This is a genomic window from Halalkalibacter alkalisediminis (genome assembly GCF_028610705.1).
In the GTDB taxonomy this organism is placed as follows: domain Bacteria; phylum Bacillota; class Bacilli; order Bacillales; family Bacillaceae_D; genus Halalkalibacter; species Halalkalibacter alkalisediminis.
The window spans coordinates 1-57,671 of sequence record NZ_JAQQWT010000014.1 but is presented as its reverse complement, the minus strand read 5'-3'; the positions used below and the strand labels follow the sequence as shown (position 1 = coordinate 57,671).

Below are 57,671 nucleotides of genomic sequence, written 5' to 3'. Positions count from 1 at the left end.
TAGCCTTTTTAGAACCTCAAGTAAACTCTTCTTATCTCTACCAGTCCATTGCATTAACTCTTCAATTGTTGGATTTCTTCCTTTAATTATGTTCGCATTTTGTATAATCTGTTTTATTTTGCGTTCAATATGATCCATATCTTCACCTTTAATTAATGAAGGGGCAGTTTTAATTGGTATTAGGCTGCCTTTATTTATCTTTAAAATGTTCGGCAATGACGCTCAAACTCTCCATTTTTCGTTTAAGGTAATTATATCTTATTGATTGACTGTTCAGTTCACATTCAGCCATTGTAATTTCAGCTAATAATTCTTTTAAGTGAGGAAATTTGAGTGCATCTCGTTCCTCTTGATTCCTGCCTTCAAAGCCCTGTAAATACAGATCACATTTCCTGAAATGTAGCTCTAACTTAAGTTCGTCTAAATAATTCTTTGCGTTATAGTATTTCTCCTCTTCGATTAGAATTAAATCAGGAATGTTATATAACTCTTCAATAACAGTTTCCAGATCCATTTGCCCCCCTCTTTCCCTATTGAGTATGATAACGCGAGTTAGCGTTAACAAATCATATTAAGAAGAGGACTAAAAAATACGTATTTCCTTCTCTATCTTACGTAATATACCGTTCATATCTCTGTATATTCGTCTTCCAGAAAACCTAAGTACTTTCCTTCCAACCATTCTTACGCAAAAAAGCATTCTTCCTTCTGTCGTGAGCTTTTTGTGCTGGTGAGCTATGAGAAGCCTTACCATCACATTCAATTACTAATTTTGCCCCCATCAAAGCTAAATCAATTCTATATTTACCACATGGACTTTCTATTGGAGATTCACATTTGTAATACTCATTATCGATTGTATCAACTGGTTCAAATTGTTTATTTTCCTGAATCCTTTTTAAACCAAGGGCTATAGGGAAGAGAAGTAATAAAACAAGTATCGTTTCAGTCATTATTATCACCGCTAATTATTATCTCCAATAAAAAAGCACAACCATTAATGGCTACGCTCTACAGATCAAAAAAGTCTTCAGTTCTAGCTTCAGGTTGAATTTCTCTTATAGCCTTCATTATTTTTTTAATTGTACTTGTGCTCGGTGTATAATCAGAATCAAGAACAAATACGACTAGCTGTATTCCTCCCAATGTTGGCTGCATTACATACTCTTCCTTAGTATGTGAAGAGATTGATTAAATACGATATGGATCATGACATTTTTAATGAGAAAAAGTGTACGGATAACCGTACAATATTGGAAGTTTATAATGAGTGGATGAGTAAGCATGTATGGAAATAAAAATGAGACCACTGGGCGATTATGCTTAGTGGTCTTTTTTTACATGTTCAAGTTTTAATAAATCCTGAATGCTAATATCTAATGTCTTGCAGATTATACCTATAGTATCTCTTTGATATTGCTTAGCAGTATCATTATAAAGCCTTCTTAATGTTTCGTACTGTAAGCCACTCATTTCAGCAAACTTTCTTATTGAAATTTCACGCTCATCTAGTATGTATTTTAAATTAGATTTAACTCTTTGATTCATAAAACTCACCTCTACCATATTCTATAAAATCATTATAACAAAAATGACTACAAAATGTAGTAAATAACTGTTGACGACAAAATGTAGCCAATGTATACTTAAAACAAGTTAAGGTTATTGGTCAAAATTACCATAACTTTAAATGTAAATTGTGAGAGGATGTTGTAAAATTTTGTAGTAATATGGTAACAGATGATACAGATCTAATCACACTAGAGGAGGCAGTTTATTATTATGGTAGCACTAGTTGAAGCAAAGATGAAGAAGGTAGTTGGTTTTGTAAGTGGTTTTATGGGTTCGCCAATTGAATTTAATTTTACAATTGAAGCTGGCACAGAGGAACAGGAACGTGAGAGAGCCATGAATTACTTATTTGATCTTCAAGAAGAAATGATTACAAGCTATAGAATAATGATGAGTAAATTTACTGATGTGAAATTAATGGATGTTCCTGAGCTTAAAATTGATAGAGTAGACATCTTAGAAATGGATGAGGAACTAGTATTGTAATTCATAAGAAAATTAACCTTACATTTGAATGTATTTACTAGTGGATAGTAATGTTAGTTACTGATAATATAAAACTTAAGCTATTGCTCCTTGAAAAGTAAATATCATACTCTTATCAAATTTAAGTTACATAATCACTTAATTTAAGAGGTGGATTATGAGCTCGATAAAAAAAGAAGAAGATGGAAAATATTCTTTTGTTGTTGATATTGGTAAAAATCCTTTCACTGGCAAGCGCAGACAGATTAGAAGGAAAGGGTTTAATACCATAAAAGAAGCAAAAGAAGCCATGAAAACTATTCTACTAAAAGCTGAAGCAAATCGAGATTTAAACAATGATATTTCAAATGCAAAATTTATGGATTTTTTAGAACAGTGGATTGAGCATAAAAAAATTGCTGTTCAATATTCTACATACAGTAGGTATAAGCAGACAAAGAAATATCTTTTAGAGCCTTATTTCCAAAATATTAAGATATATCAAATAAATGAAAATGTTTTAAATAACTTTATTTTATCATTAGTTAAGCAAGGTAAAGCACCATCTACCATTAGGAGGGCTTGGAGTACAGTTCGCTCAGCATTGAAAAAGGCTGCTAAGAAAAAGGGATTTAATATTGAAATATGTGAAGATATCCTACTTCCGCAAATGACAAATAATTCGAGAGTTTGGACAGAAGAGCAAATAAATAAGTTTTTAAATGCACCAAACTTTTGTAGAAGGCTATCTCGTCATTATAATGCCAGTGCCTTTGCGCTTCTAACAGGAATGAGGAAACAAGAGGTGCTAGGTCTACGTTGGAAAGATATTTATGTTGATGAGAAGGTCTGTCATATTCAGCAAACTGTAACTGAGACTAGTGGTGGGTATAAAGTTTTATTTAGAGGTAAAACAGATACATCTTTAGGGAAAGTTGCTTTACCTGATAAAGCATTTGAATACCTAAGAAGGCAAAAGGTTCAGCAAGAAAACGATAAGAATCTGCTTGGTGATCATTATAATGATCAAGATCTTGTTTTCTGTAGAAAAGATGGGGGAGTATTAAAACCTAGTTTGTTAAACAATGGCTTTAAGCTCTGCATTAACCATATTGGCTTGCCTTATATTAGGTTTCACGACCTGCGCCACACTCACGCAACGTATCTACTTAGCAAGGGTATTAACCCAAAAGTTGTTCAGGAGAGACTTAGACATAAAGACATCCGAACAACTCTTGGTATTTACGGACATGTTACTTTAACTATGCAAAAAGAAGCTGCAGATTTACTAGATAAGAGCTTTAATTAATTTTTTTAATCTAGTGTGTGATTTTTTTGTGATTTGTATTTATCACATGTATGATCCAAGAGGAGATTATGACCTTTTGAATCAAGCGTTAGTAATCAGAATTCCACACAATTTCTCCGTATTTTTGATCATAATCAACCTCAACATCAAAATCATGCTTCTCATAAAAATGGATGAGTCTGTCAAGATGGTCAAAGTCACGTTTGGCGAGGTCGCCTTTAATGTATTGGACGTTTTGTTCTTTGGCATGTTCTTTTAAGTAATCCATGCAGATCGATCCGTAGCCTCTGTTTTCTTCGCCTTTGATGTCACCTATGAAAATCGTTGATTGATTTTCATATTTGGCTTGAATGGAGAAGTCCCAGTTTCCTCGGTAGGCGGAATCGCAATCGTTTAGCATGACTTTACAAGCATGCCCATCATCTACTATAGACACAATCACCCATTTTTCCTCTTTCGTTTGTTCGATTCCAATAATTTGCCATTTTTTTGAGATTTCTTTTACGTTTTCTTGCATGCGAAACACTTGGAATTCAAGATCTACTAAGTTCTGCTCTAGCTCTTCGGGGTCTTTTTTTTCCTCCTGAGCGCCAAGCTTAGTTAAAAGCACCGAATCACTCCTTTCATTATCTACTATTTTACAAGTTATATATTATAAAGGGACAATAGAAAACGTGCAAGTCCTAAACCTAAAAAAGCTATCTCAGCAGGAGACAGCTTAAAGTTATTTAAAAAGATAAGTCCAAAAACGTTCAGTATTCAACCATTCAAGAGCTACTTTATCACCTGTATTCCATTTTGGTTCCATTTCTTGAAGCATCCATGCTGTTTGTGAGAGGTGAGCTCGAATGGCAGCTTTTTTCTGTTCCGCAAAAGCCTCCACATTGATCACAATATTAGCAGCACCGATTTCTTGCTCATGGTTATTGGAAAAAGCGACGCAGTGAAGGGTCGGTCGAGCTTCTTCGTCCATACGCGCAATGGCACGAACGACGGCACGGGCTGTTGCCTCATGATCGGGATGGACAGAGTAGCCTGGATAAAAGCTTATAACTAGTGAAGGATTCAATTCTGCTATTAACGCTTCAATCACGTTCGTCATTTTTTCGTCATCTTCAAATTCAATCGTTTTATCACGGAAGCCAAGCATTCTTAGGTCTTGGATTCCCATTGCTTCTACCGCTTTTAATAATTCTTTTTTACGGATTTGGGGTAAGGATTCCCTTGTTGCAAACGGTGGATTTCCTAAGTTTCTACCCATTTCTCCAAGTGTTAAACAAGCATATGTAATAGGTGTACCATTTGCTACGTGCATGGAGATCGTTCCAGAGACTCCAAAGGCTTCATCATCAGGATGGGGAAATACAACGAGTATGTGACGTTCTTTCTTCATTGGGACTCTCCTTTCTATTCAAAAGGGATTTTACTGATTTCCAGTGCAACACCTAATTTTCCATCGTTTCCGTGCCCTGCAAGTAGCAGACGACCTGCTTCATCCAATTCAAAGTGAGTCAAACCTTCTGCATAAACCCAACCGATTTCTAATTTAAGGCCAACGCGATAGGGGCCGTTTCCAGTGATTTTTCCATGCTCATACGTTAGTTTTGCATTGCGAATATACGCAGATGCTGAATAAAAAGTTTCATCCACATGTGACGCATAAGCTCCATTCGTTGTTTCTAAATGGAGATAGATTTCTTGATTTGCGAATGAGTTAATTAATATTTGTACATCCTTGGTCTTTATTGGATCCATTATAAGCTTCTCCTCCCTTTTTGTAGTTGAATGTAAGATCTAGTATAAAACAAAAAGTACTCAACAACCAATTATTTAATATCATTTCTCCTAAACAATATCCCCTCTGTGTTCATATGTTTCCTTTTTTGTTAAACTAAGTGAAGTGAATGTTTCAAATGAATCTCTGTAAGAGGGGGATTGGATGAAAGATAAAGATCAGTTTGAAGATATGGAAGAACAAGAGGAATATATACCAAAACCAGAAGATTTCCTTTTTGATGAAGAGGAAACAGAGGAAGAGGTACAAAAGAAGAAAAATAAAAAAACGTTGTTCCGCTTTATAGGGGCAGCAATAGCCATCATTCTTATCTTACAAGGAGCCAACATTTGGTTTAATCTTTTTTCCTTGGAGCAAAGGGAGCTTGCGCGAACGTCGGATGAATTAAGTCAGCAAGATCATATAATGGAGTACAAGGAAGCTGTTGTAACCATTCAAGGAAATGGTGGTAAAGGAACTGGATTTGCCGTGCATCCGGAAGGGTATATTTTAACCAACCATCATGTCATTCATAATCGTCAGCCACTAGCAGTCATCTTTCCGAGTGGAGACATGTTTCATGCTGAGGTGCTGGAGTCCAATGAGAATCTCGATGTCGCTTTACTAAAAGTTGAAGGTAGTGAGGTACCCTTTTTACCGTTGCGTATAGAGGATGCTGCAGAGCATGAGAAAATATATGTAATCGGAAATCCATTATCCCAAACACAAATTGTTAATGAAGGAGAAATCCTTAATGAGGAAGCTCCGTATCAAGTTTTAAAAATATCCAATGCTATTTTCCCTGGACATAGTGGCAGTCCGGTTTTATCAGAGGGGGGAGAAGTAGTGGGAGTTGTTTATGCGCGAACCATTCCATCGATCGGAAGCCAAGAGGAAGGTCATGGTTTAGCGATACCGATTGAACGTGTGTTTGAACTGATACCTGATTTATATGATTTGACTAGACAATAAATATGGTTAAAGCCTACTTTGAATTTCAGAGTAGGCTTTACCTTATTGCAATCCTTTTTACCGTTTCATTAACACCGCACGAACAAGACACCATCGGCTCCTTCTATTTTTAATGGAAGAGCAATGAGAACCAGCTCGACGGTAGTAAGGTCGATTCCTGCTAAAGCTTGACTAGAAATCGCTTCGTAATTAGAGACATCGATAACCAATGCATTTCCGATATAGGAGTGAAGTGGTAGTTTAGATACACGTGAACCGTCATCGGTAAAATGATAGGGAGCATCAATGTGAGTTCCGGTATGGGCGCTCATTGTAATTGTACCGACATTGACTGAACCCGTTTCTTCTTTTGTCCAAATTAAACGAAAAGAAAATGGAGTACTGCCTGGCCATACTGGAGTTAAAGAGTTTAATACTTGCGAGATGTCTAATATTTTCATGGTCATGCCCTTTTCGTATTTCCTCAACTTGTACTATTCCGTTTCTTCATGAAATAAGAATAGATTAAAGAGGTTAATGGGAGGGTGTATATGTCAACAGGACTACTTCTTTTTTTCATTTTATCAACCTTTTTATTTGTTTGCTATTATGTGGTGATCGCACATTACCGTCAAGAAGAGAAAATGAGCTTAATGATGACAGCAATGGCTGGTGGAATGACGGCAGGACTTTTATTTGGTGCGCTTATGGGTATTTTGCTTAGAGGGGATTTTGTTCAATCAACGATACTAGGAATCGTAATAGGTATGACGATTGGAGCGTTTCTTGGTTTGCCTGCTCAGCTTCTTGCTACATTAGAAGGCATGTTAGCAGGGTTAATGGGTGGCATGATGGGAGCGATGGTGGGTGAAATGTCCCCTATTGGTCAAGAAGATACTTTGTTGAAATTTATGTTCATGATTAGTTTAATCGTTTTCTTATTTACGGTTCGACTATTCTATTCAGAAACAACCTCTAACATGTTACAATTTTTAAGAAACCCACTTCTTGCACTTATGCTTGTATTAATCGTCTTTTTGGCACTGGAAAATGTAGGTCCTTTTTTTCCAGAGCATGAAACGGACCCTAAGTCTCACATGCATTCGGTGTTCCCTGATGATGGATATTGACAACGGTGATCTTTTATATGATAGTAGAAACATATAGGTGATTAGAGAGGAGACTTGCCGATGTCAAAGGAAATTGAATTGAAACAGGTTGATCATCGACATTCTCGTGAAAAAGAACAGTTGGTGAATCGCTTGAAACGCATTGAAGGCCAAGTACGTGGCATTCAAAACATGATTGAAACAGATCGATATTGTGTCGATATTTTAATTCAAGTTGCTGCCATTAATGCTGCGATGAAAAAAGTTAGTTTGCAACTAATGGAAAATCATACGAAACATTGTGTAGCCGATGCGATTAAAAGAGGTGATGGAGAGGAAGCGATCTCTGAACTAATGGATGTCGTAGAAAGATTAACAAAAACATAAAGGGAGCTTCTTTTACCTCTCTTGATTACCCTAGGGGAGTATGGTAGAATACAACTAGATTAAGTGAAAAGGTGATGACAATATGGAAGCAACTGGATTTGAAACTGCAACGATGCAAGTAAAAGGAATGTCATGTAACCATTGCGTATCTTCTGTTGAAGGAAGTGTAGGGAAGTTGAATGGCGTTCAGTCTGTTGAGGTCGACCTTTCAAAAGGAACGGTTGTCGTTTCTTTTGAAAAAAACAGCATTTCTTTAGATGCCATCAAAGAAGAAATTGAAGAACAGGGATATGATGTAGTTTAATTCATTCTGAACGTGCCTTTGTGGCACGTTTTTCTTACACAATTTCATACCCTGTAGGGGTAATGGGTAGCTGGAGAGTAAAGGGGAGAAGTTAGATGTCAAAAGAAAAAGATATGACCTTTTCCATATCAGGAATGACCTGTGCTGCATGTTCAGCGAGAGTCGAAAAAGGGCTAAATCGAATGAACGGTGTGGCAGAAGCCAATGTGAATCTAGCAACGGAACAAGCTAGTGTTCGATATGATCCAGAGCAAATCGGTATAGAACAAATAACGGACAAGGTTGTGAAGTTGGGTTATCAGGTACGAGTATTGCACGCTGACTTTCATGTGACGGGAATGACCTGTGCAGCTTGTTCCAATCGAATTGAAAAGAAATTAAATCGGTTACCTGGTGTCAAACAAGCAACAGTTAACTTGGCACTAGAAACAGCAACGGTTGATTACTTTGAAGGGGCAACAGATATTCCTGATGTAAAAAGGGCGGTTGAAAAACTAGGATTCGGTTTTAAAGAAAAAGAGAATACAGCCGATCACACGACCTCTAAAGAGCAAGAAATGGAAAAACAACTAGGGAAGTTTTTATTTGCACTCATTTTAACACTCCCATTGGTTTGGGCCATGGTAACGCACTTTGAATTTACAGCTTTTATTTGGATGCCAGACATGTTTATGAACCCATGGGTGCAATTAGCTTTAGCAACACCTGTTCAGTTCATTGTTGGTGCACAATTTTACGTGGGCGCTTATAAAGCTTTACGAAACAAAAGTGCGAATATGGATGTACTTGTTGCCTTGGGTACGTCAGCGGCTTATTTTTATAGTATTTATTTAGGAATCGAAGCTATGCAACTCGGTATTGTGATGCCAGATTTATATTTTGAAACATCAGCTGTGATTATTACGTTAATTGTGTTAGGGAAATTATTTGAGGCGCGGGCGAAAGGGAAAACGAGCCAGGCGATTCAAAAACTACTCGGGTTACAAGTGAAAACAGCTACAGTGCTCAGAGACGGTGAAACCTTCGAAATCCCACTTGAGGATGTTCGTGTTGGCGATCATCTTATCGTAAAGCCAGGTGAAAAAATCCCTGTTGATGGGTTGATTGTTGAAGGACACTCCGCTGTCGATGAATCGATGATTACAGGTGAAAGTATTCCAGTTGATAAAGGATTAAATGATAGTGTCATTGGGGCGACGATTAACAAAAATGGGTCATTAACGATGGTTGCGACAAAGGTAGGGAAGGACACCGCTTTATCTCAAATCATAAAAATCGTTGAGAATGCGCAGGGCTCTAAAGCGAATATTCAAAGAATGACAGATAAAGTATCAGGTATTTTTGTGCCAGTTGTAGTAGTCATTGCGTTTATTTCATTTTTGATCTGGTATTTTTTCATAACGCCAGGAAATGTTGGAGCGGCCCTTATCCCAACGATTTCAATTCTTGTCATCGCTTGTCCTTGTGCTCTTGGTTTAGCGACACCTACTTCGATTATGGCAGGATCTGGTCGTGCGGCTGAACTCGGCTTGCTGTTTAAAGGGGGAGAGCATTTAGAAAACACTCAATTGATACAAACGGTTGTGCTTGATAAGACAGGGACGGTAACAAAGGGAGAACCTACTTTAACCGACTTATTTACTGAAGGAAACGTGGAAAAAAATACGTTACTACAGCTAGTAGCATCAGCGGAGAAAAAATCAGAACATCCATTGGCTCAAGCGATTGTGACTTATGCTGGAGAAAATAAGCTATCATTACTCGGTGTAGAGCAATTTGAAGCGATTCCAGGGCATGGCGTCAAAGCTATTGTACAAGGAAAGAGTCTTTTAATTGGGACAAGAAAATTACTAGATGACGCGTCTGTATCATTTAAACGTTCAAAAGAGCAAATGACAAAATTAGAACTAGAAGGAAAGACAGCCATGCTTATATCGGTTGATGGGCAGTATGAAGGCATTGTAGCGGTTGCTGATACGGTGAAAGAAACATCTAAGCAGGCTGTTGCGAGAATGCGAAAGCTTGGCCTAGAAGTGATCATGCTTACAGGTGATAACAAACGAACGGCTGAAGCTATTGCGAAGCAAGTAGGAATTGATCAAGTTGTAGCTGAGGTACTTCCTGAAGAAAAAAGTGCAGTCATTGAAAAGCTTCAACGTGACGGGAAAAAGGTGGCAATGGTTGGCGATGGATTAAATGATGCACCGGCTCTAGCTGTTGCAGATATAGGAATGGCGATTGGTACAGGGACTGACGTGGCGATTGAAGCGGCAGATATTACCTTGATGCGTGGTGATTTAAACAGTGTAGCAGACGCCATAATAATGAGCCGTAAGACGATGGTTAATATTAAGCAAAATTTATTCTTTGCCTTTGTTTACAATTCAATTGGAATTCCAATCGCTGCGGTTGGATTGCTTGCTCCATGGGTGGCAGGTGCTGCAATGGCCTTCAGTTCTGTGTCCGTCGTGTTAAACGCGCTAAGACTTCAAAAAACAAAGCTAGAGAAGGAAATGGAGAGTTAGAAAATGACAAAGACCGTTCGAAATTGGGTTGTTTCAGCGATGGTCATTTTATTGGCAGTCATTGGTGGTTATTATAGCTTATCCGATGCCAATAATATCGCAGATCATGAACATTCAAGTAGTCCGGAGCATTCAGAAGAAGAGCATCAACATCAATATACTGATTCTGAATCGACACTAGAGGTGGAGCTAACGTACACGGATGATACGATTACGATATCAATGCTAAATCAAGATGGAAACATCCCGGAATTAGCTGTTACTCATGAGAAATTAATGCATCTAATTATAATAAGTAATGATTTAGAGACGTTCATTCATTTGCATCCAGAACAAACAGAAGAAGGTACGTTTGTGATTGAACCTTCTCTAGAACATACAGATTATCAAGCATTTATTGATATAAAACCAGTAAATGACGTCTATGTGACAGAGCCGATTACTCTGAATCAAGATCACCATTCACATCAGCATAGAAGCCTTCACCCCACATCAAATAAAGTGAGTGAAGTTGACGGAATGACCGTCGAGCTTACACATGAAAAGGTTGAAGCAGGACAATCTGTTTCCTTATCGTTTGATTTGAAAAATGCTTCACCAGAACCTTATTTAGGCGCATTAGGTCATGTAGTGATTGTCGATGAGCATTTAGCTACCTTTATCCATGTTCATCCAGAATCAGAGGACGATACGATATTTGAAGCTCATTTTGATGAAGCTGGGATGTATAAACTTTGGGCTGAATTTAAAGTAGATGGAGAAGTTCGTATTTTTCCATTCGTACTTGAGGTAGAATAGGGAAGAAGAGGTGCAAGGTCAACGGTCTCTTAAACGAAATGAGGGAACAAAAATGAGTAAATCAGGACAAGAACGCAAAAATATTCAAGCGGGTATTGAAGTGGACATTGTACTTAAGCAAGATCAACGTTCAGGAAAAACAACTAGAGGGGTAGTTAAAGACATTTTAACGAATTCTTCTAATCATCCTCATGGGATAAAAGTTCGCTTGCAAGACGGCCAGGTGGGAAGAGTAAAGGCGATTATTGAAGGTTAAGCTAGTTTGAGCTTCATTTAGTGAGAATTTCCTAATTCTACCCAAAAGAGACGTAAATCTGATAAGATTTACGTCTTTAGCTATTTCTTGAAAAAAGACTATATACCATTTTTAGTTTCTTCATAAAAAATACATACATTTATGACATACTATCTTTGAGGTGAGATTAAATGAAAAGATTATTTATTGGGCTTGTTTTTCTATTAGCTGTCCTTGCACTTGGAGCATGTGCAAGTGGTAATGATAATGTGTCACATGGAGACCATGGAAGCACAGAGGAAACTCCTGAAGACATTCATACTGAAACGGAGCATGATGATGATCACTCTCATATGGACCATTCAAGTTCAGGGAAAGTCCCAGAAGATTTAAAGGTGGAAGAAAATGCCACTTACTCAGTTGGCAGTAAAGCCATTATCAAGCATGGACATATGAGTGGAATGGAAGGGGCTAAGGCAACGATTGTTGGTGCTTATCAAACGAGAGTTTATGCTGTTTCCTATGATCCTACAACAGGAGGAGAAAGAGAAATCAATCATAAATGGGTGATTCATGAAGAACTAGCTGATGTTGGAGAAGGAACATTAGAGGTTGGTTCAGAGGTTGTCCTTGCTGCAGACCATATGGCTGGAATGGAAGGTGCTCTAGCTATAGTAGATTCAGTCGAAGAAACAACTGTCTATATGGTTGATTTTACTCTAACGACTGGCGGAGAAGAAATTAAAAATCATAAATGGGTCACAGAGGATGAACTTGGACCTCTAGAACACCGCTAAAACTAGTGAGTCGTTTTACCTGTTAAAATTAAGAATAGTTTAAGTGCATTGGGTATGGTACCAATGCACTTTTTGCTGTTCATTTGAGGAAATTAACATTTAAATTTGTAAATTATTTTTTATATGACCTGTCAAGTTAACAAAAAAATAAAAATATTCAGATAACAATTGACATCACTCAAATCGTTCAATACTATAAACTTGATAGATGGTAAATAAATGAAATATTTTTATTGAAATGGAATATCAATCTAAAGTCGAATGGAGTAGATAAGGTATGACAGAGAATGATGCATTTAAACTAGAAACATTGGCTATACATGCTGGACAAGAAATTGACCCTACTACCATGTCAAGAGCAGTACCACTTTACCAAACAACTTCTTATGGATTTAAAGACACGGAGCACGCAGCTAATTTATTTTCCCTTAAAGAATTTGGAAACATTTATACGAGACTAATGAATCCAACGACAGATGTATTTGAAAAGAGAGTTGCAGCTTTAGAAGGAGGAGCTGCTGCTTTAGCGACAGCTTCAGGTCAAGCGGCCATTACGTATTCCATTTTAAATATTGCCGAAGCAGGCGATGAGATTATTGCTGCTTCTAGTTTATATGGTGGTACCTACAATCTTTTTGCAACGACATTACCTAAACTTGGAATCAAGGTGAGCTTTGTTGATGCTGAGAATCCAGAGAACTTCAAAACGGCGATTACTGATAAAACAAAAGCAATTTATGGAGAGACAATTGGGAATCCCAAAGGAGATCTTCTTGATATTGAAGCTGTAGCGCAAATCGCTCATGACCATTCTATTCCGTTAATTGTTGATAATACGTTTCCGAGTCCGTATCTCTTACAACCGATTAAACACGGAGCAGATATCGTTGTTCACTCTGCAACGAAGTTTATTGGCGGACATGGTACGTCGATTGGAGGAGTTATTGTCGATAGTGGAAAGTTCGATTGGGCGGCAACAGATAAATTTCCAGGATTAATTGAGCCTGACCCAAGCTACCATGGGGTTGTTTACACAGAAGCTGTTGGACCTATTGCCTACATTATTAAAGCTAGAGTTCAATTGTTAAGAGATTTAGGTGCTGCCATTTCTCCGTTTAATTCCTTTTTATTATTACAAGGATTGGAAACGCTTCATTTACGGATGGAGCGACATAGCTCGAATGCGTTAAAAGTCGCTGAGTACTTAGAACAACATGATCGAGTAGAGTGGGTTAATTATCCTGGACTAGAAAGTCATCCTTCCCATCCACTTGCAAAAAAATACTTACCGAATGGGCAAGGGGCCATTTTGACGTTTGAGGTTAAAGGGGGATTAGATGCTGGTAAGAACGTCATCCAGTCCGTTAATCTCTTCTCTCATTTAGCAAACGTTGGTGATTCCAAATCATTAATTATTCATCCTGCTAGTACAACACATCAACAATTGTCTGAAGTAGATCAAAGAGCGGCTGGCGTAACTCCTGGCATGATTAGGTTGTCTATTGGAACAGAGTCGATCGATGACATTATTAAAGATTTAGAGACCGCGTTAAAAAGTCTTTGAGATTGTTGAAAACGATTTTAGCCGGACTTCTATAATCATTTATCAAAAAAAAAATCCCGCTATCATTTTGGATAACGGGATTATTTTTATGAGGAATTAGAAAACTTGTTTGTTAGCGTTAAAACAAGAGCACAGCAGCAATCGTTGATATAATTAAGCCTAGCATGACAGGAATAAAACTTTTTCGAACAAGGTCCATTACAGGAACTTTCGCAAAACCTGCAACTGCGACTAAAGAGGACCAAGCGATAAGCGTGCCTCCTCCAACCCAAATGGATCCCATCTGTCCAATGGCAGCTAGTGTAGCTGTGTCTATTCCAAGTGTTTCCCCTAATGCACCAGATAAGGAGCCTACTAATGGTAATCCTGAAAAACCAGATCCGTCTAAACCGGTAATCATCCCGATCATTAATATCCCAAATGCAGCTAAGAAGGTACTTTCAGGAATGACTTGTTGTCCTGCTTGAACCAGATCAAATAAAAATGTTGGTGCTGATTCATCCTCTACTCCGAAGATCTTGGAAGAGAATTCGCCGCTTCCAATAAAGAAGAAACCGGCAATAGGAATAACGGGTCCCATGGCTTTAAATGCAAAGATAAAGCCTTTAACGAGGAAGTTACTCACGTTAGTCAATGACTGGCGGACGTTATACAAGAACGATGCAGCTACGAGTAAAAGAACAGCTGTCCCTCCAATGAGTGCTGCACCGGCGCCTCCTTCCATAGCCGGAATAGCTTCGGAAAACATCGATAGAACCATGTAGATGACAATGATGAGAAAAGAAATAGGCACCAATAAAGCAAAGAAAACTCGTTGTTTCTTTGATTTTTTTTGTAATAGAGGCTCTTCATCATCCTCCATCCCACTGCTTTTTTCCCACTCTTTTATATGCTTGGAAGAAGGTTTTTGAATCGATTTACGAATGGAGAAGTAAGCGTATGTCAAGGCGACAACCCCTGTAATAATCGATAGGGCTAGTGCACGGTTCGCCACGGCATCAACGGGTACCCCGGCAGACGTGGCATTTAGCATAGGCGCAATTTTAATCATGTAATCGGCTGATAACGCCATTCCTTGCCCAGCTAGAGAGATGGCAATGGCCGCACCGATAGGAGGTAACCCTGCTCGAATGGCAACGGGGATTAGTAAGGCTCCAATTAATGGAACTGCTGGTGTTGGCCAGAAAAAAATGGAAATGGCGTATGTGACACCGACTATGACCCAAAACGAGATATGTCCATTTTTCATGACACGCTGAAATGGCGTAATCATCTGTTCATCTGCCCCAATCGCTTTTAATGAATGGAGGAGCGCCGTCATGATTGCAATAATGAGAAATATATTAAATAGCTCACCCGCTGCCGTTAAACTTGCTTGAAATATTGTCTGTAAACCACTTGAAACTGAGCCTGTATAGATCCAACCTACTAGAAATGTCATTAAGACAGCAGGTACAACAACATTTTGTCTGAAAAGCATTGTTAAAATAATAACAAACGTTCCAATTAAATAAATCCAATGTGGTGCTGTTAAAATCACTCCTTTATCTCCCTCCGTCGGCTTTTTAGCCGATAGTTAAGATACTATATGTATAGATCTAGGCATCTGTGTAAGGTTAGTGCTTGGTTACAAAAAAATTCGCGCGAAGAATTATTAGAGATGCGAAATAAAATAGTTGATTATGAGAGTAGAAGAGTGTATGATTTGATAAGGTTTAGTTAGGGGGCTAAGTATTTTGGAAAGAGATTTACAAGACCGTGTTGGTTATCAAATAGGGGTAGTAGCACACCTAATGCATAATCAATTTAACCAAAAGCTATCTGAATACGGTGTTACACACGCCCAATTTAAAGTACTTTATCAATTAAACGAACATGTCGAGTTGTTGCAATCAGAATTACAAAACAAGCTCTACATAAAGGCTTCAACCATGAACGGAATCATTGAATCTATGTTGAAAAATCAATTGATTGAAAAGAAAGATAGTACAGAAGATAGACGTGCCAAAAAGATTAGTTTAACGTTGAAGGGAAAACAATTAGAAAATACGCTGTGGCATGAAATTGGGCAATTAGACAAAGAAACAATGTCTGTTTTTACAAATGAGGAGAAACAATTCTTTCTATCTTGTTTACTAAAGATGATTAGTCATTATCAAAAATAGAAGGTTGGTCATTATTATGAAACAAAAAATACAAAGTGAGAAACTTGGAACGGAGCCTATTCCTAAGCTTTTGAAAAATCTATCTATACCTGCTATGATCGGGATGTTTGTCATGGCACTTTACAATGTTGTCGATACCATTTTCATTTCGTATGGAGTGGGAATAGAGGCAGTAGCTGGAGTAACGGTTGCGTTCCCGATCATGATGATTATGATGGCAGTTTCTGCCGCTATGGGAATCGGAGGAGCATCCGTTATATCGAGAAGATTAGGAGCTAAGCGGGAAAAGGAAGCTAATCAAGTTTTCGGTAATATTATCTCAGTTATTTTAATGATAAGTGTAGTCGGCTTTATTGCTGCATTTACCGTACTCGAACCAATGTTAAGATTATTTGGTGCCAATCAAGAAGTTTTAGGTTATGCGACTGAATATATGTTTCCAATATTACTAGGAACGTTCTTTTTTTCGTTTGCTTTTGCGACTAATAACATTGTTCGTTCAGAAGGAAATGCAAAGTTTGCGATGATGACAATGATCATTCCTGCAGTGATTAATATTATTTTAGATCCGATCTTTATATTTGGGTTGAATATGGGAGTTCAAGGGGCCGCGATCGCAACGGTTATCTCACAAGCCTCGGTATCGGTTGTGATTCTAAGATATTTCCTAACTGGAAAAAGTTCATTACAATTAAATGTAGCTGATTTAAAAATTAAAGTAAGCATCATTAAGGAAGTTATTGCTGTCGGTCTACCAGCTTTTGCTCAACAAGCAGCGGGAAGTGTGATGATGATTGCGATTAATACGATGCTTATTCGTTTTGGTGGAGAGATGCATGTTGGTGTCTTTGGAATCATTCAGCGAATTATTATGTTTACAGTGATGCCAATGATGGGAGTCATGCAAGGAATGCAGCCTATTGTTGGGTATAATTATGGAGCAAAGAATTTTGACCGTTTACGAGAAACTGTTATACTTGGTTTGAAGGTTACGATCTTTTTTTCTTTCCTTATTTTCGGACTCGTCATGGCTGTTCCTCATTGGCTAATGATGATTTTTACTTCTGATGTAGCGGTGATAGAGGCCGGTGTAGAATATCTGCGCATCATGTTTGCAGCTGTATTTTTAATCGGTGTTCAAGTTATAGGAAGTGGGTTATACCAAGCCTTAGGTAAACCAAAACAAGCTTTAATTTTATCTTTATCAAGGCAATTGATCTTTTTAATTCCACTTGTATTGATTTTGCCACATTTCTTTGGTGTATACGGGGTATGGATGGCCTTTCCTATTTCTGATTTCTTCGCTTGTATTCTAGCGGGGACATTGCTCTACCGCGATAGAGCCATTTTCTTCGGCAAAGGTAAAAACAAAGATCAGGATCGGACTCAGAATCAGGATCAGGATCATCCGATTACAGCTACGCCGAATGGATTGTAGAGTATGAAAGAATGGATTGACGTAAACGATAAATAATAAAATGATGTCAGTGAGGTCGGTATATTGTCTTATCAGACATAACCGACCTTCTTTAGAGAGGTTGATAAAAGTGAGTATGTTCCAAGCATTAGGAATAAGTTCTGAATTATCTCAAATTGTTCAAGCAACAGGTATAAATAATCCAACGCCCATTCAAGAAAAAGCCATCCCAATTGTTCATAAAGGAAAAGATGTGATTGCGCAGGCTCAGACTGGTACGGGGAAAACTTTTGCTTTTCTTTTACCTATTATAGACGCCATTGATCCTTCGAAAGAGTATGTACAGTCATTGGTCGTAGCTCCAACAAGGGAGCTGGCCTTACAGATTACAACAGAAGCAAAAAAGCTACTTTCGCAATTGCCAGATCGAAAAGTTCTTGCTGTTTATGGAGGACAAGATGTAGAGCAACAATTAAGAAAATTGAAAGGTGCCAATCATATTGTAGTGGCGACCCCTGGAAGACTACTGGACCATATACGACGTGGTACAATTCAACTTAATCAAGTTTCTACGCTTGTATTAGATGAAGCGGATCAAATGTTACATATGGGTTTTTTACATGAGGTGGAACAAGTAATAGAAAAAACACCTCCTACCAGACAAACATTGCTTTTTTCTGCAACGATGCCTGAAGAGATACGTAAATTAGCAAAAAGTTACATGAAAAATCCTCATAATATTGAAGTGAAACAGCGAAACATTACATTAGATGATATTAAACAAATGGTTATTGAAACAACAGATCGGGCGAAACAGGATGCCCTTCGTACGGTAATGAAAGGGGAACAGCCATTTCTCGCAATCATTTTTTGTCGCACGAAAAGAAGAGCAGACACGTTAAATGATGCTTTGGCAGGAGATGGCTTTTTAGTTGACACTTTACATGGTGATCTTTCACAAGCAAAGCGAGAGAGAGTCATGAAAAGCTTTAGAGATGCCAAAATTCAGTATTTGGTTGCAACAGACGTTGCGGCAAGAGGATTAGATGTAGAAGGTGTCACGCATGTGTTTAATTATGATATTCCTCATGATGTTGAAAGTTATATCCACCGGATCGGACGTACAGGACGTGCTGGCGGGGAAGGACGCGCTTTTACATTTGTCGCTCCTAAAGATCAAAACTACTTAAGCATGATTGAAAAAGGAACTGGACAAACGCTTGAGAGACTAGTGGTTGAACGAACCAATCCCCAAAAGCAAAGTTTACCTTCTCGTACAAATAATGGTCAACGGTCAAATAGGAATTTCGGCAAACCCAAAAAGAAAACGTCTCGCTAGTTTCTATGGTAGATTATCTTACTCGTTTGTAGTTTCTCGTCTAATTTTCAAATAAAGTAGATATATCTTTCGTATAACCTTAATAATATGGGTTAAGGGTATCTACTTAGGAACCGTAAATTCCTGGCTACGAAAAATATGCAATAGGCATATTTTTCGTAGCCTTTTTTGTATACATTACTTAAATGAGGTGAATGTAATGAGTAAAATTTTAATCAAACAGGTAGAGATTGTGACGATGAATCAAACAGATGACATTTTTGTTGGAGATATTTTAATTGAAAACGACCGAATTCAAGCGATTGGACTTGAATTAGATCGAATGAATGTTACAAAAGTGATTGATGGTAAAGGGAAAACGGTTATTCCGGGGTTTGTCCAAACTCACATTCATCTTTGCCAAACGGTTTTTAGAGGAAAAGCAGATGACTTGGAGTTGTTAGATTGGTTGAAAAAGCGTATTTGGCCACTTGAAGCAGCACATGATGAGGAATCTCTTTATTACTCCGCATTACTAGGTATAGGAGAGCTGATTCAAAGTGGAACAACGGCAATTGTTGACATGGAAACGGTTCATCATACAGATTTTGCTTTTCAAGCAATTGCCTCTAGTGGAATTCGCGCACTATCTGGGAAAGTGATGATGGATAAGGGTGAGGAAGTTCCAAAAAAATTACAAGAAAACACGCATCAATCCATTCAAGAAAGTGTTGATTTGTTAGAGAAATGGCATAATTATGATAATGGTCGTATAAAATACGCATTCTCACCTCGATTTGTAGTGTCTTGTACAAAAACTTTATTAGAAGAGGTGGCTCATTTATCAGCCTCTTATGGTGTGAATGTTCATACACATGCATCAGAAAATGTAGGTGAAATTCGAATTGTTGAAGAAAGTACGGGAATGAAAAATATTGAGTATTTAGATCATATTGGGTTAGCGAATGATCGACTCATATTAGCTCATTGCGTTTGGTTAAGTGAACGTGAAAAGCAGATTATAAAAGATAAAGGGATTCATGTAAGTCATTGTCCAGGATCTAATCTGAAATTAGCATCTGGGATTGCTGAGATTCCAAGTTTACTAGACCAGGATATCTCCGTCAGTCTTGGAGCTGACGGTGCACCTTGTAACAATAATTTAGATATGTTTAATGAAATGCGTTTAGCTGCTTTAATTCAAAAGCCGAAACATGGTCCAACGACGATGGATGCTAAGACCGTTTTAAAGATGGCCACTATTGGAGGAGCAAAAGCGATAGGATTAGGAGAGGAAATTGGATCAATCGAAGTTGGCAAAAAAGCCGATCTAGTCCTTCTAGATCTAAACAATTTTCACACATATCCTTCCTATGACGTCGATCCATTTTCTAGAATTGTCTATTCAGCAACCAGAGCAGATGTGGAAACGTCTATTATCAACGGGAAAATCGTGATGGAAAATCGAATAATGAAAACAATGGACAAAAGGATCGTTCTAGCAGAAGCCAATCACTCGATCAAAAGAATGACAGAAAGAATGGCAATGATTGAATGATTTTAAAAAAAGGGCACCCTCTTTTTGGGGACTAACAAGATGGAACAACGATAGCTTTAGTTACATGGCTAAATCAATCTGGAGATACAGCAGGTGAGCGTTGTGTATTTGAAAATCGTGGCCGTACTCGCATTGGCAAGTAAGAGCGACGTGAGTGAGAAAATCAAGCTGATTAAATGGTTACCGATATGATAAAGAGTCGTGATTCTCGCTCAAGAAAAAATAGAATACCTAAGAGCCTATTAGAGGTGTGAAATTGTCAAATAAGGAATTAGAAGTACCTAAAGAAGCTAAAATAGATGTGAACCCAACTGAAGGAGACAAAGTGATACTCAATTATACATTACCAAACAAAAATAAGAGCAGAGTAGACAACAGGAAAGTCTCTCTGTTTGTTTATGGCACGCTTGTGCAAGGTGGTTCGAATCATCATTTTTTAAGACACGCTACATTGATCTCAACTCCTTGCTGGGTGTATGGAGAACTTCATGATACAGGTCTTGGCTATCCAGTTTTAAAAAAGAATCAAACAAAACGAGTATGGGGAGAGCTGTATGAAGTAACGAAGGAACAACTAAAACGGATCGATCAATTAGAAGATTATTCTCCTCTAAATAAATTGAACGAATATATAAGAGTGGTTCAACGAGTCCACACAGAGAAGCATACGGTGGATGCTTATGTTTATTTTGCTGGAGAAAAACTTGCAGATTGTGAAAATCTAATTGAAAAAGGTAATTGGTTACACTATTTATATGATATTGGAATTTAGTCGAGAGAAACGTTTGTGTTAACTGGTTTGTTACTACATGCCTTAATTAATTACCATTATTTGTTCCAGGTGAGATTGTTCGGTCGCCATAACTGGTGCCGTGGAGGCCCTAAATCAGATTCATAAATATAAAAAAGAGTAGACAATTGATACATTGATCAATTGTCTACTCTTTTTTATACATAAATCTTCATTCTTATTATGGTACATATTTCAGTGGTGAAAAGGGTAAGTTTTACGTAACGATCATTGAAAAAGCGGCTACTGAAAAAGGAGAGGAACCACGTCTTCAGTATCTGGTAAGAGTGGGGGATTGTTTAATGAGTCGGAAAAAGAAGGGGTTCAAATACAAGAAATTATTTGGACCAGAGCCACATGATGACAATAAAGCAAATCCGGGCATTAAAGAACCCATTTCAAAAGAAGCCATTGAAAAAAGTTTAATGGACATCGATGACCTTGTCGTAAAAGATATTAAGATCGGTGAGAAGTTTGTCACGATTGTTTATTTACAATCAATTGTTGAAACGTCAATTATAGATGAATTAGTTTTTAATCCACTTAATCAATCTACATCTGTAAAACCTGATGAGATTTTTAAAAATTATACAGTTGTGAAGTCGGACGAGCTCCCTAAATTAATCCATGATATTTGCAGTGGTTTTACAGTTTTACTTTTTGAAGAAGAGATCATTGAAATATCAACTTTTAGTGCTCCAGACCGAGCGATTACAATTCCAGATAATGAAACGACGGTTATGGGACCGCAGGATGCTTTCGTTGAAAGTGTTGAAACGAATATTTCTCTTATTAAAAAGCGGATACGGTCACCTCAATTAAAATCAAAATCCTTTTTATTAGGAACGGAAACCAAAAACAATGTTGTAATGTTATATATGGAAAATATTGCGAATGAGGAAAATATAAAGCGAGTGATTAGAAGACTTGAAAACATTGAGTTTCATGGCTTTATAGGCATGCCTGTTCTTAAGCAAATGCTTGAGGATAAACCTTTATCACCTTTTCCTCAGTTCGGTATCACAGTCAGAAGTGATAATACAATGGACGCATTGTTAAATGGAAAGATAGTAGTAATGATGAATGGAAGTCCGGAGGCGGCGATATTGCCAGCTTCCTTTTTGGAAATGTTCCTTTCACCTGAGGATCAATATAACCGCTGGACTACTGCAACTTTACTCCGGATGTTACGTTTAGCGGGTTTTTTTATTTCGATTTTCCTTACTTCGACGTACGTTTCAGTCTTGACGTTTCACCCCGAGATGCTACCACCACACTTATTACGATTACTAGCAGAATCTAGATCTCAAGTGCCTTTTCCACCAGTGGTAGAAGCTCTTATTATTGAGCTCGTAATTGAGGTATTGCGTGAAGCGGGGGCGCGAATGCCGACTAAAATTGGACAAACGATTGGTATTGTTGGTGGGATTGTTATTGGTACAGCAGCAGTAGAAGCGGGGCTTGCTAGTAATATCTTAATTGTTCTAGTTGCTGTTACAGCTCTATTATCGTTTATCCCACCGAGTTATTTGATGAGTAATGCGATTCGCTTTATCCGTTATTTTTATATTATTGCTGCAGGTACTCTTGGTATGTTTGGTCAGATGATTACACTTGCTTGGATGTTTAATCATTTATTAAATTTGACATCACTAGGAACTCCTTATATGACACCAATTATCCCAAGAAAATGGACAGATATTTTAAACACGATCATTCGAGCACCAGTTGGATTTATTTTACAAAGAACTGGGTTGTCAAGAGCGAAAAAGGACCTTGTTCGACCATTAGACGAGGAGTAAACAAATGGATAAAGGTAAACTAAAGAAATTAAATAGCTATCACGTTGTATTTCTAGCTCAGAATACGATGATTGGAATTGGGTTGTTTACATTGCCTAACGATATCGGAAATGTAGGTTACAATCAGTGGATGGTTCCACTTATTTTAGGTGTATTGGCTAATCTATCCCTAATTCCTATCATTTTAATATGTAAGAAATTTCCTGACGACTCCATTTATATGATTAATAAAAAGGTACTTGGTAAGATTTTAGGGCAGGGAGCCAATGCTATCTTAACCATATATGGGATAATTGGTGCGTCAACAGTCTGCAGAGCTTATGCAAGGCTTATTCAGTCTATTGTCCTTCCAGCTTACTCCACTTTGGCAGTTGCCATTGCCCTGTATTTTGTGATGGTGTGTGTTGTTTTGGGTGGAATAAAATCGGTCGCTCGCTTTTGTATCCTCTCTTTTTTCACAACAGGATGGATGATATTTTTTTTGCAATGGCCTTTACAGGCTGGCAATTGGCTTCATGTTTACCCTACTTTTGAGGTAGGGGTAAAAGATTGGTTATTCGCATTGTATAACGGGTCTATAGCGATGTTTGGATATGGGTTGATCATGTTTTACTTTCCTTATATCAAAAATCAAAAAAAAGCGTTTCTTCATACTTCCATAGGAATATGGATTGCGGTTGCCTATTACTTTCTCGTCTCGCTCGCGAGTGTCGTGTATTTTTCTCCGTGGCAAATTGTGAATCTTTTGTTCCCTGTTTTAAATTTATTTCAAGCGATCCAACTGCCTTTTGTTGAGAGAATTGAAAACTTTGGTACCACGCTATGGGTCTTTCTCATTCTTTCAACGTCATCAACCTATTTATGGGTAGCTAAAAAGGGAGTAGACGTCCTAATAAATAAAAATAAAAATCGGACTTGGCATTTATATGTTGTGGCTTTTATTTCATGGTTTCTGTTTACAGGTCCTATTCCTCATAATATTCAAGTTTTATTTTTGGAAGATTGGACTGTCTTTTATGGGTATACGTTATTGGTGTTTCCAATCTTGTTACTGTTTGTTCATAAAATTAGAACCATGCTCGAGAAAAAGAAAATAAAAGAAAAGGAGGTGGCTTCGTGAGATGAGATACGTTACGGTGAATTTACTTTTGCTTTGGATTCTTATTGGATGTGCTGACCCAAATCTTGAAAGACCTGTCATTGAAGATTTAGGAATGGTTGGGGTAATGGGTTTTGATTATGTCGACGAAGAAAGCGTTAAAGTGTCCGTAACGGTGCCTCAACCCGCACAAGATGCACAAGAGCAGGTTCAACGATTCACCACTGTAGTAGACTCGCCACACCAAGCTATTATGGATATCTCAACATTGACTGAAAAAACCTTAACTCCTGCACAGCTTCGCGTTTTGTTATTCAGTGAAGAGTATGCAAGAAAAGTAGGGTTGTGGAGCGTCTTACAGAACTTGTATAGGGATCCCCAAGTTGGATCAAACATCTTCATTGCCGTTGTTAAAGGGACTGTAGAGGAGGTTTTAACAGGCACGTATAAAGATAAGCCTGAAATAAATATATATTTAACTGAATTATTAACTCCAAGAACGATGACAGCCTTTAGTCCTTTTACAAACCTGCACAGTTTTATTAATCGGAAGACGGATGAAGTATCTGATCCTTCAACACCTTACCTAGAAAAGATGGATGAAGACTCCATTAAGTTAACAAAGGTTGCTTTATTTAAAGAGGATAAAATGGTTAATAGCATTGAACCGGAAGAAGCAAAATTAATTGAGGCGATGAAAGGGAAAAAGAAGCTTCCTGATATGACCATAAAGGTTCCATCAGCTGATGGAAAAGAAGAAGAGCTACTGATTATGAAGTTTGTGAACACAAATGTTAATGTAACTGCCAATGGAGATTTGAACAATCCGGAGATTTTTATTCATCTATATGTAAGAGGTAGCATCATTGATTATAATGGGACGAGGTATTTAGCAAGTCAAGATAATCGAACGATTGTAGAGGAACACGCTAGTAAATATTTTGAAGGAAAAGTGATTAGTGCAATTAGGCACTTTCAAGATATAGGAGTAGATCCAGTTGGAATAGGTGATTATTTTCGTTTGAAAAATGCTCGTGGATGGTCAAAAGAAAAATGGATTGAGACCTTCAAACGAGCAGAAATCACAACTCATGTTGAAACACGGATCGTATCGACAGGGACGATTAGATAACCAGTACATTACATGTGCTGGTTCTTTGGTTGAAAATGAAATATGGAAATCTCCACATAATATAGCTTTTGTAGGAAACCCTTAAAAAGAGGATCATGGGTTAATTGAGGTGATTAGTAATGATTACGTTTGTGTATTTTCTCATCCTTGTATTAATGCTTCTGTTAATGAGTATGTTTGATGCCATTGTTTTTGACAGAACGTTTATTGAAGGAGTTCAAACAATCTATCCGTTTGAACTAGGTACAAGGAGGACGATCGTCAGTGTATGGATGATTATTGGTTTCCTAACAGCGATGTTTCTTGATTATAGAATAAAGAAAAAAGATAAACAGCAACCATCCATCAATAAGTGAGGCTAGAGATGAATACGATTGGAAATGAAAAAATATCGCTATGGCAATTATTTGTTCTAATCGTTATTTTTGCAATTGGAACAGCCGTTGTCGTAGGTACTGGAGAAGAGGCAAGACAAGATGTATGGATTGCAGGGGTCATTGCCGCTTTAATTGGTACGGCCATTATCTATAGTTATTTTTTATTAATCTCATATGCTGAACAGAGAAATCTATATGAAATGCTTGAATTCACATTAGGAAGAATGTTAGGAAGAGTTCTATGCATAGGGTATTGCCTCTATTTTCTTTATATTGCTTCACGTAATATTCGTGACTTTGGGGAGTTAATGAAAATAACGATATTACCTTTTACCCCTCTTGAGGTCATCGCAATCGCGATGATGATTGTGGTCATGTACACGGTTTATTTGGGAATTGAAGTGTTAGCAAGGGTGACTGAAATCATTTCCCCTTACATTGTAGGGATTTTATTTCTGATTGGAATTTTGTTGTTTATTAGTGATGAATTACGATTTGATCATTTGTTGCCAGTACTAGGAGATGGTTTTGGACCTGTGTTGCAAGCGGTTTTTCCAACTTTAATGACGTTTCCTTATGGAGAAGTGATTGTATTCACGGTCATTATGACAGCTACGACAAGGTTCTCACATGTCGGAAAAGTGGGAGTTGCTGCAATTGTACTAAGTGGCTTATTGATCTCTTATTCTAATATTATTCAAGTGACCGCGCTTGGTGTGGATTTGAAGATTCGGACACTTTTTCCGATGATGACAGCGGCAAGAGAGATTAGAATTATGGAATTTTTTGAACGAGTAGACATCCTTGTTGTTTTCATCTTAATGTGTGGGATTTTTATTAAAGTTAGTGTTTTTTTCTATGCAGGTCTTAAAGGGTTGGAATATGTGTTTCATATCCCTTATCGATTACTTATTATTCCGATGACAGCGTTGATCCCTTTCTTTGCCGTTGTGAATTCTAGTAACATCGTGGAGCATTTTGAAGAGGGACTCATCGTAGTCCCGTACATTTTACATCTTCCTTTACAGTTTGGAATTCCACTTGTTTTGTTTGCGATCTTATTCATAAAGAAAAAAATCGATAAATCGAGTAAGTCTACTTCTGGAGGGATTCAATCATGAAGGTCTTTAAACAGATCATCTCATCCATGAAAGTTGATTCCACGAATAACAAGACAACCCCTGAAGACTTGATTGCGGATATAGGTAAAGTTGAGATTTCAAAATCGATTGAAAAAAATGAAGAAACCTTCAATCAAATTTTTAAAAATAGCTTTGATTTCTATCAAGAAAGAGTGTACGTTGGCGATAAAGAAGGAATCATCCTTTATCTGAAGTCAATGGTCGATTTAGCAAAGATATCTGATTCAATTCGAACGACACTGGTGAAAGCTCATGAAGAAAAACGAACGATTGAGAACAAAACAGAACTGAAAGAATTCCAAAAGGAATATTTTTCTAGTTATGATGTGACAAATGTACAATACGAGCATGACGTAGTTTGGTATGTATTGTCTGGTTATACGGTTATCCTTGTAGGAGGTGAGACAGAAGGACTCGCCTTGCTTACGACGACATCAGAATCCCGGGGAGTTGAACAATCTCAGACTCAAACGATTATTCGTGGGCCCCAGGACAGCTTTACGGAATCTAAAGGAACCAACCTTAGTTTAATCAGGAGACGAATCAAAAATCCACATTTAAAGTGCGAAAAATTAAAAGTTGGTAAAGATACACAGACAGATGTTTGCATGGTTTACTTAGACCATATAGCAAGTAAAGAGATTGTGGATGAAGTTCGAACCAGAATCGAGAACGTGAAGGCGAATGCCATTATTGATTCAGGAAATCTTGAAGAGTTAATTTGTGACAAGGTCATTACCCCTTTTCCAATGATTTATCATACAGATCGCCCAGATACGGTCTCAGCAGATATTCTTGAAGGGAAGGTCGTTGTCATTGTTGATGGAAGTCCTTTCATTCTTGTCATGCCAGTCGTTTTTACTGACTTTTTTCAAGTAAGTGAAGATTATTATCAAGGATTTATGATGGCTTCGTTGCTAAGAATGTTGCGTTTTTTAGCTTTTTTACTGGCTTTACTTTTACCCTCGTTGTACATTGGCTTGACAACTTATCATCACCAACTGATCCCAACAGATCTGATTATTAGCATTCAAGCTCAAAGGGAGGGAGTACCCTTTCCTGCGGTCATTGAAATATTGTTAATGGAAGTTACTTTCGAAATCTTACGTGAAGCCGGTGTACGGATGCCACGTGTCGTCGGACAGACGGTATCAATTGTCGGTGCCCTTGTTATTGGACAAGCGGCTGTAGAAGCCGGAGTCGTTTCTCATTTTCTCGTCATTATTGTTGCTTTGACGGCCATGGCAGGCTTTGTATCCCCTGTGTATGCCTTTGCGAATGCAACGAGAATTTTAAGATTTGTATTGATTCTTATTACTGCTGTTCTCGGTTTATTTGGGACACTACTAGGCTTTTTAATGATTATTGCTCATCTAACCCATTTACGTTCGTTTGGAGTGCCGTATTTAACACCAATGGGTCCTTTCATTTTAGAAGATCAAAAAGATGTGATGGTTCGTCTGCCAATCCAATTTATGAAGCGAAGACCCAATTATTTGCATGCAAAAACGGATTTAAAACAGTCTCCATCTGATCCGTTACCAACAGCCAATAAGAAGGAGGAGAGTACATGAAAAACAGGTGTATAGCGCTTTTTTTTCTTCTTTTGCTTCTATTATCGTTAGCGGGGTGTTGGGATCGGAGAGAGTTGAATAACATTACAATTGTATCAGGGATGGCGATTGAGCAAGGTAAGGATGAGACGTTTACGTTAACGGTTGAAGCGATCAATGCTAGTGAATTAAACCCTGCTTTATCAGAAGGGTTGACGCCAACGATTACCTTTACATTAAATGGGGTAACAATGGGTGAACTACTAAATAAAATGAATGTAGGTGGAACGAGAGAACTGAATTTTTCTCACGCCCGTACACTAGTTATCGACGAGAAATTGGCAAGAGAAGAGGGTGTGAGTCGATTCTTGCAATTTTTAGAAAAAAGTGGTCAGTTCCGAAATGATTTTCAAATAGTGATTGCAAAGGATGTTAGTGCAAAAGATCTGATTACAACAACATATCCCATTCAAAAGGTTCCTTCAATGAAAATGTTCCAACAATTTGAAACGCTAAGAGAACAATGGGGAGGAGTGCCAGAAAGTACGTTAACTGAATTTGTTCTAAGTTTAACCTCACCAGGTAAACATCCGATCGTTGCAGCTGCAACAATTGAGGGAGACCCTCAGGAGGGAAAAGATGTTAATGATAATACGCAATTGGAACTTCCCGCAATTATTTCGTATGGAGGTTTAGCTTTATTTAAAAAAGATCGGCTTATTGGATATTTATCAGTGGAAGAAGCAAGGAACGTGATGTGGATTCGCGATCTTAATCAAACTACTGTCGCAGCACCTTGTGGAAAAGAAGGGTATTTTGCGTTAAGAGTCTTTAATTCTCATACAACTATTGATACGAAGTATGAGGGAGAGACTCCCAAAGTGGAAATTAAATTGGTTGTTGAAGGAGACGTCTTTGATAATCAGTGCGCTCGACCTCTTGATAGTACGGATACTTATATTAGTTATGAAGAGGCGATGGAGGATCACCTTGAATCAAAACTAACAAAGACAATTAAAACAGTAAAAGAAAATTATGGTATTGATATTTTTGGGTTTGGTGAAAAAATGAGCAAACAACATTATAAGAATTTCAAAGAGCATAAGGAAAATTGGGATGAACAATTTATGAAGGCAGATATTACTGTTGAAGCAAGCGTTTATATAAGAAGAGATGGGATGAGAACGAAAAGTTTCATAGAACAATTAGATGACTAAGGAAAAATAGAGACCATCAACTTTTATTAGATGATGATGTTTTATTATAAATCCATTGAAAATGGTAAAAAGGGTGACGAAAAAGTACCCTTTTTCAACTTTTTTAGCAATAATTTTTCATAATATGGTAAATCATAATGATGTACGAAGGCAGTTTACAATCGAGGTTGAAAATGGTAAGGTGAATTCGGATAATTTGTACAAGTTATTAAATTGTTTAATATTGAAAGGGGTTATTTTTTGAAAGAATTACATTCATTCGGGTGGTATGCTGCAAAACTTAAGCCTGATTTACCTAAAAAGGCATTTAACCCAGTACCTGAAAGATTATGGGGAGGGTTAGCTTATCTTTTGGTTACTGTGGCTGCATTAATGACTATAGGTATAGTGGACGTAAATCCATTCTTTTATATTCCGTTATCCTTGATAATTGGTGCCTGCTTTGCCGCTTTAGGTTTTTTAGGACATGAGATCTTACATGGCACAGTAGTCAGAACGCCTTGGCTACGTGATTTTTTAGGAGCTGTTGCTTTTTGGCCATTAAGTACAGGTCCAAAACTGTGGCGTAAATGGCACAATTTAACTCATCATGTACATACACAGCATGAAGAGCATGATCCAGATGCGTGGCCAACGTTAGATCGAATTATGAAGATCAGGTTGTTACGGTGGGTTTATCGGCTACCGCATCCTGTTCGAGCGTTTTTTAGTTTTTGTTCGTTATCTTTCCAGTTTTCCGTGCATTCATTAAACATGTTTGTCGTTTACTTGAAAGAATTTAATCCGAAAAAGCGTCCCGCTGTTTTTATGGAAGCGATATTACCGTGGGTGACTTGGATCGCATTACTTGTATGGGTGGGGCCTGTTAAGTGGATTTTTATGTTCTTAATTCCGTTATTAATTGCGAACTTAATTGTCATGGCGTATATCTCTACAAACCATCGCCTGAATCCAACAACTGAAATTAATGATCCTTTAGCTAACAGTTTGACGGTGACGGTTCCTAAGTGGGTCGATGTTTTACATTTTAACTTTTCTTACCACACCGAGCATCACTTATTTCCAGGAGTGAGTTCCAAATATTATCCGCTTGTAAAACAGTTAATCAAAGAACGTTGGCCTGAACGTTATCATGAAATGAGATTTGATAAAGCTCTAACGGCTCTTTGGCTAACACCAAGACCTTATTACAATAAGGAGTTAGTAGACCCGAACAATGGGAATAGTTTTGGTACTTTAGGTCACGGACTTGACCCAGATAATATTAAATCAAGTATATCAGAGAAGATGTATAATACAGAAACGTTAGTGTCGTTGATGACTGAAGGAAAAAAGCAAGAGCATGCGAAGGATCAATAAATAGAACGTTTTGTTGAATCTCCTTTGAATGGTTATCTAGATGTTGTTAAGAGTAAATAAAAAACAGTCATAGGGTAGATCTATAAGATCTCCTATGACTGTTTTTATTATGGATTCGTTGACCATAGGCCAGCAGATTTAATAAAGATACGTGGGTGTAATTTTAATTGGGCTACCATATATTCCGCTATGTCTTCAGGTTGCATAACTTTTTCTGGGTTCCCATCCGTTAAATTTTCTCTAAATGCAAGTTCTGTTGCGACCGTACTTGGTGTTAAGGCAGTTACTCGAATGTTATGTTTGCGAACTTCCAATGCGAGCGACTCAGTTAAACCAAGTAAGCCAAATTTTGAAGCACTATATGCGCTTGTAACGGGAGCTCCTTTTTGACCGGCAGTTGAGGAAATATTAATAATATCCCCACCTTTTTTTTCTATTAATTGAGGAAGAACGGACCGTGTTACATAATAAACACCCATTAAATTAATATCAATTATGTTTTTCCATTCCTCTGGTTCTAGTTCAAGAAATGATCCGAACTTACCGGTTCCAGCGTTGTTAATAAGAATATCAGCGGGTCCAAGCTTTGCTGATAGTTCCTTAATGGCTGACTCTACTTGCTCTAGTGATGAAACATCGGCCGTTGCGTAGGCAGCTTTGACTCCGAAAGCTTCGATTTCGTTTGCAACCTCTACTAAGTCAGACTCGGTTCGTGCTAAAAGTCCTACTTGTACACCTTCTTTTGCTAAAGCTACGGCTGTTGCTCTACCAATTCCTTTACCGGCTCCTGTAACATAAGCTACTTTTCCTTGCAATGATTGTGCCACGCAAAATTCCCCTCTCAATATGTAAGATAGGGTTGTATTTTACATAATTACAAATACGAAGTCAAAAAAATTGCTCGACGAGCAATTTGCGACAGTTTTTTTACGGTAGGCAAGTTATAATGATAGAGACAAAACACGGTTACTAGGACTTCAAGTAGAATTTTAACATTAATTACACAAAAAGAGTCGGGATTTTGGTACTATAGTAAAGGGAGATAATCTATCATTACTCATTCTCATTTTACTATGACATCTTAAGACAGTAAGGGGTTTTTGATTTGTTGAAGAAACGTACATATGAAAACGTAGAGTTAAGGAAGGCTATTGAAAATAGTGGGCTTGAATATAAGGATTTCATTGCGATGAGCCTTGAAAAAGTTCAGGTGAAGTCAAAGAAGAAAAGAATTAGACAAAAAGCTTTAAAAAAAGTGTTAACTAAAAACGAAGTGGCAAAAGAAATTTTATTGATGGGTCAAGGGAACCAAGAAAATAAAAAAATGAATAAACAAGAGCTGGCTGAAGAAAAAGGCACATCATTGTCTGTTCGTGGTTTACCGGTAACATTTCTTTTGAAACTAGGGAAAAAGTATCTGAAGGAAGAAGATGCTGTAAGATTTTATTATAATGCAGATAAAGAAGAGTTCTATAAGAACAAACAGTTGTTAGAAGATGTGGTCGAAACAGAATCGGTACACCTTGAACCGAGTGTCCTTGCAGCCTTTCATGAGGATATAAAAGTAGAATTAGATAAAAGAGCAAAAAAGTAAGAGAGCTATGAAAGAGTGATTAAGAAATCACTCTTTTTCTTTTTAGAAGATCAGAAAGTAAATTGGTAGTTACATTGCAGGCTTTTGTACGCTTCGCATGTTGTTTCTAAGTAAAGACGTTCAGCGGCGTTTTTCTTAAGTGCGATTGGATTTTCTTGTATTCTGCAGAAGAACTATTTACAATAATTACATATCAGTTACATAGGAGTGAAAGACATGACAAGAACGATTGAAGTAGTACATAGTACGAATAAGAAGCCAAAGCCGAATGCAGACAATATTGCATTTGGAAAATATTTTTCAGATCACATGTTTGTCATGGATTATTCTGAAGAGAAAGGCTGGTATGATCCTCGTATTGTTCCTTATGCTCCCATCACACTTGAGCCATCTGCGATGATTTTTCATTATGGACAAACTGTATTTGAAGGATTAAAAGCGTATCGAACACCTGATGACCGTATATTGTTGTTTAGACCTGAGAAAAATTTCCGAAGATTAAATCTATCAAGTGAGAGAATCAGCATTCCGGCTATTGACGAAGAATTGGCTTTAGTCGCTTTAAAGAAATTAATCGAAGTTGAAAAAGAGTGGGTCCCAGCTTTAGAAGGGAATTCTCTTTACATCAGACCATTTATTATTGCAACAGAGCCAAACATCAATCTGACTCCAGCGAATTCGTATCAATTTATGATGATCTTATCACCAGTAGGTTCCTATTACAAAGAAGGGATTAAACCTGTTGGTATCTATGTTGAAGACGAGTATACGAGAGCTGTTAAAGGTGGTACAGGTACAGCTAAGACTGCAGGGAACTATGCAGCGGCTTACAAAGCACAGGAACGGGCAACGGAAAAAGGCTATTCACAAGTTCTTTGGCTTGATGGGGTGGAAAAGAAGTTTATCGAAGAAGTAGGAAGTATGAATGTCTTCTTTAAAGTTAATGGTGAAGTCATTACACCCGAATTGAACGGAAGTATTTTAGAAGGCGTAACTCGCATGTCTATCATTGAACTATTAAAGGATTGGGGTGTCCCGGTTATTGAAAGACGAATTTCTCTAGAAGAAATTTATCAGGCATATGATCGAGGTGAGTTAGAAGAAGCCTTTGGTACAGGAACAGCTGCTGTTATTTCTCCTGTAGGTGAACTGAATTGGGGACAGCGGAATATGGTTATTAACAACCGAGAGATGGGTGAGTTATCTAGAAAGTTATATGACACACTAACAGGCATTCAAACAGGGAAGATAGAAGATCGATATAACTGGACTGTTGAAGTTTAATTAAAAAAATTCAAAAAGGCGTTTCTCATCCTTGAGAAGACGCCTTTTTGTGAGATTTAAAGATAGCAGAAGTTTTTTCTTCTTTTAAATTCAAAAAAAATTTAAGCAAAACGATAATAGATTAACAAAATCGTTGCCAAGACGAAAATGAAATTCAAGAACACAAAGATCATTTGATCAAAGATGGTTTTATGAATTTTGATAGGTGGTTTGTAAAAAGAGATTCCTTCAATTATGAAGATAATCAGAACGATATGGATCATAAAATGACCAACAACCTCAACCCATCCAAATAACATTGTCGTCATGACAAAAACTCCGGTTAATACGAACGAGAGAAGACGGTTTAATATTCCAACAATTAATAAATAACCGACTATGAATTCAATAAAAGCACTTAAAGAAACAAAGGTTTCTGGTGAAAAAAAGAAAGTTGGGACTTGGTGATTACTAACAATATCAACGGACATTTCAGGGTACACCCATTTTTCCACAGCGACCCAACAGAGGGATAGACCGGTAGCTAAATATAAGAATGGAAAACTCCACTTCTCATATTTTGTTTTTGTCATAAGCAAAACAAATATTATGGCAAGATAAAATGCATAGTCAAGCATGTGGAAAATTCCATAATCGAAAATCATAACACCAAATAAAGTTAATAAGACAAGAGCACCGATTTTTGTGGCATATGGGTTTGGAATTAGTAAACAGGCAATCGCAATCCAACTTAAAATCGTTAATAAAGTCGAATAATGACTTAATTCCGGTGCAAATAAAGCTCCTGTAAGAACTTGTAGAACCAGAGCAGCAGCTGTTCCATATTTTAAAATCAGTGTAGAGTAAGATCGATAGCTTTCTAACTTCATATCAATTTTCTTAAAAGGTCCCCAAGACATTAATTTTGGAAGTACTTGAGGAAGAATTGCTAAAATGATCGCAGAAAGTAAAGTAACAAATAAGAATTGCGGATTAATGATTTGCTCAATCGATTCTTTTTGTGGTTCTAACTCTGTGAACCATTTCACATGAGCATCTGCAAAAAATGGAGTAAATAGAATCCCTAAGACTAAAAATAATGATAGAAACAATTTTTTTCCCATATATATACACCTCTATATTCAATGTTTTTAACTTTGTTATATTGTTTTTCATATAATAGCATGAATAATAAACTTTGTGAAAGATGTAACAAAGTCTTTTTGAAATTAACCATGTATACGATCAAATTTTTGTCACAATTACAATTAGATGAGATAATAAGAATAAGAGAATGTAAGTGTGATTGAGAGAGGGAATCTATATGAATCAAGTTGGGTTGGTACTTGAAGGAGGAGGGATGAGAGGTCTCTATACAGCCGGGGTGTTGGAATTTTTTATGGAACATGAGTTGTATTTTCCATATGTAATTGGTGTTTCTGCCGGAGCTTGTATGGCTGCTTCTTATTTATCTCGACAAAAGGGGAGAAATAAAAGGGTCAATGTTGACCTGGTGAGTGACCCTAGATTTCTTTCTTTTCGAAATTTTATCGCAAGACGAGAGCTTTTTGGAATGGACTTTTTGTTTGACATGATTCCTAATCAAATGGTTCCATTTGATTATAATCGTTTTGAAAAAGAGAAAGGAAATTTTGTTGTTGTGACAACGGATTGCCAAACGGGTGAAGCTAGGTACTTTGAAAAGCAAGAACTTGGAAAGGATATTTTAAAAATATTGCGTGCGTCAAGTTCTCTTCCTTTCATAGCTCCAGTAGTTGAACACAACGGATTTACTTTATTAGATGGCGGAATTAGCGATCCGATTCCAATAAAAAAAGCTCAGCAAGAAGGCTATAGAAAAAATATTGTTGTGATGACAAAGGAAGAAGAGTACCGTTTACAGAAAAGTAAATGGTCAGGATTATTCCCGTTCCTTTGTAGGAAATATCCTAAAATAGCTCCACTTTTAGCACAAAGATATCGTCTATATAATGAAACCGTTGACTTTATTAAAGAAGGGATAAAGGAAGGTAATGTACTTTTGATTCAACCGAGTAAAGAGCTGGCTGTAAAAAGAATTGAGCGGAATCAACAGAAATTACAAGACCTTTATTCACTTGGATACAAAGATGCGAAGCAACAGTTTCAGCAAATACAACTTTTTTTGAAATGAAGTTACATAAACGAGCGTATATTGTTAGAGGAAATCAACTAACAACAGAAATCTGGTGTGAAAAATGTCAACAGAAGCAACTAGCCTTTCTAAGAAAAAAGAGTTCGTTCTTAAACATGAAAATAAAATTGTTCTTTTATGGAGCTTAACCGTATGGATGGTAGTCATGAATACGACTATGTTTAATGTAGCCCTCCCTACGGTTTCAAGTGATTTCTTTTTAACATCAGCAGATGCTTCATGGATTGTATCGGGCTATTCAATTGCGTTTGCAATAGCGACCGTTACCTATAGTCGGTTATCAGACTTCATCCCAATCAAGCGCCTCTTATTAATAGGTTTGACTTTACTCGGAGTGGCTTCAATAATTGGTTTGTTTGCCCATCAATACAGTTGGTTGCTTGTAGCAAGGGCTTTACAGGCTCTTGGTGCAGGTGCTGTTCCTGGTTTAGCGATGATTCTTGCTAGCCGCTATATCCCAATATCTAGGCGTGGGAGAGCTATGTCATTTATAGCCTCAGCAGCATCATTAGGATTTGGGTTAGGGCCGGTCATTGGAGGAGCCATTACTCAATATTTAGGATGGAATTATCTATTTGTTATTACGGGATTGATCATTTTGTTAGCCCCTATTTTTCTTAAATTGCTTCCAAATGAAGAAGTGAAAATGGTTAAATTTGATTTCATCGGAGCTGTTCTTACAGGTATTAGTGTAACAGGCTTATTGTTGTTCCTATCAACGCTGTCTATCTATTTTTTTATCGGGAGCCTGGTTAGTGTAATCTGGTTGTGGAAGCATATTAATAAAATTCAAATCCCTTTTATTCAACCAAGCTTAATGAGGAATCGTTCTTATGTAAAGTTGCAATTTGTAGCGTTCACAGCCTTTATCATTCACTTCTCCTCTTTGTTTTTAATGCCGATGATTCTTTCGGATGTTTTTAATAAGGGGCCGGCAGTTATTGGATTGATTATCTTTCCTGGTGCTATTCTTTCGGCAATCGTAGCTCCTCTTATTGGACGTATGATTGATCGATTTGGCAACAGACCTATTATCGTATTAGGTCATTTTTTTCTTTTGGTTGCATCAACCTTATTTGCCTTCTTTTCGAGTGTAACACCTTATGCGATTATGATTACTTATATGTTTATGAGTATAGGGTTTTCTGCTTTGACTTCAAGTACGTCTAATGAGGTAACCAGGTTATTACCAAGACAAGAGGTTGGAGCTGGGATGGGACTTGTTCAACTAATGCAATTTTTTGGAGGAGCGTTAGGCGTGGCGTTATCTGGGTTATTGCTAGTGTGGCAATCTGATTTATTACCAGCTGTCAGCTATCGCAATATTTTTCTTGGCTTTTCAGTTTTGTTAGTCTTTTCTTTGTTCTTATTTACCAGGGGAGATAAAAAAGGAAAAGAGAAGGAGTAAATTACTCCATTTAACTGGTGCAGTAAGGTTACGTTTAGAGAAGTTGGTTTGTTCCTTTTATTGAGCGTGTGCTGTCATTTAAATTGAAATTTATATCAGGATAGATGCGGAAGAAACATGAATTTTTTTCATAAAAAACCACATCCTAATAGAAGTCAGCAACCTCAAACAGAAAGGGTGACAAATTTGGATTCTAATTTAGGTTTTCTGCGCGAATCTCTTTCAAATCATATTGAGAATCATAAAATTTGCCAAAGAATTTATAACAAACTCGAGCAAAATAACTATGCTAATGAAGATGAGTTTGTTCGAGACCTTGAAGAAAATGAAGCAACGATTCTTAATTTAGTCCTTCAGTATGAACTGGATTATGCAAGAAATGAACAAGATGAAGAGCGTGTTCAGCAGTTAAACGGTGTATACGAACTGCTTTTAGTTTAAAAAAAGTGAGATGACTCAAGTATAAATTACCTGAGTCATCCCTTCTATTCAACAGTTTTTGGTAATTTTTCTTTTTTTCGAGTATAATAGATATTGAGATGAAACTGTTGTGAAAGGGAAGATCGTCTATGAATATCTCATTTTTTTTATTGCCAAAAGCAGAGGTTGCATACTTAGAACTTGAATCTACAATGAGACAAACTTTAGAGAAAATGGAACATCATAAATATTCAGCCGTTCCCATCATTGATCGGCATGGTAAATACATAGGTACTATAACGGAGGGGGATTTGCTTTGGCAAATCAAAAATACTCATTCCTTTTCTCTTGAGATGGCTGAACAAATTCAGTTAAAAGATATTAAAAGGCGAATGAAGAACATGCCCGTTCGGATAGATTCTGAGATGAAGGGCTTGCTCACTCTTGCCATATCCCAAAATTTTATTCCAGTTGTGGATGACCACGGTATTTTTATTGGCATCATCAGAAGAAGAGAAATTATTGAATATTATGCGAATTTAGTTGATAAAGGAAATGCAAGCTAATACACTAAAAGTAAAGGGAGAGATGAGTTATGGCATTTTTTGCAGCACTTTTATACATGAAAGATGAGGAGTTAAACGCAACCTATCGTCCAGATCACTTGGCTTATCTAGATGGCTTAGTAAAGGAAGGAAAAATCTTTGCAAAAGGTCCTTTTTTAGACGGAGCAGGTGGAATGGTTATTTATGAAACGGACTCATATGAAGAAGCACTTGAATTAGCTGAGAAGGATCCTTATGTTGTGAAAGGTGTTCGAAGCTTAAAATTACATGAATGGGGAAAAATGTAATTGAGATTGAATGGGTTAAAAAGGATTAGGTAAGAAACGAAAATAGGACTTATTACATACGTTTTTTCAAAAGGGATGACTTACAAGGGTCAATGCATGGACCTTTGTAAGTCATTCTCTTTTTCTTTTTTTGACAAATGACTAAATTTCTAAGATAATTACCTATTGATCTAGTTATGATACGGAGGCCTCAACTTGAACACTTATAATCGTTTACCGTTTACCTTTGACCCGAGTCAATCCTTCTTTGAGCAAATGAATGATTGGATTGGTGATGTTTTTTATGACCTATTACCCGATGCTGGGCTAGAGCTTAGAGATGAACAAATTTACATGGCATTTCAACTAGAAAAAGCATTTATCGATAAGAAAATTATGTTTGCTGAAGCTGGTGTCGGAACGGGGAAAACCATCGTTTACCTGTTGTATGCGATCTGCTATGCAAGATATACGAGAAAACCAGCTATAATTGCTTGTGCAGATGAATCATTAATTGAACAATTAGTGAAAAAAGATGGTGATATTGATAAATTATCACGCATTCTCGGTATCGACATTGATGCAAGATTAGCCAAGTCAAAGAGTCAATATCTTTGTTTACAAAAGCTCGATCAAGAACGGTCAAAAGATCAGTACGATGAGCTATTTGACGACATTTATTTTGATTTACCTCCTTTTGTAAATGGGAATCAAACACTGCAATCGTTCTATCATTATGGCAATCGCAAGGAATATCCGCACTTAAACGACGAAGAGTGGGGGAAAATTGGTTGGGATGCTTTTCAAGATTGCTTTGTCTGTGACCAGCGTCACCGGTGTGGTCAAACGCTATCACGTGATCATTATCGAAAATCAACGGACCTATTAATTTGTTCTCATGATTTTTACATGGAGCATGTGTGGACTTATGAATCAAGAAAACGCGAAGGGCAGCTGCCACTGTTACCTGAAGCTAGCACTGTTATTTTTGATGAAGGACATTTGCTTGAAGTAGCAGCACAAAAAGCCCTTACCTATCAATTACGTCATGATGTTGTTGAAGAATTATTAACACGTTTACTAGAAAATGATGTACGTGAAGAATTTGCCGTTCTCGTTGATGAGTTGATCTCACAAAGCCTACATTTTTCTTTCGTCTTGCGTGAGCATGCTAAGAAAGTGGAGGGCTCGAATCGAAGAGAGCTTGAATTAAGTTTAGTTCTTACTCAAGAAGCAAAAAGATTGGTTGAACTAATTGCAAGACTTGAGGATGAAATTGTTTTTGAGAGCGAAATGTATACGATTGATCAATACCAATTAAAAATTGTTGAAGAACATCTTGATATGATTCATCATGCCCTCAAGTTATTTGTCGCTCAAAATAATTTAATCACCTGGGTCGAAGAAGATGAAGTTGGTATAAAATTGGTTATCATGCCACGGTTAGTGGAAGAGGTTCTAAAAGAACAGGTCTTCAATAAAAAATTACCGTTTATCTTTACTTCAGCAACGCTATCAACGAACGGTTCCTTTAGTTATTTGGCTGGAAATCTTGGAATTGGAGGTTACCTATCATTTTCGGTCTCGTCTCCTTTTGAGTACCAAGAGCAGATGCAAATGTACGGACCTATGCTTAAGGGAAATGAGAACAAGCTGCAAGAAGCCAAAAAAGTCATAGAAGAAACAAATGGAAAAGCGCTTCTCTTATTTACAAGTGATGAAGAACTACGTACGTTCAAAGAAGAAGCGAAGAAAGATGTATTCTATCATAAATTTAATCTTCTTTTTGAAGGAGATCAAGAGGTAAGTCAATTAATCTCAACCTTCCAGGAGGATAAGGATTCTATTCTTTGTGCAGTAAGCTTATGGGAAGGACTAGACATTCCAGGAGAGTCTCTTTCCAATGTTATTATATGGTCTTTGCCATTTCCTCCTAATGATCCTGTGTTTGCAGCTAAGAGGAAATCAGCGGATGATGCTTTCTGGGATGTTGATGTACCTTATATGATGTTACGCTTACGCCAGGGAATCGGTCGTTTAATACGAACGCATCAAGATCATGGAATCGTTTCTATTTTTGATCATCGACTTTACCAGGACGAAAAATTAGTAAGGATGATTAAAGATATCTTACCTGACGGGGTAGAATTGCAAAAAGAACGCTAAGAATCTAGTTTACTTCTTCCTATTAAAGCGATAATCTAATAGGGTGAATAAATTGTTATAGGGGAGAGTTCGTTCATGATTAAAGCTATCTTTTTTGACCTCGATGATACACTGCTTTGGGACCAGAAGAGTGTAGAAAGAGCTTTTGCAGCCACTTGCGAAGTAGCTGCGAAAAAATATGATTTGGATCCAACTGATTTAGAAGAAGCTGTTCGTAAGGAAGCAAGAAAACTTTATTCAACGTATGAAACATATTCATTTACACAAATGATTGGCATTAATCCTTTTGAAGGTTTATGGGGAAATTTCTTAGATGACGACGACAATTTCCGCAAAATGAAAGAAATGGTTCCAACTTACCGAAAAGAAGCATGGACGCGTGGACTAGCGGCCCTAGGGATTAATGACACTGATTTCGGTGAAGAACTAGCGGAGCGTTTCCCAGCAGAACGTAGAAAACATCCATTTGTATATGAAGAATCCTTCCGGGTTCTAGATGAACTAAAAGGAAAGTATCAACTGTTACTTTTAACAAACGGGTCACCTGATTTACAAAATACTAAATTAGAAATCACTCCTGAGCTAGTGCCATACTTTGACCATATTGTAATCTCAGGTGCATTCGGTAGAGGTAAGCCGGATCCAACTATTTTTGAACATGCTCTTGAAAAAATGTCATTAACTAAAGACGAAGCCATGATGGTGGGTGATAATTTAATGACAGACATACTTGGAGCATCTCGGATCGGCATGAAATCTGTCTGGATTAACCGCCATGACAAAGAACGTAATGAGGTTATTCCTACTTATGAGATCACTCATTTAGAGGAGTTATATCCGATTCTTGCTGAGTTAAATAGTAAGTAAAAAGAGAGAGGGCCGTTATAGCCCTCTTTTTTTGTTGAAGATCGTCAAAGAGAGCAGAAGTTGCTCTTATTTTTATATTTTAAAAGATGATCAGAGAAAATTTTTTGTTTTTCACTAGCCTTTAAGGACTGCCTTTCAACAAATAATTAGTTACTTTATAAAAGTTAGTTAAACACTTTACTTCCATTCAGTTTAGTTATAAACTGATAGTAGAAAATAAAGGAGTGGAGTGATAGACCATTGATCAATCAAGATATTGGAAATACACAGGACATTCGGTTGGGCCTCTTATTATGGTTTCGTTTAGCACGGTTTTATAACGGGAGTAATCGGGTTTCCAATCAACATCTAAAAAAGTGGGGATTGAGCATTTCTCAATTTGACTTACTTGTGCAGGTAGGTGTTCATCAACCACTCTCACAACAAGAGCTTGCCGAAAAGTTACTCGTGAGCAAGGGGAATATCACACAAATGCTAGTGAAGCTTGAGAAAGCTGGATTGATTAAAAGAAAGCAGGAATGGCGTATAAAGCAAATCTCATTAACAGCTGCTGGACAAAAGCTCTATGAAGAAGTCGTTCCTGAACAAGAACGATTTCAAGCATCGCAATTTAAAGGGCTTGATAGAAGAGAACAAAAGCAATTACTAGGACTGTTGAAAAAACTTCAAATCAATTCTAAGGAGGAATAATTGTGACGTTAAAACCTTTATTGGGTCAACATCACGTGTCGGCAATTACAGCAAACGCAAAAGAAAATTATCGTTTTTATACGAAGGTCCTTGGACTTCGTCTAGTGAAAAAATCGATTAATCAAGATGATACATCGGTTTATCATTTGTTTTATGCAGATGAAAGAGGGAATCCGGGTACGGATTTAACCTTTTTTGAGATTCCTAACGCCGGCCAAACGTATCCTGGTACAAATAGTATTTCCTTAACATCTTTACGTGTTGCAAACGATGAGTCATTGCTTTATTGGAAAAATCGTTTAGACGAACATCAAGTCGAGCATGAAGAAATCAAAACGAAATATGGACGAAAAACATTAGCCTTCCGGGATTTTGAAGGGCAAAGACTGGAATTTATTTCGGATGAAACGAATCAAGGAGTAGCTGGGGGGAAGCCATGGGATAAAAGCCCAGTACCAGTGGAGCATGGAATAATTGGATTAGGCCCTGTGAAGTTAACTGTGGCACGTCCAGAAATAACAGCTAAAGTTTTGACCGAGATTATGGGATACCGTGAAAAAGAATCCATTCAATCTGATAGTGAAGGCGAAAGCCCACTTCGAGTATTTGAAACAGGTGAAGGAGGGACTGGCACAGAAATCTATCTCGAAGAAAAAACAGATGTAAAAAGAGAACGTCCTGGACGCGGAAGTGTGCATCATGTGGCCTTTCGTGTTGAAACGGAAGAAGAACTTAGAAAATGGGTGGATCACTTAAAAAGTGCTCGCATAGCTAATTCTGGATTCGTTGAAAGGTATTATTTCCGTTCACTTTATTTCAGGGAGCCAAATGGAATATTATTTGAGCTCGCAACAGACGGACCTGGGTTTGAAGGAGATGAACCGTACGAGAGTTTAGGTGAGAACCTTGCATTACCACCTTATTTTGAAAACCAAAGAGCGGAAATAGAAGCAAAATTAAAACCACTAAATACAAAGGAGTGAATGGGAATGAAGCACTTATTTATTGAAGGGAAGAATAAAGATCTACCAACATTGCTTTTACTACATGGTACAGGTGGGAACGAACAAGACCTTTTACCTTTAGCGGAAATGATTGCACCTGAAGCATCTATTTTAAGTGTTAGAGGAAATGTGTTAGAAAACGGAATGCCACGTTTTTTCCGTCGTTTGGCGGAGGGAATATTTGATGAGGAGGATCTTGTTTTTAGAACAAAAGAGTTAAATGATTTTGTGAGTGAGTGTGCAAAAAAATATCAATTTAACCGTAGTCACGTTGTGGCAATCGGTTACTCAAATGGTGCGAACATAGCAGCTAGTATGATGTATCATCACGAGAATGCATTAAATGGAGCCATCTTATTCCATGCCATGGTTCCGCGTCGTGGGGTTATCCTTCCAGATCTTACAAACATACCAGTTTTCATTGGAGCTGGTAAACAAGATCCAATTATTCCTTTAAAGGAAACACAAGAATTAATTAATCATTTGCAAGGTGCTCATGCATCTGTCACGGAATATTGGGTAAATGGCGGTCATCAACTCGTGAGAGAAGAAGTCGATCAAGCGAAAGAATGGTTTGAACAATATCGTAAATAAAGCATATTAAAACATATAAGAGACCTATTCTGCACATGATAGAATGGGTCTCTTCCTGTTTTTGTTCCTTCGTCTTCATGTTAAGGATGTTCACATTTTTAAGTGAAAATGAATAAGTACAACATGTTCGTCAATTTAATGCGAAGAAGGGCCTTCAACTACACACCTCTTATCATAATGTCTTGAACTTCATGGAGTTTTTTTTGTGCTTCCTGTAATCTCGTATGATGACTACCTTCCTGATTTTTTTCTAATAGTAATGTAATTTCAATATCAAGTTCATTTAACTCATTCTGAAGGTAGGGAAATTCTGTAGGATCATTCTCTCGTATCATTTTGACTTCCATCAATTCAGTAAGCGCTTGGTCAATGGTTGACTGTAAACGGTTTAGACAGTCATTTACATAATCTGCATTCATAAGTGGACTCCTTTTTCTCTTATCGTGTGCGAGAAGAAAGCTTTTATTCATAGAAAAAAGGTAATAGAAGAAGGAACTATGCATATCCTTATGGAAAACTGTATATACCACAAGGGGATAGAGACGTTTCATAGATAAGGAGTGACCATATGGAAAAACAAACTGACTGGCATCGAGAACAAAAACGAGTGAACCAAGTTGTTGTTCAAATACAAGAAAGAGAAAAACAATTAAGGCAAAAGCTCGGTACGATTAAAGAGGACGTTATTGATATACGTAAGAAGTTTTGGGACGATGTAACGGTTAATTTTGATAATGCAGAGGAAGCTGCTGAAACATTTGCAAGTATCAAACAGCAGGCTGAATTAATGTCAGAAAGAGAAAGAAGTCATCGACATGATCTAAACCAATTAAAAAATTTACATAAATTAAAATACTCCCCTTATTTCGGGAGAATCGATTTTTTAGAAGAGGGAGAAGAAGATTCTGAGGCTATTTATATTGGAATTGCGTCTTTTGTAGATAAAGAAGGGATTAACTTTTATGTCTATGATTGGCGTGCTCCAATATCAAGTTTATATTATGACTATGGGCCAGGACCGGGGAGTTATGAAACACCGTCTGGAACGATTTCAGGTGAAGTCGAGATCAAAAAACAATTTATTATAAAAGATAGTCAAATAAAACATATGTTTAATACGGGAATTACAATAGGTGATGAACTTTTGCAACAGGTATTAGGGAATGAATCGGACTCGCAAATGAAGAACATTGTCGCAACGATTCAAAAAGAACAAAATCAAATTATCCGAAATGAGCGAGGGCGTCTCCTAGTGGTGCAAGGAGTGGCGGGTAGTGGAAAAACGTCAGCTGCCTTACAAAGAGTAGCCTATCTACTGTACCGATATCGGGACACTTTGTTAGCAGATGAAATTGTTTTATTCTCACCTAATCCATTATTTAATAGTTATATTTCTACTGTCCTACCTGAATTAGGAGAGGAGAATATGCAACAGACAACCTTTCAAGCATACTTAGAACATCGTCTTGGCGAAAATTGGCAGCTTGAAGATCCATTTAGTCAGATGGAATTTGTATTAATTGAGAAACAGGATCCATCTTATTTAGCACGTTTGGAAGCAATCAAAATAAAGTCCTCACTAGATTATATTCATTTTATTGATTCAGTCATTCAATCATTACAAGCAGAAGGATTGATTTTTACGGACATTGTTTTCCGAGGCAACATTTTATTCTCTAATGAAACTATTTACCAATATTTCTATGAGTTGGATCAGACTATCTCAATTCCAAACCGAATGAATATGGTAGCAGACCGCTTGTTAAAAGAAGTTAGATCATATGAATTGGAAGAGCGGGATAAAGAGTGGGTTGATCAAGAGGTCGATCTATTGGAAGATGAAGTCTTATTGAAAATACATCAAAAGGTTGAGAAGGAGAAAAAGAAAGAATCAGATGATTTTTATGAATACGAACGTGAACAAGAGTTATTGCGGGGGCTGGTTGTAAAGCGGAGATTAAAAAAAGTCAGACACATCATTAATCAGCTTCAATTTCTGGATACAACATCGATTTACTTAAACCTGTTTCAAGAAAAGGAAAATAGTTTGTTTTCTTCAGAAAAATGGTCTGAAATTTGTTCGCTCACCATTCACCAAATCAATCAATCAATTTTCCCTTATGAGGATGCAACACCTTATTTATACTTAAAAGGTAAACTAGAAGGTTTTCATGTCAATACAACGATTAAACACGTTTTTATTGATGAAGCTCAAGATTATTCACCGTTTCAATTTGCTTTTATTAAGAATATGTTTCCGCGTGCGAAGATGACGGTTCTTGGTGATTTTAATCAGTCTATATACCCTCACTCTAATAATAGTAGTTTTCCTGCGTTAGAATCTTTGTATCAGCGAGAAGATATTGAGAAATATGCGTTAACACAAAGTTACAGATCTACTCGTCAAATCATTGACTTTGCAAGACATATTCTTGGGACAGAGATAGACCCCTTTAACCGAAATGGAGAAAAACCCGTTCTTACAAAAGCAGCTAATTGGAAGGAGCTTAATACTCAATTGATAGCACGTTTAATGGAGTTGTGTACGAAATTTCGTACAGTTGCAGTCATTTGTAAAACTGCCAAAGAAAGCAAACGTGTTTATACGGAGCTGAAAGATGAGCTTGATGTGCGTTTAATGAAAAAAGATTCAACTGGTTATGAATCAGGAATCTTAATTATTCCTTCTTACCTCGCAAAAGGGGTAGAATTTGATGCGGTAGTTTTATATAACGTTTCAGATTTGGAATATCTACATGACAGTGAACGGAAATTGCTTTATACCATTTGTACGAGAGCTATGCATTCACTTGATTTGATGTACGTTAATCGACTCAGTCCTTTGTTATCGGAGGTTCCCCCTGTGACGTATCTCAAAAGTTGATACATTCTGAAAAAATGGACGTTGAGAGGAAGTAAGAAATTAATAATTATATATTTTGATCAATAACGATTATTCGAAAGACGCGATTGTGTAAGTTCTTATCTAATTGACTTTGTATTCTTTCAGAACGCTAACAAATTTCAATATTTCTTAAAAATTTTATTTTCCGTGTATCGTTTTGGACAGGTAAGAGAAAATAAGCTTGTACAAAACATTACGTGGAGGTAACAAAATGAAACGATTTATGATGGCAGTTGTTCTTATGATGTCCATTCTTTCTTTACAGCCAACGGCAGATGCGGCTATTAAGATGTTTAATGAACCACCTTTTTCTCATTATAAAGTATCAAAAGGTGATACATTTTGGTTCATTGCTAAGCGTTATGGGCTTGATTATCAGCAGTTGATGCGCTTAAATCCTGATGTCGTGCCCACTAATATGCAAATTGGTGAGGTTATTCGATTAAAAGCAGAAGCTTCCCATCACAGTGCATTTGAAGATCAAGTAGTGGCACTTGTTAACCAAGAAAGACGTCAACGTGGTTTAAATCCATTGCAACATCGAGCAGATGTTAAAAATGTTGCACACAAAAAAGCTGAGGATTTAATTAACTCTAATTATTTCTCTCACAACAGTCCAAATTATGGATCACCATTTGACATGCTACGTACATTCGGTATTAGTTATCGTTCAGCAGGTGAAAACATTGCCAAAGGACAAACAACTCCTGAACAGGTTATGAGGGATTGGATGAATTCACCAGGACACAGACAAAATATTCTAAAGCCTGAGTATGATACGATCGGTGTCGGTTTTTACCATGGTGCATGGGTTCAAATGTTCATTCAGGCTAGATAAGGAGAAAGGTCCTGCTCACAGTGAGTGGGATTTTTTTCTTTACGAAGATAAAGGAAATGGGCTGTTAAATAGAGAATTAAACTAGAAAAGGTTGGGGGAATCAAATGTTTGTAGAAATTGAACCAAATAGTTTTTTGTTTAAATTAGCCATTGCAACATTTCTCTGTATTATCATCGGTTTAGAAAGAGAACTCAAGAGAAAGCCATTAGGATTAAAAACATGCCTAGTCATTGGAATCATGAGTTGCTTGCTTACACATGTTTCCATTTTAGGAGCAGAACAGTATGCTGCCGCTTATAGCAAACCAATGGACCCATTGAGACTTGCGGCTCAGATCGTATCAGGTATAGGTTTCTTAGGTGCTGGTGTCATTTTAAGACGAAATAATGATATGATTTCTGGCTTAACAACGGCAGCTATGATTTGGGGGGCTGGTGGGATTGGGATTGCTTGTGGCGCCGGTTTTTGGTTAGAGGCAATTGTAGCTACTGTATTGTTATTAATAAGTGTCGAATTTTTACCATTTTTATTTAAGTTTATTGGTCCAAAAGCACTTCGCCAAAAAGAGCTGAAAGCGAGAATTATTGTTCATTCAGAGGATCAATTAACGGAGATTCTAAAGGATATGAAGCGTCAAGACATGAAAGCTAGAAAAGTCAGGGTGAAGGATCTAAAAGATTCGACTGCAAAACAAATGGACCTACTACTCTTAGTAAATGACAAAATTTATACGACGGATGTTTACTATACTCTTAAGCAAATGAAATATGTAGAAGGCGTTGATATTGAGTCAATGTAAGAGGATGCATCAGTTTAGATGTATCCTTTTTAAAATTTTCTCTAATAAATAGTTAGATATCAAGTTACATAAAAAATACCCGAATAATACTAATCACAAAAGCAATAATGCTAATACCAGTCCCTGCTGACCACTTAATTAACTGTAATTATTGTTTACTTCATTTAGTTTCGACTTCTTTTTCTAAAGCAAATTCTTTTTCAGAAAGAATTTGGTCAACAATTGATTGGACATCTATATGTTGTAGTTGTTGTTCATTCGCTACTTTTAGCGTTTCAAGTTTGGCTTCTAGTTCAATCTTGCGAATTCGACATTAGAATCTCTCCTCATATAGCTATTAACCGTATAGTCTTTGGATAATGCTTATTAAAGATACTACTAGTATTTGGTCAGCTCATTTACGTAATAATTAGATTGAAACCGAAATTTCTTCTTGTATCGTTACAAAACTTTATCTATGAAGCTTGTCGAGCCGTTTAACTCGACAAGCTCTTTTATTCGTGTGAATAGGCAGATGGATTTATCTTAAATCCACCATAAAGCAGCTCCTAAAGCAAAACCACCGATTGCGGCTAATGCGATTGGAAAGCCCCAGCCCCAGGGTCTGTAACCGTAACCCCATCCATAACCGAAACCACCAAACTGCCTTCCACCAGTCGGTTGAAGGTAAACATGAGTATCCGTTACATGCGTAATGGTACCTGAATACGTTTTGCGGTCAAGACAAGTAATCGTTACAACTTTTCCACGGTAGCGGCAACAAAGATCATAATAAGACAAAGCATTCTCTCCCTTCTTAAATAACTAGACGTTCATATTCATTGTATTGTCCTAATGGGAAATAGGTTTGTGAGTCTACCTAGTTCTTTGTAAATTCAGCAATAGTCACGAAGGAACCAGCAAAAAGATTAAACATAGAATATCGTAAAAGATGTAAATGGGAGTGAAGGAATGGATAACCTTAGCTATATTGATTTTTTGGCAGAGTTTTCGATCCAGAGTGCACATCCAGGAGGAAAAGCAGCGACGGAAGCTATTTTCAAGAAGGAGGAGATAAGTCAAAAAACGAAGATCTTAGACGTAGGTTGCGGTACTGGAGAAACAGCTTCTTTTTTAGCTCATTCATTTCATTGTGAAGTGGTGGCAATTGATCCACACCCTACTATGTTAAAAAAAGCGAGAGAAAGGTTCAGAAACGATTCAGTATGTATCCAGTTAGTTGAGGGGTCAGTCGAACATCTACCTTTTGAAAGCGAAACATTTGATCATATTATAATCGAATCTGTACTAACATTTGTAAACGTTGAAAAGTCATTGAAAGAGTGTAAAAGGGTCTTAAAAGAAGGTGGAACATTGATCTTAAATGAAATGACTTTATTAGAGCCATTATCTGACGAGGATATTGAACGCTTAAAAGTCTTTTATCAGTTCAGTGAATGTAATGAAGAACATGTTTGGAAAGAACATCTTTTTAAAGCCGGGTTTAAACAAATAGAAAAACTACCCATTTATGTGCAAGATTTAATTGAAGTAAACGAGTTAGAGCTTAGTGTTGATATGAACCCACAATTATTTGATATACTCGATGAACATGAGCGTTTATTAGATAAGTTTAAAGGTAAAATGGGGAATAGTATTTTTCACTGTAAAAAGTAGAAGAGGTAATAACTCTTTGATCTTAATGATGAAGAAAAGCACCGTCTTTAAAGTTACGGTGCTTCTAATTGTTACTTTTTAATTTGAGTATTACCATTACTATTACCACTATCTCCGCCTCTTGTTAGAACTTTTAAACCTTGTCCCATATCAGAAGCTAAAACATAATTTCGATCAACGAATACGCCCCAGACATCAGAGTTCTCAGGAGTATACTGTCCAATTTGCTCTGGACTACTTGGATCTGTGATATCAACCATCACAACACCTCCAGAGTAGTACGAAAGGTAAAGGGTATTACCGAGCACTTTAGGATCATGAACGGTTTTAGCGAAAGTACTAGTGAAAGGCTCTTGGTAAGTGAGATCTGTTTTAAATTCACTTAATAATACTGGATTTGTTTTATCTTTAATATCGAAAATACGAGTATAACCATATGCCGTTTCGTAACCAGCTCCACTTGGATTAGAAACTTCACGAGTTTCAATAAGGACATTCCCGCCTTTAGCAAGCGCTGCGGAGTGGGCTGCACCTTTTTGATTATCTGCATATTCAGTTCTACCTAGGTATACTGGATTTTCAGTGTCTTTAATATCAAAAATAACGGTTCCTAAATCCCACATGGATACATAAGCGTACTGAGCGTTGTTGTCCGTAATAACGCTATGGTTAAAGACCGGTCTTGTTTTGCCGTCTGGAGCAAACCAATGATAGCCATTGAAGCTCTCAGGAATTTCTTTTAGCTCTCTAGGATCCCATGCCCATAGTTTTTCAGGGGCTGCAGGGTTGGATACATCAATAATTTGGAAATCTTTTTCTTGTCCTCCAGTGTAATAATCTGCATAAGGACTGGACATTAAAACGATTGCTCGATTTCCTTGTGTTGTTAAATAAAGTTCATGTGTACCAGTAATACGACGATCTAACTCAAAGAACCCTAATTTTTCTGGATTAGAAGGATCGGTAACATTATATAGAAGAACACCACCTTTGCTATTTGGACGGTTAGCATTGTTTCTACTAGTTTGCTGAACGCTTACTGCAGCCAGATCTCCTTTGAAATGAGGAGTATTTACAGTTTTCACAATAACTTTTTCTTGCCATGTGTTTGGAATCTCATCAGCAAAGGTGGCTACCTCTACTGGATTAGAAGGATCCTTTAAATCGAACACACGAATCCCACCATTAGCACCGCTAGCAGTGTGAGTTCCTAAATAGGCATAACCTTTATGAGCGTAAACATCAGCTGTGTTGTTTTGTACTCCATCTGCACGTGTACTAATTTGAACAGCAGCAGCTTCTCTCAGATTGGAAATGTTTTTTGAAGCAGATAACGAACTTTTTAAAACTTCTAATTCATCATTTGTAAAGACAGCCCGTTCTCCTTTATTAATATCAGATCCCATTGCATCATGAGCAAAGGTAGTTGGCGCAATCCCGCTAAAAGTCATTGTACCGATTAAAGCTGTTGTAATAAGTAAATTCTTCTTTTTCAAATGTACCCCTCCAATATTTGGTTTTGTTTACAAGAGAAGTATAATGGAACAATAGAGTAGTTGGCTACACCTTCGCTATGTTAATATAATTAATCCTTTTGAACTTCTCTGTATTTATACCTATATATAGTATTTCGGTTTTCGAAATGTATAGGATTTTTAGAGGGTCTTATGATGTTAATCTTATTAAAAATTGGGACTTATCACACTATTGTAAAATTAATTCACTGGATAAATTTGCACATTTTAAACAGTCTATAAGAACTGATCACAACTAAAGTTGAATTTTTCTGAATGTAATTAGGCTTTATTATAGCGTTATCATTTGATGTCACATCCTATTGATTATAGATTCAAAAAAGGGACTAAAGATCTAATTGTATGAGTTTGAAATCATCTGGAATCTATATGAATTAAGTATTTATGTCTAAATTTCTCGAACCTTTGATCTTTTCGTATGGTTTTAGCTAGGAGTAAATATTTAGGTGTTTTGATAAAGCGACTTTCGTCTAGTTGTAGGCTAGTCATATAGGGTGATACTTAAAATGGGCCAAGTGTTAAAGTGACTCTAACTTTATATTAGTTATCATTTCGTAATATAAAAATACATCATGTTTTATTTGTAACGTTATAATAGATACTAATTTCTTATTTGAAAATTCATTTGATATTTTTAGGGAAAGAAATAAAATTTCTTATGCTACAATAGATATGCGTTTTTTGATTGATAGTGAAGTGGAGGATACAAGGTTGAAAGAGGTTTGATGTAGAAATAACGGCTTCTCCAATTGAAGTGAATAGTCAAACAGTGGCGTTAATTAATATAAATGATATTCAAGAGAGAAAAAAAGCAGAAAAGTTGCTCATTCAATCGGAAAAGTTATCAATGCTAGGTGAAATGGCTGCAGGAATTGTCCATGAAATTCGTAATTCGTTAACCTCTCTTAAGGTATTTCTTAATTAATTCGAACAGAGCATACAGGAAATTCAAAATATATTAACTTTATGGAAAGTGAAATAGAGCGAATTCAAACGATTGCTAATGATTTGTTGAAATATTCCAACCCTCAAAATGATACGTACAAAGATGAAAACATTATAATTACATTGCCTTCTACTTAATTTTCATTGTAGTAATAAAGATGTAAGCACTTTTATTTATGTGAACTTAAAGATTCGCAAAATAATAGGTTGAAACGAATGATTAATAACAGTAAAGTAGTATAAGGTTGAAATTTGACTTCATATGTCGTTTTGAGTTACTTTTTTATAAAGGAACTAAGCAAAAAAGAGAGGCCGGAATTAAATGAAAACTACATACTATCCTAAAACAACTTTAGTTATTTTTGGTGTAACAGGGGATTTAGCCAAAAGAAAATTATTTCCATCCATCTTTAAGTTATTTAAAGCTGGCAAACTTTCTGACCAATTCGCTGTTGTAGGTGTTGCTAGAAGAGAGTGGACGAATGAAGTCCTAAGGGAGACCGTTTGTAACTCTTTACCTGAGGGTGAAAATGAGGAATTAATATCAAAATTCTGTTCTCACTTTCATTACTTACCTTTTGATGTGACAAATAAAGAGTCTTACCGAGATCTAGATGCGGTGCTCCAACAGCTAGAGCGTGACTATGATATTCCAGGAAATCGAATTTTTTATATGGCAATGTCTCCAGAGTATTTTGGAACGATAGCCCAAAATTTAAAGCAAGAAAAAGTAACAGAGACGGATGGTTGGACAAGATTAATCATTGAAAAACCATTCGGACGAGATCTTCCGTCAGCTGAAAAATTAAATAATGAGATTCGTCAAGCTTTTTCTGAAGATGAGATTTATCGAATTGACCATTATTTAGGAAAAGACATGGTTCAAAATATAGAAGTGATTCGGTTTGCGAATGCGATTTTTGAGCCACTTTGGAATAACCAATACATCTCTAACATTCAGATTACGTCAAGTGAAACTCTCGGAGTAGAAGATCGCGGTGGCTATTATGAAACATCTGGAGCACTCCGTGATATGGTGCAAAATCATATGTTGCAAATGGTTTCTTTGCTTGCGATGGAGCCTCCAATTAGACTTACTACGGATGAGATCAGAAGTGAAAAAATTAAAGTGCTACGTGCGTTAAGAGATTTTACACCTGAACAAACGCCTGAGTATTTTGTTAGAGGTCAATACGGACCTGGTGTTATTCAAAAAAATGAAGTTAAAGGCTACCGTAATGAAAAAAATGTAGATCCGGAGTCGATAACGGAAACGTATGTTGCAGGGAAATTACTCATAGATAATCATCGCTGGGCTGGTGTTCCTTTTTATATAAGAACGGGAAAACGTCTTAGTGAAAAATCAACTAAAATTGTGATTCAATTTAAAGATAGACCAATGAATCTGTACTATAGCGAAAATGCTGAAATGCATTCGAATTTACTAATTATCTCGATTCAACCAGATGAAGGGATTACGCTTCATTTGAATGGAAAGAAGATCGGTACTTCTGGTGAAACGACACCTGTGCAATTGGATTATTGCCATGATTGTGTTGATACTTCTAACACGCCTGAAGCCTATGAACGATTGATCTATGACTGCATTCAAGGTGATGCTACGAACTTTGCACATTGGGATGAAGTTGATTTGTCTTGGACTTTCATTGATTCCATTTCAAAAGCTTGGGAAAGTAAAGAATTAGCTATTGCAACTTATGAAGCTGGCTCAATGGGTCCAAAAGAGGCCGACGATTTACTAGCTAAAGATGGTTTTCGTTGGTGGCCTATTTCGTCTAGAGTATAAAAAAGAACTACCAGTGCGTATCAAGAAAGCAAATCGGAGTTTTAAATGTAGCGTTATGGGCAGTAGTTTAACTCTGAACTTTAGGTGATTCGTAGAATTCTTTATTTTGGGAAAATTCTTTCTAATTCACAAGGGTTCGCCGAGTTGAATTTCTACGCATTACAATTAAGTGCGTCTAGTCTATTTGCTACAAGCACTAATTGGTTAGCTAAATAAAAATAGGGTTGAAAAGGCATGTGTGGTTCACATGCTTTTTCTCTTTTAAGTGGAGAGGTATTTTAAATGGAAAAAAATAAAGTAATGTTAGTAGATGGAATGGCTTTGCTGTTTCGGGCTTTTTTCGCAACGGCGATGAGTGGATATTATATGGTTAATAGTAATGGTATACCAACTAATGCGATTCATGGTTTTGTCAAGCACTTATTTACGGCCATCAATACACACAAACCGACACATGTCATTTGTTGTTGGGATATGGGGAGCACCACCTACCGTACAGAAATCTATCCAGAGTATAAAGCAAACAGAGGAGAACCGCCTGTAGAATTAATTCCACAATTTGATTTAGTAAAAGAAGTGGTTAAGGAACTAAATATCCCAAATGTTGGGTTGGCTGGTTTTGAAGCAGATGACTGTATCGGAACATTAGCAACGGAGTTAAGCCAACAATCCGAAGTAATGATTTTAACGGGAGATCAGGATATACTGCAATTATTAGCAGAGAATGTGACCGTCATTCTTCTGAAAAAAGGGTATGGTAACTATGCTGTTTATAATGAAGAGGCATTTTTCATAGAGAAAGGTATTCGTCCTACCCAAATGATTGATTTAAAAGCATTGATGGGGGACAGCAGTGATAATTATCCAGGTGTTAAAGGGATTGGAGAAAAAACAGCATTACGCTTACTTCAAACACACGAAACCATTGAGGGTATTTTAGAAAATTTACCGAACTTAACGAAGTCTCAAAGACAGAAGATTGAAATGGACTTAGATATGTTGCATTTATGTAGAGAACTTGCAGCAATTAATTGTCAAGTCGATGTTTGTTGTTCAATTGAGGAAGCAATCTTGAACATTGATCGTATGAAAATGGCGAACAAGTTCCAAGAGTTAGAGTTAAAGAATTTAGACAATGTCCTTGATTAAGCAATGGTTTTAACCGCTTAGAAAAAATGAAATAAATTCCTCGTGATTTTCGGTATATGATCTTTTGAAACTCACATAATAGTAGTGAAAATCGAATCAGCGGGGTGAGAAGAATGGCAAACAGCAATAACAAACTTCTAGTACCAGGAGTTGAGCAAGCACTTGATCAAATGAAGTACGAGATTGCACAAGAGTTTGGTGTTCAACTAGGTGCCGATACAACAGCACGTTCTAACGGTTCTGTTGGTGGCGAAATCACTAAGCGTCTCGTTCAACAAGCTGAACAGCAGTTTGGTGGATCAAACATTGGATAATAACTTTAAATAAAAGGGCAGCCTGAACTTTTTCCTTAATGGATAGGTTCAGGCTGCTTTTTTAGTTAGTGTTGTTTTCCTCGATCCATCGATCTGACGGCAAGAAGAACGTTAATATTCCGATCAAAGGTAGTGTTACCGTTATGAAAATCGTATTTGTTAATCCAATGAGATCTGCTAATATTCCTAGAGCCACAGAGCCAATTGCGCCCATTCCAAAAGCAAGACCAACAATTAGCCCTGATACCAGCCCAATTCTACCAGGAACAAGCTCCTGAGCGTATACGACCGAAACAGAAAAGCTTGATAAGATAATAAAACCAATGATGAAAACGAGCGGGTAGGCAAGAGTAGGGCCGGCATGTGGCAGGACCAATGTTAAAGGTGCTGATCCAAGCATGGATAACATAATGATATTCTTTTTGCCGTAGCGGTCAGCAAGAGGCCCTCCTGCAAATGTACCTAGTGCTCCAGCAGCTAAAAAGATAAATAAATAAATCTGTGCTTGACCAATCGTTGCATCGTACTGACTAATCACGTAAAAAGCATAAAAATTTGTCATACCTGCATGGAACCAGGAGCGGGCAAAAACTAAAAAGATAAGTAATGAAATCGCCATGACAATCTTTTTTTGATTGATTTTTGGTTGAGTTCCTTTCATTTTTTGAGTTGAACGCGTCATAGCATAAATGGTTACCTGTTCAGAATACCAGCGTGCAATGTAAACTAAAAGTCCAATTGCAAGGGCAGCGACGAATGTGAACCAAATAGAGCCGAATTGACCTAAGGGAACGAGTATTAATGCTGTGATTAATGGTGCTAGAGCCTGTCCTGCATTTCCACCTACTTGATAGATGGATTGGGCTAATCCACGGCGCCCTCCAGCAGCCATATAAGCCACTCGAGATCCTTCCGGATGAAAGGTAGCAGAACCGAGTCCGATAAAAACAACGGATATAACTACAAACCAAAATGAGGGAGCAAATGCTATGCCTAAAACACCAACAAAAGTGAAGCATAAGCCAATTGGTAAAGCATAAGGTGAAGGTTTCTTATCTGTATAAGTACCAACAATAGGTTGAATAAGTGAGGACGTAAGATTCAAAGCAAAGGCAATTAGCCCCAACTGCGTAAATGAAAGGCCCATCGATTGTTCTAATATAGGAAACATAGCAGGTACGAGTGCTTGTATTGAATCATTAAGCAAATGAACAAAGCCAATAATCAGTAAAATTCGGTAAGCGGTTTTTTGTTTTGGGAGATGATTGTCTACTTGTTTTAATGGTTGAGCTTGCAAAGGATATCCTTCTTTCTGAATACGAAATAATTGTACATAGATTATACCATGTGTCATATAGTTAAAAATGACTATTTTTAACAAAAATAATAAAAGACCAATTTTGAGGATTTCCCCCAAATTAGTCTTCTATTACTTAATACTTGTTCGCTTATGTCTCCACATTAAATAACGATAACGAATTGTACAACCTATACAAAAGCCCAGTATCGCAACTCCGGCAGCGAGAACGACCATCACACTAAAAAGATATCCTAATAATGAATAGTTAATATAGAAACAGAAAACAGAAAGTCCTAGAAAGATTGTGGCAATCCACTGATTAAACAATTGTTGATTCCTATCTTCAAGAACGTATTGATCATGACTTTTCTTCAAGAAAAGTCTTCCAATTCTCATGACGAGGTTTTTCTTTGTGATGAGTGTGATGATGCCAATAATGAATGGGAACAATAATACCCAATATGATGTATAAAGTCCAAGTAAGACAGAAAGTACGATGAAAATTTGATTGGTTTGTACAAGTGGTTTTGGTATGCCCATAGCTTTCCTCCTAACTACTACTTCAGTATAAACCATTTTTTTATCATTATATATCACTAGTGTTGCATTAATTTAATTTCACTATTTGAAAAACTCAAAATGTTCAATTTTGTTATTTTGTGCAAAGAAAA

At 37.0% G+C, this 57,671-nt stretch carries 61 protein-coding genes and 1 riboswitch (1 of these 62 running past the window's edge); of the genes, 44 read left to right on the top strand and 17 right to left on the bottom strand.

Going from position 1 to position 57,671, the window contains the following annotated elements:
* The 5 genes from PQ474_RS16935 to PQ474_RS16915 form a co-directional block, all read right to left on the bottom strand.
* Positions 1-138, bottom strand: partial view of a hypothetical protein gene (locus tag PQ474_RS16935; RefSeq protein WP_273845689.1) — the 5' portion only. 12 nt of this gene lie to the left of the window's left edge; 138 of the gene's 150 nt are visible here — the first part of the coding sequence; its start codon is at positions 136-138; its stop codon lies off the left edge, out of view.
* Between the two features lie 52 nt (positions 139-190).
* Entirely contained in the window at positions 191-514 is a 324-nt protein-coding gene (locus tag PQ474_RS16930) for a hypothetical protein (protein WP_273845687.1), read from the bottom strand.
* Positions 515-659: 145 nt separating this feature from the next.
* Positions 660-953: an endonuclease domain-containing protein gene (locus tag PQ474_RS16925; RefSeq protein ID WP_273845683.1), complete on the bottom strand. Its 294-nt coding sequence runs from the start codon at positions 951-953 to the stop codon at positions 660-662.
* Between the two features lie 58 nt (positions 954-1,011).
* A complete protein-coding gene (locus tag PQ474_RS16920) occupies positions 1,012-1,158 on the bottom strand; it encodes a hypothetical protein (RefSeq protein ID WP_273845680.1) in 147 nt (48 codons plus the stop codon).
* Between the two features lie 165 nt (positions 1,159-1,323).
* Complete coding sequence (locus tag PQ474_RS16915; RefSeq protein ID WP_273845678.1) at positions 1,324-1,548, bottom strand: helix-turn-helix domain-containing protein; 225 nt, start codon at positions 1,546-1,548, stop codon at positions 1,324-1,326.
* A 234-nt stretch (positions 1,549-1,782) separates the two neighbouring features.
* Here PQ474_RS16915 and PQ474_RS16910 point away from each other — a divergent pair, with 234 nt between their 5' ends.
* Positions 1,783-2,058 carry a hypothetical protein gene (locus tag PQ474_RS16910; protein ID WP_273845676.1) on the top strand — a complete coding sequence of 92 codons (276 nt, stop codon included), beginning with the start codon at positions 1,783-1,785 and terminating at the stop codon, positions 2,056-2,058.
* A 157-nt stretch (positions 2,059-2,215) separates the two neighbouring features.
* Complete coding sequence (locus PQ474_RS16905; protein WP_273845672.1) at positions 2,216-3,346, top strand: site-specific integrase; 1,131 nt, start codon at positions 2,216-2,218, stop codon at positions 3,344-3,346.
* Positions 3,347-3,434: 88 nt separating this feature from the next.
* Here PQ474_RS16905 and PQ474_RS16900 read toward each other — a convergent pair whose 3' ends face one another.
* The 3 genes from PQ474_RS16900 to PQ474_RS16890 all read right to left on the bottom strand — a co-directional run bounded on the left by PQ474_RS16900 (position 3,435) and on the right by PQ474_RS16890 (position 5,101).
* Positions 3,435-3,956 (bottom strand): GNAT family protein, encoded by a 522-nt coding sequence (locus tag PQ474_RS16900; RefSeq protein ID WP_273845671.1) that lies wholly within the window; start codon positions 3,954-3,956, stop codon positions 3,435-3,437.
* Positions 3,957-4,070: 114 nt separating this feature from the next.
* Positions 4,071-4,739, bottom strand: a complete 669-nt coding sequence (gene bshB2, locus PQ474_RS16895; RefSeq protein WP_273845669.1) for a bacillithiol biosynthesis deacetylase BshB2 — start codon at positions 4,737-4,739, stop codon at positions 4,071-4,073.
* Positions 4,740-4,753: 14 nt separating this feature from the next.
* Positions 4,754-5,101, bottom strand: a complete 348-nt coding sequence (locus PQ474_RS16890) for a YojF family protein (protein ID WP_273845666.1) — start codon at positions 5,099-5,101, stop codon at positions 4,754-4,756.
* Between the two features lie 184 nt (positions 5,102-5,285).
* On the opposite strand from PQ474_RS16890, the gene PQ474_RS16885 reads away from it, so the two are divergent.
* The gene (locus PQ474_RS16885; RefSeq protein ID WP_273845664.1) at positions 5,286-6,092 is read left to right on the top strand and encodes a S1 family peptidase; all 807 of its coding nucleotides are present in this window, start codon (positions 5,286-5,288) and stop codon (positions 6,090-6,092) included.
* A gap of 68 nt (positions 6,093-6,160) precedes the next feature.
* Here the strand turns inward: PQ474_RS16885 and PQ474_RS16880 are convergent, their stop codons facing one another.
* Positions 6,161-6,532 (bottom strand): cyclase family protein, encoded by a 372-nt coding sequence (locus PQ474_RS16880; RefSeq protein WP_273845662.1) that lies wholly within the window; start codon positions 6,530-6,532, stop codon positions 6,161-6,163.
* Between the two features lie 90 nt (positions 6,533-6,622).
* On the opposite strand from PQ474_RS16880, the gene PQ474_RS16875 reads away from it, so the two are divergent.
* The 8 genes from PQ474_RS16875 (at position 6,623) to PQ474_RS16840 (ending at position 13,790) form a co-directional block, all read left to right on the top strand.
* Complete coding sequence (locus PQ474_RS16875; protein WP_273845660.1) at positions 6,623-7,201, top strand: hypothetical protein; 579 nt, start codon at positions 6,623-6,625, stop codon at positions 7,199-7,201.
* Positions 7,202-7,261: 60 nt separating this feature from the next.
* Complete coding sequence (locus tag PQ474_RS16870; protein ID WP_273845658.1) at positions 7,262-7,567, top strand: metal-sensing transcriptional repressor; 306 nt, start codon at positions 7,262-7,264, stop codon at positions 7,565-7,567.
* Between the two features lie 82 nt (positions 7,568-7,649).
* Complete coding sequence (gene copZ, locus PQ474_RS16865; protein ID WP_273845656.1) at positions 7,650-7,871, top strand: copper chaperone CopZ; 222 nt, start codon at positions 7,650-7,652, stop codon at positions 7,869-7,871.
* 95 nt (positions 7,872-7,966) lie between these two features.
* Positions 7,967-10,396 carry a heavy metal translocating P-type ATPase gene (locus PQ474_RS16860; protein WP_273845654.1) on the top strand — a complete coding sequence of 810 codons (2,430 nt, stop codon included), beginning with the start codon at positions 7,967-7,969 and terminating at the stop codon, positions 10,394-10,396.
* A gap of 3 nt (positions 10,397-10,399) precedes the next feature.
* A complete protein-coding gene (locus PQ474_RS16855) occupies positions 10,400-11,194 on the top strand; it encodes a hypothetical protein (protein WP_273845652.1) in 795 nt (264 codons plus the stop codon).
* Positions 11,195-11,246: 52 nt separating this feature from the next.
* A complete protein-coding gene (locus PQ474_RS16850) occupies positions 11,247-11,450 on the top strand; it encodes a YwbE family protein (protein ID WP_273845650.1) in 204 nt (67 codons plus the stop codon).
* 170 nt (positions 11,451-11,620) lie between these two features.
* Positions 11,621-12,226: a YdhK family protein gene (locus tag PQ474_RS16845; protein WP_273845648.1), complete on the top strand. Its 606-nt coding sequence runs from the start codon at positions 11,621-11,623 to the stop codon at positions 12,224-12,226.
* A gap of 277 nt (positions 12,227-12,503) precedes the next feature.
* On the top strand, positions 12,504-13,790 hold the full coding sequence (locus PQ474_RS16840; RefSeq protein ID WP_273845646.1) for a homocysteine synthase: 1,287 nt from the start codon (positions 12,504-12,506) through the stop codon (positions 13,788-13,790).
* Positions 13,791-13,908: 118 nt separating this feature from the next.
* Here PQ474_RS16840 and PQ474_RS16835 read toward each other — a convergent pair whose 3' ends face one another.
* Positions 13,909-15,330, bottom strand: coding sequence for a hypothetical protein (locus PQ474_RS16835; RefSeq protein WP_273845645.1), 1,422 nt, complete (start codon positions 15,328-15,330; stop codon positions 13,909-13,911).
* A 196-nt stretch (positions 15,331-15,526) separates the two neighbouring features.
* Between PQ474_RS16835 and PQ474_RS16830 the strand changes: the two genes are divergently transcribed.
* The 13 genes from PQ474_RS16830 to desB all read left to right on the top strand — a co-directional run bounded on the left by PQ474_RS16830 (position 15,527) and on the right by desB (position 30,719).
* A complete protein-coding gene (locus tag PQ474_RS16830) occupies positions 15,527-15,955 on the top strand; it encodes a MarR family winged helix-turn-helix transcriptional regulator (protein ID WP_273845644.1) in 429 nt (142 codons plus the stop codon).
* A 16-nt stretch (positions 15,956-15,971) separates the two neighbouring features.
* A complete protein-coding gene (locus PQ474_RS16825; RefSeq protein WP_273845642.1) occupies positions 15,972-17,393 on the top strand; it encodes an MATE family efflux transporter in 1,422 nt (473 codons plus the stop codon).
* 109 nt (positions 17,394-17,502) lie between these two features.
* A complete protein-coding gene (locus PQ474_RS16820) occupies positions 17,503-18,711 on the top strand; it encodes a DEAD/DEAH box helicase (RefSeq protein ID WP_390186472.1) in 1,209 nt (402 codons plus the stop codon).
* Positions 18,712-18,760: 49 nt separating this feature from the next.
* Positions 18,761-18,861, top strand: a riboswitch (purine riboswitch).
* A gap of 49 nt (positions 18,862-18,910) precedes the next feature.
* Entirely contained in the window at positions 18,911-20,248 is a 1,338-nt protein-coding gene (locus tag PQ474_RS16815; protein WP_273845641.1) for a 5'-deoxyadenosine deaminase, read from the top strand.
* Positions 20,249-20,504: 256 nt separating this feature from the next.
* Complete coding sequence (locus PQ474_RS16810; protein WP_273845639.1) at positions 20,505-21,020, top strand: gamma-glutamylcyclotransferase family protein; 516 nt, start codon at positions 20,505-20,507, stop codon at positions 21,018-21,020.
* A gap of 320 nt (positions 21,021-21,340) precedes the next feature.
* Complete coding sequence (locus PQ474_RS16805) at positions 21,341-22,840, top strand: spore germination protein (protein WP_273845637.1); 1,500 nt, start codon at positions 21,341-21,343, stop codon at positions 22,838-22,840.
* Between the two features lie 4 nt (positions 22,841-22,844).
* Positions 22,845-23,960 (top strand): GerAB/ArcD/ProY family transporter, encoded by a 1,116-nt coding sequence (locus PQ474_RS16800; RefSeq protein ID WP_273845635.1) that lies wholly within the window; start codon positions 22,845-22,847, stop codon positions 23,958-23,960.
* A gap of 1 nt (position 23,961) precedes the next feature.
* Positions 23,962-25,071 carry a Ger(x)C family spore germination protein gene (locus PQ474_RS16795; protein WP_273845633.1) on the top strand — a complete coding sequence of 370 codons (1,110 nt, stop codon included), beginning with the start codon at positions 23,962-23,964 and terminating at the stop codon, positions 25,069-25,071.
* Positions 25,072-25,190: 119 nt separating this feature from the next.
* Entirely contained in the window at positions 25,191-25,427 is a 237-nt protein-coding gene (locus tag PQ474_RS16790) for a hypothetical protein (protein ID WP_273845631.1), read from the top strand.
* An 8-nt stretch (positions 25,428-25,435) separates the two neighbouring features.
* Complete coding sequence (locus PQ474_RS16785) at positions 25,436-26,569, top strand: GerAB/ArcD/ProY family transporter (protein ID WP_273845627.1); 1,134 nt, start codon at positions 25,436-25,438, stop codon at positions 26,567-26,569.
* On the top strand, positions 26,566-28,164 hold the full coding sequence (locus PQ474_RS16780) for a spore germination protein (RefSeq protein ID WP_273845625.1): 1,599 nt from the start codon (positions 26,566-26,568) through the stop codon (positions 28,162-28,164). Before PQ474_RS16785 ends, PQ474_RS16780 begins: the two co-directional genes overlap by 4 nt.
* Positions 28,161-29,360, top strand: coding sequence for a Ger(x)C family spore germination protein (locus tag PQ474_RS16775; RefSeq protein WP_273845623.1), 1,200 nt, complete (start codon positions 28,161-28,163; stop codon positions 29,358-29,360). The genes PQ474_RS16780 and PQ474_RS16775 overlap by 4 nt, the downstream gene beginning before the upstream one ends.
* A gap of 240 nt (positions 29,361-29,600) precedes the next feature.
* Positions 29,601-30,719 carry a Delta(10) desaturase DesB gene (gene desB, locus PQ474_RS16770; RefSeq protein ID WP_273845621.1) on the top strand — a complete coding sequence of 373 codons (1,119 nt, stop codon included), beginning with the start codon at positions 29,601-29,603 and terminating at the stop codon, positions 30,717-30,719.
* A 107-nt stretch (positions 30,720-30,826) separates the two neighbouring features.
* On the opposite strand, the gene PQ474_RS16765 is transcribed toward desB, so the two are convergent.
* Positions 30,827-31,546: a 3-ketoacyl-ACP reductase gene (locus PQ474_RS16765; RefSeq protein WP_273845620.1), complete on the bottom strand. Its 720-nt coding sequence runs from the start codon at positions 31,544-31,546 to the stop codon at positions 30,827-30,829.
* A 278-nt stretch (positions 31,547-31,824) separates the two neighbouring features.
* Between PQ474_RS16765 and PQ474_RS16760 the strand changes: the two genes are divergently transcribed.
* Together PQ474_RS16760 and PQ474_RS16755 are read left to right on the top strand one after the other, a co-directional pair.
* Positions 31,825-32,313, top strand: a complete 489-nt coding sequence (locus PQ474_RS16760) for a hypothetical protein (RefSeq protein ID WP_273845618.1) — start codon at positions 31,825-31,827, stop codon at positions 32,311-32,313.
* 216 nt (positions 32,314-32,529) lie between these two features.
* Positions 32,530-33,597, top strand: a complete 1,068-nt coding sequence (locus tag PQ474_RS16755; RefSeq protein WP_273845614.1) for a branched-chain amino acid aminotransferase — start codon at positions 32,530-32,532, stop codon at positions 33,595-33,597.
* Positions 33,598-33,698: 101 nt separating this feature from the next.
* On the opposite strand, the gene PQ474_RS16750 is transcribed toward PQ474_RS16755, so the two are convergent.
* The gene (locus PQ474_RS16750; protein ID WP_273845612.1) at positions 33,699-34,700 is read right to left on the bottom strand and encodes a DoxX family membrane protein; all 1,002 of its coding nucleotides are present in this window, start codon (positions 34,698-34,700) and stop codon (positions 33,699-33,701) included.
* Between the two features lie 200 nt (positions 34,701-34,900).
* Between PQ474_RS16750 and PQ474_RS16745 the strand changes: the two genes are divergently transcribed.
* From PQ474_RS16745 to PQ474_RS16700, 10 genes are all read left to right on the top strand, one after another.
* Positions 34,901-35,749 carry a patatin-like phospholipase family protein gene (locus PQ474_RS16745; protein ID WP_273845611.1) on the top strand — a complete coding sequence of 283 codons (849 nt, stop codon included), beginning with the start codon at positions 34,901-34,903 and terminating at the stop codon, positions 35,747-35,749.
* A 64-nt stretch (positions 35,750-35,813) separates the two neighbouring features.
* Complete coding sequence (locus PQ474_RS16740) at positions 35,814-37,178, top strand: MFS transporter (RefSeq protein WP_273845610.1); 1,365 nt, start codon at positions 35,814-35,816, stop codon at positions 37,176-37,178.
* 186 nt (positions 37,179-37,364) lie between these two features.
* On the top strand, positions 37,365-37,619 hold the full coding sequence (locus tag PQ474_RS16735) for a sporulation protein (RefSeq protein WP_273845606.1): 255 nt from the start codon (positions 37,365-37,367) through the stop codon (positions 37,617-37,619).
* 128 nt (positions 37,620-37,747) lie between these two features.
* Positions 37,748-38,164 (top strand): CBS domain-containing protein, encoded by a 417-nt coding sequence (locus PQ474_RS16730; RefSeq protein WP_273845603.1) that lies wholly within the window; start codon positions 37,748-37,750, stop codon positions 38,162-38,164.
* Between the two features lie 29 nt (positions 38,165-38,193).
* The gene (locus tag PQ474_RS16725; RefSeq protein WP_273845601.1) at positions 38,194-38,451 is read left to right on the top strand and encodes a YciI family protein; all 258 of its coding nucleotides are present in this window, start codon (positions 38,194-38,196) and stop codon (positions 38,449-38,451) included.
* Positions 38,452-38,706: 255 nt separating this feature from the next.
* The gene (locus PQ474_RS16720; protein WP_273845798.1) at positions 38,707-40,596 is read left to right on the top strand and encodes an ATP-dependent DNA helicase; all 1,890 of its coding nucleotides are present in this window, start codon (positions 38,707-38,709) and stop codon (positions 40,594-40,596) included.
* Between the two features lie 75 nt (positions 40,597-40,671).
* Positions 40,672-41,463, top strand: coding sequence for an HAD family hydrolase (locus tag PQ474_RS16715; RefSeq protein WP_273845600.1), 792 nt, complete (start codon positions 40,672-40,674; stop codon positions 41,461-41,463).
* 243 nt (positions 41,464-41,706) lie between these two features.
* On the top strand, positions 41,707-42,153 hold the full coding sequence (locus tag PQ474_RS16710; RefSeq protein WP_273845796.1) for a MarR family winged helix-turn-helix transcriptional regulator: 447 nt from the start codon (positions 41,707-41,709) through the stop codon (positions 42,151-42,153).
* A gap of 2 nt (positions 42,154-42,155) precedes the next feature.
* Positions 42,156-43,136, top strand: coding sequence for a ring-cleaving dioxygenase (locus tag PQ474_RS16705; RefSeq protein ID WP_273845598.1), 981 nt, complete (start codon positions 42,156-42,158; stop codon positions 43,134-43,136).
* Positions 43,137-43,142: 6 nt separating this feature from the next.
* Positions 43,143-43,751, top strand: a complete 609-nt coding sequence (locus PQ474_RS16700) for an alpha/beta hydrolase (RefSeq protein WP_273845595.1) — start codon at positions 43,143-43,145, stop codon at positions 43,749-43,751.
* A 158-nt stretch (positions 43,752-43,909) separates the two neighbouring features.
* Here the strand turns inward: PQ474_RS16700 and PQ474_RS16695 are convergent, their stop codons facing one another.
* Positions 43,910-44,170: a hypothetical protein gene (locus PQ474_RS16695; RefSeq protein WP_273845593.1), complete on the bottom strand. Its 261-nt coding sequence runs from the start codon at positions 44,168-44,170 to the stop codon at positions 43,910-43,912.
* Positions 44,171-44,319: 149 nt separating this feature from the next.
* Between PQ474_RS16695 and helD the strand changes: the two genes are divergently transcribed.
* From helD to PQ474_RS16680, 3 genes are all read left to right on the top strand, one after another.
* A complete protein-coding gene (gene helD, locus PQ474_RS16690) occupies positions 44,320-46,635 on the top strand; it encodes an RNA polymerase recycling motor HelD (RefSeq protein ID WP_273845590.1) in 2,316 nt (771 codons plus the stop codon).
* 232 nt (positions 46,636-46,867) lie between these two features.
* Entirely contained in the window at positions 46,868-47,494 is a 627-nt protein-coding gene (locus tag PQ474_RS16685; RefSeq protein ID WP_273845588.1) for a CAP domain-containing protein, read from the top strand.
* Positions 47,495-47,598: 104 nt separating this feature from the next.
* The gene (locus tag PQ474_RS16680; protein ID WP_273845586.1) at positions 47,599-48,294 is read left to right on the top strand and encodes an MgtC/SapB family protein; all 696 of its coding nucleotides are present in this window, start codon (positions 47,599-47,601) and stop codon (positions 48,292-48,294) included.
* A 525-nt stretch (positions 48,295-48,819) separates the two neighbouring features.
* On the opposite strand, the gene PQ474_RS16675 is transcribed toward PQ474_RS16680, so the two are convergent.
* The gene (locus PQ474_RS16675) at positions 48,820-49,074 is read right to left on the bottom strand and encodes a hypothetical protein (protein ID WP_273845584.1); all 255 of its coding nucleotides are present in this window, start codon (positions 49,072-49,074) and stop codon (positions 48,820-48,822) included.
* Positions 49,075-49,245: 171 nt separating this feature from the next.
* Between PQ474_RS16675 and PQ474_RS16670 the strand changes: the two genes are divergently transcribed.
* The gene (locus tag PQ474_RS16670; protein WP_273845581.1) at positions 49,246-49,950 is read left to right on the top strand and encodes a class I SAM-dependent methyltransferase; all 705 of its coding nucleotides are present in this window, start codon (positions 49,246-49,248) and stop codon (positions 49,948-49,950) included.
* 71 nt (positions 49,951-50,021) lie between these two features.
* Here the strand turns inward: PQ474_RS16670 and PQ474_RS16665 are convergent, their stop codons facing one another.
* The gene (locus tag PQ474_RS16665) at positions 50,022-51,446 is read right to left on the bottom strand and encodes an LVIVD repeat-containing protein (RefSeq protein WP_273845579.1); all 1,425 of its coding nucleotides are present in this window, start codon (positions 51,444-51,446) and stop codon (positions 50,022-50,024) included.
* Positions 51,447-52,254: 808 nt separating this feature from the next.
* Here PQ474_RS16665 and PQ474_RS16660 point away from each other — a divergent pair.
* The 4 genes from PQ474_RS16660 (at position 52,255) to PQ474_RS16645 (ending at position 55,700) form a co-directional block, all read left to right on the top strand.
* On the top strand, positions 52,255-52,410 hold the full coding sequence (locus PQ474_RS16660; protein WP_273845577.1) for a hypothetical protein: 156 nt from the start codon (positions 52,255-52,257) through the stop codon (positions 52,408-52,410).
* Between the two features lie 342 nt (positions 52,411-52,752).
* Positions 52,753-54,237 carry a glucose-6-phosphate dehydrogenase gene (gene zwf, locus PQ474_RS16655; RefSeq protein WP_273845576.1) on the top strand — a complete coding sequence of 495 codons (1,485 nt, stop codon included), beginning with the start codon at positions 52,753-52,755 and terminating at the stop codon, positions 54,235-54,237.
* Positions 54,238-54,519: 282 nt separating this feature from the next.
* Complete coding sequence (locus PQ474_RS16650; protein ID WP_273845574.1) at positions 54,520-55,386, top strand: 5'-3' exonuclease; 867 nt, start codon at positions 54,520-54,522, stop codon at positions 55,384-55,386.
* Positions 55,387-55,499: 113 nt separating this feature from the next.
* A complete protein-coding gene (locus PQ474_RS16645; protein WP_273845570.1) occupies positions 55,500-55,700 on the top strand; it encodes an alpha/beta-type small acid-soluble spore protein in 201 nt (66 codons plus the stop codon).
* Positions 55,701-55,761: 61 nt separating this feature from the next.
* Here the strand turns inward: PQ474_RS16645 and PQ474_RS16640 are convergent, their stop codons facing one another.
* Positions 55,762-56,997 carry an MFS transporter gene (locus PQ474_RS16640; protein ID WP_273845568.1) on the bottom strand — a complete coding sequence of 412 codons (1,236 nt, stop codon included), beginning with the start codon at positions 56,995-56,997 and terminating at the stop codon, positions 55,762-55,764.
* 132 nt (positions 56,998-57,129) lie between these two features.
* Entirely contained in the window at positions 57,130-57,540 is a 411-nt protein-coding gene (locus PQ474_RS16635; protein WP_273845565.1) for a DUF4395 domain-containing protein, read from the bottom strand.
* Positions 57,541-57,671: the final 131 nt, after the last annotated feature.

Excerpts from the sequence above, each read along its gene's own strand:
- PQ474_RS16930 (WP_273845687.1), bottom strand. The coding sequence starts at position 514 with ATGGATCTGGAAACTGTTATTGAAGAGTTATATAACATTCCTGATTTA.
- PQ474_RS16925 (WP_273845683.1), bottom strand. The coding sequence starts at position 953 with ATGACTGAAACGATACTTGTTTTATTACTTCTCTTCCCTATAGCCCTT.
- PQ474_RS16920 (WP_273845680.1), bottom strand. The coding sequence starts at position 1,158 with ATGCAGCCAACATTGGGAGGAATACAGCTAGTCGTATTTGTTCTTGAT.
- PQ474_RS16915 (WP_273845678.1), bottom strand. The coding sequence starts at position 1,548 with ATGAATCAAAGAGTTAAATCTAATTTAAAATACATACTAGATGAGCGT.
- PQ474_RS16910 (WP_273845676.1), top strand. The coding sequence starts at position 1,783 with ATGGTAGCACTAGTTGAAGCAAAGATGAAGAAGGTAGTTGGTTTTGTA.
- PQ474_RS16905 (WP_273845672.1), top strand. The coding sequence starts at position 2,216 with ATGAGCTCGATAAAAAAAGAAGAAGATGGAAAATATTCTTTTGTTGTT.
- bshB2 (WP_273845669.1), bottom strand. The coding sequence starts at position 4,739 with ATGAAGAAAGAACGTCACATACTCGTTGTATTTCCCCATCCTGATGAT.
- PQ474_RS16890 (WP_273845666.1), bottom strand. The coding sequence starts at position 5,101 with ATGGATCCAATAAAGACCAAGGATGTACAAATATTAATTAACTCATTC.
- PQ474_RS16885 (WP_273845664.1), top strand. The coding sequence starts at position 5,286 with ATGAAAGATAAAGATCAGTTTGAAGATATGGAAGAACAAGAGGAATAT.
- PQ474_RS16880 (WP_273845662.1), bottom strand. The coding sequence starts at position 6,532 with ATGAAAATATTAGACATCTCGCAAGTATTAAACTCTTTAACTCCAGTA.
- PQ474_RS16875 (WP_273845660.1), top strand. The coding sequence starts at position 6,623 with ATGTCAACAGGACTACTTCTTTTTTTCATTTTATCAACCTTTTTATTT.
- PQ474_RS16870 (WP_273845658.1), top strand. The coding sequence starts at position 7,262 with ATGTCAAAGGAAATTGAATTGAAACAGGTTGATCATCGACATTCTCGT.
- copZ (WP_273845656.1), top strand. The coding sequence starts at position 7,650 with ATGGAAGCAACTGGATTTGAAACTGCAACGATGCAAGTAAAAGGAATG.
- PQ474_RS16860 (WP_273845654.1), top strand. The coding sequence starts at position 7,967 with ATGTCAAAAGAAAAAGATATGACCTTTTCCATATCAGGAATGACCTGT.
- PQ474_RS16855 (WP_273845652.1), top strand. The coding sequence starts at position 10,400 with ATGACAAAGACCGTTCGAAATTGGGTTGTTTCAGCGATGGTCATTTTA.
- PQ474_RS16850 (WP_273845650.1), top strand. The coding sequence starts at position 11,247 with ATGAGTAAATCAGGACAAGAACGCAAAAATATTCAAGCGGGTATTGAA.
- PQ474_RS16845 (WP_273845648.1), top strand. The coding sequence starts at position 11,621 with ATGAAAAGATTATTTATTGGGCTTGTTTTTCTATTAGCTGTCCTTGCA.
- PQ474_RS16840 (WP_273845646.1), top strand. The coding sequence starts at position 12,504 with ATGACAGAGAATGATGCATTTAAACTAGAAACATTGGCTATACATGCT.
- PQ474_RS16825 (WP_273845642.1), top strand. The coding sequence starts at position 15,972 with ATGAAACAAAAAATACAAAGTGAGAAACTTGGAACGGAGCCTATTCCT.
- PQ474_RS16815 (WP_273845641.1), top strand. The coding sequence starts at position 18,911 with ATGAGTAAAATTTTAATCAAACAGGTAGAGATTGTGACGATGAATCAA.
- PQ474_RS16805 (WP_273845637.1), top strand. The coding sequence starts at position 21,341 with ATGAGTCGGAAAAAGAAGGGGTTCAAATACAAGAAATTATTTGGACCA.
- PQ474_RS16800 (WP_273845635.1), top strand. The coding sequence starts at position 22,845 with ATGGATAAAGGTAAACTAAAGAAATTAAATAGCTATCACGTTGTATTT.
- PQ474_RS16795 (WP_273845633.1), top strand. The coding sequence starts at position 23,962 with ATGAGATACGTTACGGTGAATTTACTTTTGCTTTGGATTCTTATTGGA.
- PQ474_RS16790 (WP_273845631.1), top strand. The coding sequence starts at position 25,191 with ATGATTACGTTTGTGTATTTTCTCATCCTTGTATTAATGCTTCTGTTA.
- PQ474_RS16785 (WP_273845627.1), top strand. The coding sequence starts at position 25,436 with ATGAATACGATTGGAAATGAAAAAATATCGCTATGGCAATTATTTGTT.
- PQ474_RS16780 (WP_273845625.1), top strand. The coding sequence starts at position 26,566 with ATGAAGGTCTTTAAACAGATCATCTCATCCATGAAAGTTGATTCCACG.
- PQ474_RS16775 (WP_273845623.1), top strand. The coding sequence starts at position 28,161 with ATGAAAAACAGGTGTATAGCGCTTTTTTTTCTTCTTTTGCTTCTATTA.
- PQ474_RS16755 (WP_273845614.1), top strand. The coding sequence starts at position 32,530 with ATGACAAGAACGATTGAAGTAGTACATAGTACGAATAAGAAGCCAAAG.
- PQ474_RS16750 (WP_273845612.1), bottom strand. The coding sequence starts at position 34,700 with ATGGGAAAAAAATTGTTTCTATCATTATTTTTAGTCTTAGGGATTCTA.
- PQ474_RS16745 (WP_273845611.1), top strand. The coding sequence starts at position 34,901 with ATGAATCAAGTTGGGTTGGTACTTGAAGGAGGAGGGATGAGAGGTCTC.
- PQ474_RS16740 (WP_273845610.1), top strand. The coding sequence starts at position 35,814 with ATGTCAACAGAAGCAACTAGCCTTTCTAAGAAAAAAGAGTTCGTTCTT.
- PQ474_RS16730 (WP_273845603.1), top strand. The coding sequence starts at position 37,748 with ATGAATATCTCATTTTTTTTATTGCCAAAAGCAGAGGTTGCATACTTA.
- PQ474_RS16725 (WP_273845601.1), top strand. The coding sequence starts at position 38,194 with ATGGCATTTTTTGCAGCACTTTTATACATGAAAGATGAGGAGTTAAAC.
- PQ474_RS16720 (WP_273845798.1), top strand. The coding sequence starts at position 38,707 with ATGAATGATTGGATTGGTGATGTTTTTTATGACCTATTACCCGATGCT.
- PQ474_RS16715 (WP_273845600.1), top strand. The coding sequence starts at position 40,672 with ATGATTAAAGCTATCTTTTTTGACCTCGATGATACACTGCTTTGGGAC.
- PQ474_RS16700 (WP_273845595.1), top strand. The coding sequence starts at position 43,143 with ATGAAGCACTTATTTATTGAAGGGAAGAATAAAGATCTACCAACATTG.
- PQ474_RS16695 (WP_273845593.1), bottom strand. The coding sequence starts at position 44,170 with ATGAATGCAGATTATGTAAATGACTGTCTAAACCGTTTACAGTCAACC.
- helD (WP_273845590.1), top strand. The coding sequence starts at position 44,320 with ATGGAAAAACAAACTGACTGGCATCGAGAACAAAAACGAGTGAACCAA.
- PQ474_RS16685 (WP_273845588.1), top strand. The coding sequence starts at position 46,868 with ATGAAACGATTTATGATGGCAGTTGTTCTTATGATGTCCATTCTTTCT.
- PQ474_RS16680 (WP_273845586.1), top strand. The coding sequence starts at position 47,599 with ATGTTTGTAGAAATTGAACCAAATAGTTTTTTGTTTAAATTAGCCATT.
- PQ474_RS16670 (WP_273845581.1), top strand. The coding sequence starts at position 49,246 with ATGGATAACCTTAGCTATATTGATTTTTTGGCAGAGTTTTCGATCCAG.
- zwf (WP_273845576.1), top strand. The coding sequence starts at position 52,753 with ATGAAAACTACATACTATCCTAAAACAACTTTAGTTATTTTTGGTGTA.
- PQ474_RS16650 (WP_273845574.1), top strand. The coding sequence starts at position 54,520 with ATGGAAAAAAATAAAGTAATGTTAGTAGATGGAATGGCTTTGCTGTTT.
- PQ474_RS16645 (WP_273845570.1), top strand. The coding sequence starts at position 55,500 with ATGGCAAACAGCAATAACAAACTTCTAGTACCAGGAGTTGAGCAAGCA.
- PQ474_RS16635 (WP_273845565.1), bottom strand. The coding sequence starts at position 57,540 with ATGGGCATACCAAAACCACTTGTACAAACCAATCAAATTTTCATCGTA.